51 protein-coding genes and 2 tRNA genes (1 of these 53 running past the window's edge) are annotated in these 56,138 nt (G+C 63.5%); 32 read left to right on the top strand and 21 right to left on the bottom strand.

Annotation, left to right across the window (positions count from 1 at the left end):
• Window positions 1-279, top strand: partial view of an RnfH family protein gene (locus ACFODV_RS14165; RefSeq protein ID WP_379760541.1) — the 3' portion only. 21 nt of this gene lie to the left of the window's left edge; only the last 279 of its 300 coding nucleotides appear in the window; its start codon lies beyond the left edge, outside the window; its stop codon occupies window positions 277-279.
• A gap of 108 nt (window positions 280-387) precedes the next feature.
• Here the strand turns inward: ACFODV_RS14165 and ACFODV_RS14160 are convergent, their stop codons facing one another.
• On the bottom strand, window positions 388-804 hold the full coding sequence (locus ACFODV_RS14160) for an outer membrane protein assembly factor BamE (RefSeq protein WP_379760539.1): 417 nt from the start codon (window positions 802-804) through the stop codon (window positions 388-390).
• Window positions 805-876: 72 nt separating this feature from the next.
• Between ACFODV_RS14160 and fur the strand changes: the two genes are divergently transcribed.
• A complete protein-coding gene (gene fur / locus ACFODV_RS14155) occupies window positions 877-1,323 on the top strand; it encodes a ferric iron uptake transcriptional regulator (protein WP_379760537.1) in 447 nt (148 codons plus the stop codon).
• A 98-nt stretch (window positions 1,324-1,421) separates the two neighbouring features.
• Here the strand turns inward: fur and recN are convergent, their stop codons facing one another.
• The gene (recN, locus tag ACFODV_RS14150; protein ID WP_379760535.1) at window positions 1,422-3,095 is read right to left on the bottom strand and encodes a DNA repair protein RecN; all 1,674 of its coding nucleotides are present in this window, start codon (window positions 3,093-3,095) and stop codon (window positions 1,422-1,424) included.
• 221 nt (window positions 3,096-3,316) lie between these two features.
• On the opposite strand from recN, the gene grpE reads away from it, so the two are divergent.
• From grpE to greA, 10 genes are all read left to right on the top strand, one after another.
• Entirely contained in the window at window positions 3,317-3,940 is a 624-nt protein-coding gene (grpE, locus tag ACFODV_RS14145; RefSeq protein WP_379760533.1) for a nucleotide exchange factor GrpE, read from the top strand.
• Window positions 3,941-4,066: 126 nt separating this feature from the next.
• Window positions 4,067-5,998 (top strand): molecular chaperone DnaK, encoded by a 1,932-nt coding sequence (gene dnaK, locus ACFODV_RS14140; protein WP_379760531.1) that lies wholly within the window; start codon window positions 4,067-4,069, stop codon window positions 5,996-5,998.
• Window positions 5,999-6,089: 91 nt separating this feature from the next.
• A complete protein-coding gene (gene dnaJ / locus ACFODV_RS14135) occupies window positions 6,090-7,238 on the top strand; it encodes a molecular chaperone DnaJ (protein ID WP_379760529.1) in 1,149 nt (382 codons plus the stop codon).
• Window positions 7,239-7,498: 260 nt separating this feature from the next.
• Window positions 7,499-7,774: a DUF2218 domain-containing protein gene (locus tag ACFODV_RS14130; RefSeq protein ID WP_379760527.1), complete on the top strand. Its 276-nt coding sequence runs from the start codon at window positions 7,499-7,501 to the stop codon at window positions 7,772-7,774.
• Complete coding sequence (locus tag ACFODV_RS14125) at window positions 7,771-8,676, top strand: DMT family transporter (protein ID WP_379760525.1); 906 nt, start codon at window positions 7,771-7,773, stop codon at window positions 8,674-8,676. Before ACFODV_RS14130 ends, ACFODV_RS14125 begins: the two co-directional genes overlap by 4 nt.
• Window positions 8,677-8,751: 75 nt before the next feature.
• Window positions 8,752-9,129, top strand: coding sequence for a cupin domain-containing protein (locus ACFODV_RS14120; protein ID WP_379760523.1), 378 nt, complete (start codon window positions 8,752-8,754; stop codon window positions 9,127-9,129).
• A gap of 102 nt (window positions 9,130-9,231) precedes the next feature.
• Window positions 9,232-10,038 carry a 4-hydroxy-tetrahydrodipicolinate reductase gene (dapB, locus tag ACFODV_RS14115; protein ID WP_379760521.1) on the top strand — a complete coding sequence of 269 codons (807 nt, stop codon included), beginning with the start codon at window positions 9,232-9,234 and terminating at the stop codon, window positions 10,036-10,038.
• 368 nt (window positions 10,039-10,406) lie between these two features.
• A complete protein-coding gene (gene carA / locus ACFODV_RS14110; RefSeq protein WP_379760519.1) occupies window positions 10,407-11,567 on the top strand; it encodes a glutamine-hydrolyzing carbamoyl-phosphate synthase small subunit in 1,161 nt (386 codons plus the stop codon).
• Window positions 11,568-11,631: 64 nt separating this feature from the next.
• Window positions 11,632-14,877 carry a carbamoyl-phosphate synthase large subunit gene (gene carB, locus ACFODV_RS14105; protein WP_379760517.1) on the top strand — a complete coding sequence of 1,082 codons (3,246 nt, stop codon included), beginning with the start codon at window positions 11,632-11,634 and terminating at the stop codon, window positions 14,875-14,877.
• Entirely contained in the window at window positions 14,874-15,350 is a 477-nt protein-coding gene (gene greA, locus ACFODV_RS14100) for a transcription elongation factor GreA (RefSeq protein WP_379760515.1), read from the top strand. The genes carB and greA overlap by 4 nt, the downstream gene beginning before the upstream one ends.
• A gap of 78 nt (window positions 15,351-15,428) precedes the next feature.
• On the opposite strand, the gene yhbY is transcribed toward greA, so the two are convergent.
• Complete coding sequence (gene yhbY, locus ACFODV_RS14095) at window positions 15,429-15,755, bottom strand: ribosome assembly RNA-binding protein YhbY (protein ID WP_379760513.1); 327 nt, start codon at window positions 15,753-15,755, stop codon at window positions 15,429-15,431.
• A gap of 206 nt (window positions 15,756-15,961) precedes the next feature.
• Between yhbY and rlmE the strand changes: the two genes are divergently transcribed.
• The 15 genes from rlmE (at window position 15,962) to pnp (ending at window position 31,708) form a co-directional block, all read left to right on the top strand.
• On the top strand, window positions 15,962-16,666 hold the full coding sequence (rlmE, locus tag ACFODV_RS14090; RefSeq protein WP_379760511.1) for a 23S rRNA (uridine(2552)-2'-O)-methyltransferase RlmE: 705 nt from the start codon (window positions 15,962-15,964) through the stop codon (window positions 16,664-16,666).
• A gap of 197 nt (window positions 16,667-16,863) precedes the next feature.
• A complete protein-coding gene (ftsH, locus tag ACFODV_RS14085) occupies window positions 16,864-18,846 on the top strand; it encodes an ATP-dependent zinc metalloprotease FtsH (RefSeq protein ID WP_379760509.1) in 1,983 nt (660 codons plus the stop codon).
• 89 nt (window positions 18,847-18,935) lie between these two features.
• Window positions 18,936-19,787: a dihydropteroate synthase gene (gene folP / locus ACFODV_RS14080; RefSeq protein WP_449271900.1), complete on the top strand. Its 852-nt coding sequence runs from the start codon at window positions 18,936-18,938 to the stop codon at window positions 19,785-19,787.
• Complete coding sequence (gene glmM / locus ACFODV_RS14075) at window positions 19,787-21,142, top strand: phosphoglucosamine mutase (RefSeq protein WP_379760507.1); 1,356 nt, start codon at window positions 19,787-19,789, stop codon at window positions 21,140-21,142. Before folP ends, glmM begins: the two co-directional genes overlap by 1 nt.
• 67 nt (window positions 21,143-21,209) lie before the next feature.
• Window positions 21,210-21,959 carry a triose-phosphate isomerase gene (tpiA, locus tag ACFODV_RS14070; RefSeq protein ID WP_379760505.1) on the top strand — a complete coding sequence of 250 codons (750 nt, stop codon included), beginning with the start codon at window positions 21,210-21,212 and terminating at the stop codon, window positions 21,957-21,959.
• A gap of 4 nt (window positions 21,960-21,963) precedes the next feature.
• Entirely contained in the window at window positions 21,964-22,323 is a 360-nt protein-coding gene (secG, locus tag ACFODV_RS14065) for a preprotein translocase subunit SecG (RefSeq protein ID WP_379760503.1), read from the top strand.
• Window positions 22,324-22,353: 30 nt separating this feature from the next.
• Window positions 22,354-22,440, top strand: a tRNA-Leu gene (locus ACFODV_RS14060).
• Between the two features lie 125 nt (window positions 22,441-22,565).
• A tRNA-Met gene (locus ACFODV_RS14055) sits at window positions 22,566-22,642 on the top strand.
• Window positions 22,643-22,888: 246 nt separating this feature from the next.
• The gene (gene rimP, locus ACFODV_RS14050) at window positions 22,889-23,350 is read left to right on the top strand and encodes a ribosome maturation factor RimP (protein ID WP_379760501.1); all 462 of its coding nucleotides are present in this window, start codon (window positions 22,889-22,891) and stop codon (window positions 23,348-23,350) included.
• Window positions 23,351-23,493: 143 nt separating this feature from the next.
• On the top strand, window positions 23,494-24,984 hold the full coding sequence (gene nusA / locus ACFODV_RS14045; RefSeq protein ID WP_379760499.1) for a transcription termination factor NusA: 1,491 nt from the start codon (window positions 23,494-23,496) through the stop codon (window positions 24,982-24,984).
• A gap of 89 nt (window positions 24,985-25,073) precedes the next feature.
• Window positions 25,074-27,623 (top strand): translation initiation factor IF-2, encoded by a 2,550-nt coding sequence (gene infB / locus ACFODV_RS14040; RefSeq protein WP_379760497.1) that lies wholly within the window; start codon window positions 25,074-25,076, stop codon window positions 27,621-27,623.
• Between the two features lie 18 nt (window positions 27,624-27,641).
• On the top strand, window positions 27,642-28,124 hold the full coding sequence (gene rbfA / locus ACFODV_RS14035) for a 30S ribosome-binding factor RbfA (protein WP_379760495.1): 483 nt from the start codon (window positions 27,642-27,644) through the stop codon (window positions 28,122-28,124).
• Window positions 28,124-29,041, top strand: a complete 918-nt coding sequence (gene truB / locus ACFODV_RS14030) for a tRNA pseudouridine(55) synthase TruB (protein ID WP_379760493.1) — start codon at window positions 28,124-28,126, stop codon at window positions 29,039-29,041. The genes rbfA and truB overlap by 1 nt, the downstream gene beginning before the upstream one ends.
• Before the next feature lie 78 nt (window positions 29,042-29,119).
• On the top strand, window positions 29,120-29,389 hold the full coding sequence (gene rpsO / locus ACFODV_RS14025) for a 30S ribosomal protein S15 (RefSeq protein ID WP_379760491.1): 270 nt from the start codon (window positions 29,120-29,122) through the stop codon (window positions 29,387-29,389).
• Window positions 29,390-29,572: 183 nt separating this feature from the next.
• Window positions 29,573-31,708 carry a polyribonucleotide nucleotidyltransferase gene (gene pnp / locus ACFODV_RS14020; RefSeq protein ID WP_379760489.1) on the top strand — a complete coding sequence of 712 codons (2,136 nt, stop codon included), beginning with the start codon at window positions 29,573-29,575 and terminating at the stop codon, window positions 31,706-31,708.
• A gap of 126 nt (window positions 31,709-31,834) precedes the next feature.
• On the opposite strand, the gene ACFODV_RS14015 is transcribed toward pnp, so the two are convergent.
• The 11 genes from ACFODV_RS14015 to dksA all read right to left on the bottom strand — a co-directional run bounded on the left by ACFODV_RS14015 (window position 31,835) and on the right by dksA (window position 44,156).
• Window positions 31,835-33,010, bottom strand: a complete 1,176-nt coding sequence (locus ACFODV_RS14015; protein WP_379760487.1) for an acetyl-CoA C-acetyltransferase — start codon at window positions 33,008-33,010, stop codon at window positions 31,835-31,837.
• A gap of 185 nt (window positions 33,011-33,195) precedes the next feature.
• Window positions 33,196-33,576 carry an aspartate 1-decarboxylase gene (panD, locus tag ACFODV_RS14010; RefSeq protein WP_379760485.1) on the bottom strand — a complete coding sequence of 127 codons (381 nt, stop codon included), beginning with the start codon at window positions 33,574-33,576 and terminating at the stop codon, window positions 33,196-33,198.
• 34 nt (window positions 33,577-33,610) lie between these two features.
• Window positions 33,611-34,459 (bottom strand): pantoate--beta-alanine ligase, encoded by an 849-nt coding sequence (gene panC, locus ACFODV_RS14005; protein ID WP_379760483.1) that lies wholly within the window; start codon window positions 34,457-34,459, stop codon window positions 33,611-33,613.
• 15 nt (window positions 34,460-34,474) lie between these two features.
• Window positions 34,475-35,266, bottom strand: coding sequence for a 3-methyl-2-oxobutanoate hydroxymethyltransferase (gene panB / locus ACFODV_RS14000; protein ID WP_379760481.1), 792 nt, complete (start codon window positions 35,264-35,266; stop codon window positions 34,475-34,477).
• A 135-nt stretch (window positions 35,267-35,401) separates the two neighbouring features.
• Window positions 35,402-35,896, bottom strand: a complete 495-nt coding sequence (folK, locus tag ACFODV_RS13995) for a 2-amino-4-hydroxy-6-hydroxymethyldihydropteridine diphosphokinase (RefSeq protein ID WP_379760479.1) — start codon at window positions 35,894-35,896, stop codon at window positions 35,402-35,404.
• Window positions 35,893-37,308, bottom strand: coding sequence for a polynucleotide adenylyltransferase PcnB (gene pcnB / locus ACFODV_RS13990; RefSeq protein ID WP_379760477.1), 1,416 nt, complete (start codon window positions 37,306-37,308; stop codon window positions 35,893-35,895). Before pcnB ends, folK begins: the two co-directional genes overlap by 4 nt.
• 901 nt (window positions 37,309-38,209) lie before the next feature.
• Window positions 38,210-39,619, bottom strand: a complete 1,410-nt coding sequence (locus tag ACFODV_RS13985; RefSeq protein WP_379760475.1) for a sigma-54-dependent transcriptional regulator — start codon at window positions 39,617-39,619, stop codon at window positions 38,210-38,212.
• Window positions 39,616-42,555: an ATP-binding protein gene (locus tag ACFODV_RS13980; RefSeq protein ID WP_379760473.1), complete on the bottom strand. Its 2,940-nt coding sequence runs from the start codon at window positions 42,553-42,555 to the stop codon at window positions 39,616-39,618. Before ACFODV_RS13980 ends, ACFODV_RS13985 begins: the two co-directional genes overlap by 4 nt.
• Complete coding sequence (locus ACFODV_RS13975) at window positions 42,545-42,721, bottom strand: hypothetical protein (RefSeq protein WP_290783817.1); 177 nt, start codon at window positions 42,719-42,721, stop codon at window positions 42,545-42,547. Before ACFODV_RS13975 ends, ACFODV_RS13980 begins: the two co-directional genes overlap by 11 nt.
• Window positions 42,722-42,730: 9 nt before the next feature.
• Window positions 42,731-43,633: a tRNA glutamyl-Q(34) synthetase GluQRS gene (gene gluQRS, locus ACFODV_RS13970; protein ID WP_379760471.1), complete on the bottom strand. Its 903-nt coding sequence runs from the start codon at window positions 43,631-43,633 to the stop codon at window positions 42,731-42,733.
• A gap of 85 nt (window positions 43,634-43,718) precedes the next feature.
• Window positions 43,719-44,156 carry an RNA polymerase-binding protein DksA gene (dksA, locus tag ACFODV_RS13965; protein ID WP_379760469.1) on the bottom strand — a complete coding sequence of 146 codons (438 nt, stop codon included), beginning with the start codon at window positions 44,154-44,156 and terminating at the stop codon, window positions 43,719-43,721.
• 236 nt (window positions 44,157-44,392) lie between these two features.
• Between dksA and ACFODV_RS13960 the strand changes: the two genes are divergently transcribed.
• Window positions 44,393-45,553, top strand: coding sequence for an aminotransferase class I/II-fold pyridoxal phosphate-dependent enzyme (locus ACFODV_RS13960; protein ID WP_379760467.1), 1,161 nt, complete (start codon window positions 44,393-44,395; stop codon window positions 45,551-45,553).
• A 12-nt stretch (window positions 45,554-45,565) separates the two neighbouring features.
• Complete coding sequence (gene sfsA, locus ACFODV_RS13955) at window positions 45,566-46,324, top strand: DNA/RNA nuclease SfsA (RefSeq protein ID WP_379760465.1); 759 nt, start codon at window positions 45,566-45,568, stop codon at window positions 46,322-46,324.
• 48 nt (window positions 46,325-46,372) lie between these two features.
• Here the strand turns inward: sfsA and ACFODV_RS13950 are convergent, their stop codons facing one another.
• The 6 genes from ACFODV_RS13950 to ACFODV_RS13925 all read right to left on the bottom strand — a co-directional run bounded on the left by ACFODV_RS13950 (window position 46,373) and on the right by ACFODV_RS13925 (window position 50,937).
• Window positions 46,373-46,828, bottom strand: a complete 456-nt coding sequence (locus tag ACFODV_RS13950) for a DUF4426 domain-containing protein (RefSeq protein ID WP_379760463.1) — start codon at window positions 46,826-46,828, stop codon at window positions 46,373-46,375.
• A 53-nt stretch (window positions 46,829-46,881) separates the two neighbouring features.
• Entirely contained in the window at window positions 46,882-47,478 is a 597-nt protein-coding gene (metW, locus tag ACFODV_RS13945; RefSeq protein WP_379760559.1) for a methionine biosynthesis protein MetW, read from the bottom strand.
• The gene (metX, locus tag ACFODV_RS13940; RefSeq protein WP_379760461.1) at window positions 47,478-48,635 is read right to left on the bottom strand and encodes a homoserine O-succinyltransferase MetX; all 1,158 of its coding nucleotides are present in this window, start codon (window positions 48,633-48,635) and stop codon (window positions 47,478-47,480) included. The genes metW and metX overlap by 1 nt, the downstream gene beginning before the upstream one ends.
• Before the next feature lie 42 nt (window positions 48,636-48,677).
• On the bottom strand, window positions 48,678-49,259 hold the full coding sequence (locus ACFODV_RS13935; RefSeq protein ID WP_379760459.1) for a YggT family protein: 582 nt from the start codon (window positions 49,257-49,259) through the stop codon (window positions 48,678-48,680).
• A gap of 63 nt (window positions 49,260-49,322) precedes the next feature.
• On the bottom strand, window positions 49,323-50,147 hold the full coding sequence (gene proC / locus ACFODV_RS13930) for a pyrroline-5-carboxylate reductase (RefSeq protein WP_379760457.1): 825 nt from the start codon (window positions 50,145-50,147) through the stop codon (window positions 49,323-49,325).
• A gap of 70 nt (window positions 50,148-50,217) precedes the next feature.
• Window positions 50,218-50,937 carry a YggS family pyridoxal phosphate-dependent enzyme gene (locus tag ACFODV_RS13925; RefSeq protein WP_379760455.1) on the bottom strand — a complete coding sequence of 240 codons (720 nt, stop codon included), beginning with the start codon at window positions 50,935-50,937 and terminating at the stop codon, window positions 50,218-50,220.
• 66 nt (window positions 50,938-51,003) lie between these two features.
• On the opposite strand from ACFODV_RS13925, the gene ACFODV_RS13920 reads away from it, so the two are divergent.
• Window positions 51,004-52,038 carry a type IV pilus twitching motility protein PilT gene (locus tag ACFODV_RS13920; RefSeq protein ID WP_379760453.1) on the top strand — a complete coding sequence of 345 codons (1,035 nt, stop codon included), beginning with the start codon at window positions 51,004-51,006 and terminating at the stop codon, window positions 52,036-52,038.
• 51 nt (window positions 52,039-52,089) lie between these two features.
• Entirely contained in the window at window positions 52,090-53,232 is a 1,143-nt protein-coding gene (locus ACFODV_RS13915; RefSeq protein WP_379760451.1) for a PilT/PilU family type 4a pilus ATPase, read from the top strand.
• Between the two features lie 18 nt (window positions 53,233-53,250).
• On the opposite strand, the gene ACFODV_RS13910 is transcribed toward ACFODV_RS13915, so the two are convergent.
• Window positions 53,251-54,390, bottom strand: a complete 1,140-nt coding sequence (locus tag ACFODV_RS13910; protein ID WP_379760449.1) for an anhydro-N-acetylmuramic acid kinase — start codon at window positions 54,388-54,390, stop codon at window positions 53,251-53,253.
• Between the two features lie 114 nt (window positions 54,391-54,504).
• Between ACFODV_RS13910 and tyrS the strand changes: the two genes are divergently transcribed.
• Window positions 54,505-55,704 (top strand): tyrosine--tRNA ligase, encoded by a 1,200-nt coding sequence (gene tyrS / locus ACFODV_RS13905; RefSeq protein WP_379760447.1) that lies wholly within the window; start codon window positions 54,505-54,507, stop codon window positions 55,702-55,704.
• Window positions 55,705-56,138 lie beyond the last annotated feature (434 nt).

Genomic DNA, 56,138 nt, shown 5'->3' with positions numbered 1-56,138 from the left:
GTGGCCTTTGCTCTGCCTGAGTGTCAAAGGGTGGTGGCCCTGAGGGTGCCTCTCGGCACCACGGCCGATGAAGCGGTGGCCCTGGCCGATCTGCCGGGGCGTTTCCCCTATGTGCCTTCCGAGGCCTTTACCGGGAACGACCTCGGCGTCTTCGGCAAGCGCTTGCGTGAGCCATCAAGCCACCGCCTTCGTGCCGGCGATCGCGTGGAGCTATACCGCCCGTTGACCATGGACCCCAAGGCGGCTCGGCTGATCAGGGCGACCGACAATAAACGCTGATGCCCCGCCCGGCATGGCCGAAGCGGGGAAGAGTGGAGCGTGAACACCCACGTCCGGGCTGGCTCAGAAATCTCCGGCCGGCGTGCCGCCCATCGGAAGCATGGCGCCTTACTCGGGCTGCAGCTCCGGGTTGACGCTGAACGGCTCGGTGCCTTCTACCTGGGGGCCGATGCTGTCGCTGGGTCTCATCTCAATGCCTTGCTCCAGGTCGCCCTCGCGCTGGATATCTACCAGGCGATTGCCGGCGAAGGTGAGGGTCACGCGCCGCTGTTCGACATCGCCGTAGGCTTCTTCAAGACGAAACACGTAGTCCCACTGGTTAGCGTCGAAGGGCGCTTCCAGCAGCGGGCGGCCCATCACATAGACGACGTCGTCGCGGGTCATGCCCGGCCGAAGTTGCTCTACCATGCCGGCGGTCACCAGGTTGCCCTGGGGAATGTCTCGCTTGTAGACACCGAAATAGCTGCAACCGCTGGCCATCAGCAGGGCGGCGGAAAGGGTGACGATTCTTGTCAGCTTTTGCATTTGCGCCTGTTCTTCATTATCGTGGTTTTGGTCGATCATACCCGACCCTACCCGATACTGCGAAGAGCAACCATGGCCGACCAGAACCATGAACTACGCAAGGCCGGTCTGAAGGTGACCCTGCCCCGCGTGAAGATCCTGCAGATCCTCGTCAGCGCCCAGGGTGAGCACCACATGAGCGCCGAGGATGTCTACAAGACCCTGCTGGAAGCCGGAGAAGACGTGGGCCTGGCCACCGTCTATCGTGTGCTGACCCAGTTCGAATCGGCGGGCCTGGTGGTGCGTCATAATTTCGATGGCGGCCACGCCGTCTTCGAGATCTCCCAAGAGGAGCACCATGATCATATGGTGTGCCTGGATAGCGGGGAGATCATCGAGTTTTTCGACGAGACCATCGAGCGGCGTCAGCAAGAAATTGCCGAGGAGCACGGCTTCGATCTGGTCGACCACGCGCTGGTTCTCTATGTGCGTCCCAAGGGCGCCAACGCGACGCGACCGGACGGCTCCCAAAAAAGGTAGCGCCAAGCCCTAAGCGCTTGAGACACAACGCGGCCCCGATCATCGATCGGGGCCGCGTGCGTTTCCGAGGTTCGGCAGTTGGGCTTGGCGCAGAAGGCTCAGTGGTGGGGGCGCTGGCTGGCGTCGAGCATCTCTCGGGCGTGGGCCAGGGTGCGCTCTGAAAGGTTGACGCCGCCCAGCATCCGAGCCAATTCGCTGACCCGGCCGGCCTCGTCCAGCAGCGCCATGCGGGTGAGGGTAGTCTCCTGCTCCGCGTGCTTCTCGATATGCAGATGCTGATGGGCCTGGGCCGCCACCTGTGGCAGGTGTGTCACGGTCATCACCTGGCCGTGCTCGCCCAGCCGGCGCAGCAGCTGGCCGACGATCTCGGCGGTGGCCCCGGAAACTCCCACATCCACTTCATCGAACACCAGGCTGGGAATGGTGGAGTGGCGGGCGGCCACCACCTGGATCGCCAGGCTGATCCGCGACAGTTCGCCCCCGGAGGCCACCTTGGCCAGCGGCCGGGCCGGCTGGCCGGGGTTGGCGCTGATCAGGAAGCGCGCGCCTTCCATGCCCTCGGCGGCGGGCGTATCACGCTCGAGGATTTCGACCTCGAAGCGCGCCTTGCCCATGGCCAGGAAGGCGAGCTGCTCCTGAACCGCCTTGCCAAAACGCGTGGCGGCCTGGCGCCTTGCCTCGCCCACTTGCCGCGCCAGGCCCCGCCACCGCTCGCGGAGGGTGTCGACCTCGACTTCCAGCGCCTCGAGGTCTTCATCACCCCCCTCCAGGCGTTCCAGCTCTCCCTGTAGACGCTGGTGCAGTTCGGTAAGCTCCTCGGGCATTACATGGTGCTTGCGTGCCAAGCGGTGCACCTCGCTGAGACGCTGCTCTGCCCAGGCCAGGCGCTCCGGGTCGAGCTCGGTGCCCTCGGCGAAGTGATGGAGCTCCCTGGCCGCCTCCTCTACCTGTATACGCGCATCGCCTAGCATGGAGAGCGCCTCGGAGAGGCGGCCACGGTCGCTGCCGGGCAGCGCCGACAGATGATTGATCGCCTGGGTCAGCAGTGCCATGGCGCCGCCCTCGTCGCTGTCGCAGCACTCGGCGGCGAGCTGCGCCTCTCGCAGGCGCTCCTCGGCGTGGGCCAACTCTTCCTGCTCCTCCTCCAACGCCTTCAGCTCGCCCTCGGCCAGAGCCAACTGGTCGAGCTCCTCCACCTGGTAGCGCACCAGCTGTCGGCGGGCGGCTAGCTCGTCGCCATCCTCGGCGAGACGTTTCAGCCGGCGCCGCGCGGCCTGCCAGGCCCGGAAGGTCTCGGCCATGTCGCCCACCGACACGCGATGGTCGGCGAAGTCGTCGAGCAGGCGCAGATGAGTCTCCTCGCGCAGCAGCGCCTGGTGGGCGTGCTGGCCGTGGATCTCGATCAGCCGCTCGCCCAGCGCCTTGAGGTCGGCCACGGTGGCCGGCTGGCCGTTGATCCACGCCTTGGAGCGCCCGTTGGCGCTGACCACCCGGCGCAGCAGGCAGTCGTCCTCGGGCAGTTCCCGGGCTTCTAGCCAGGCGCGCGCTTCGGGCAGCGCGGCAATATCGAATCGCGCGGAGAGGTCGGTGCGATCACAGCCGTGGCGCACGCTGCCGGCATCGGCGCGTTCGCCCAGGCAGAGCCCCAGGGCCCCGAGCAGAATCGACTTGCCGGCGCCGGTTTCGCCGGTGATGGCGGTCATGCCGCCGGCGAATTCAAGCTCCAGATGGTCGACGATGGCGAAGTCGCGAATGGCGAGCTCTGTCAGCATGATGCCTCCCGGAAAGTCTGCAGGCCCTGGGGTCAGGACTACTGGTCATCTATACAATATGTGTGCGTTTATACAGTAGTCCAGGTTGGCCAACAATGCACGGCGGCTTGCCCGCCTTGAGTTCCTGCGCCCTGACCCCATATACCCCGCAGAATCGTTTTTTCGTCATTCATTATTGAGCCGGCGGCCCATAGCCGCCGCCTCCCTGTCAGGAGAGACCCATGGCCAAAGAGCCCCAGACCCCGCTGGACGAGGAACTTGCCCGTCGTGAGCAGGAGGCCGAGCCGCAGCCCGTGGAAGGCGAACTGGAGGATGCCGTTGAGGCGGCCGAACAAGCAGAATCGGATGAGGCTGAGCTTGAGAGCGACAACCCCGAAGCCGAGATGCTGGCCGCCCGCGTAGAAGAGCTGGAGACGAGCGTCGCCGAGGCCAAGGACCAGGCGCTGCGTGCTGCCGCCGAGGCTCAGAACGTGCGTCGCCGCGCGGAGCAAGAGGCCGAGAAGGCCCGCAAGTTTGCGCTGGAGAAGTTCGTCAAGGAGCTGCTGCCGGTGGTTGATAGCCTGGAGAAGGCGCTGGACGCCATGGCGGACGAGGCCACTGAGGCCCACCGTGAAGGGGTCTCCATGACGCTCAAGATGCAGCATGACGTGCTGGCCAAGTTCGGTGTCGAAGCCATAGAGCCGTCGGGCGAACCCTTTGATCCCCAGTTTCATGAGGCCATGGCCATGGTGCCCAACCCGGAGTTGGAGCCCAATACGGTCATGGAAGTGATGCTGAAGGGCTATCTGCTCAATGGGCGACTGGTGCGCCCCGCCATGGTGATCGTCAGTCAGGCCGCAGGCTGACGCACAACAAATCTCGGCCGCGGGTCTTGAAATACCACCCCCGGCCCCCAGATAGAAGTCAACTCCGCGGCGCATGCCGCAGAACACGACTCCGGATACACAGCAACGACTCTACGAGGATTTCCTATGGGACGCATTATTGGTATTGACCTGGGGACCACCAACTCCTGCGTGGCCGTACTTGACGGCGACAGCGCCAAGGTCATCGAGAACGCCGAGGGCACCCGCACCACGCCCTCCATCATCGCCTACACCGAAGACGGCGAGATTCTGGTGGGCCAATCGGCCAAGCGCCAGGCGGTCACCAACCCGACCAACACCCTTTACGCCATCAAGCGCCTGATCGGTCGTCGCTTCAAGGACGACGTCGTCCAGAAGGACATCAAGATGGTGCCCTACGGCATCACCGAGGCCGACAACGGCGACGCCTGGGTTGAGGTCAATGGCAAGAAGTTGGCACCGCCGCAGGTCAGCGCCGAAGTGCTGAAGAAGATGAAGAAGACCGCGGAAGACTACCTGGGTGAAGAAGTCACCGAGGCGGTCATCACCGTGCCGGCCTACTTCAACGACAGCCAGCGTCAGGCGACCAAGGATGCCGGGCGCATTGCCGGCCTCGAGGTGAAGCGCATTATCAACGAGCCCACCGCGGCGGCGCTGGCCTACGGCATGGACAAGTCTCGCGGTGACAAGACCATCGCGGTCTATGACCTGGGCGGTGGCACCTTCGACATCTCCATCATCGAGGTGGCCGACGTCGACGGTGAGACTCAGTTCGAGGTGCTGGCCACCAACGGCGACACCTTCCTGGGTGGTGAAGACTTCGACATGTACCTGATCAACTACCTGGTCGATCAGTTCAAGTCCGACAGCGGCATCGATCTTTCCGGCGACAACCTGGCCATGCAGCGCCTCAAGGAAGCCGCCGAAAAGGCCAAGATCGAGCTCTCCAGCGCTCAGCAGACCGACGTCAACCTGCCCTACATCACCGCCGACAACACCGGTCCCAAGCACCTTAATGTGAAGGTGACCCGGGCCAAGCTGGAGTCGCTGGTGGAAGAACTGGTGCAGCGTTCCCTGGCGCCCTGCAAGATCGCGCTCAAGGATGCCGGCCTGTCTGCGTCCGAGATCGATGATGTCATCCTGGTCGGCGGTCAGACCCGCATGCCGATGGTCCAGAAGTCCGTCGCTGATTTCTTCGGCAAGGAAGCCCGCAAGGACGTCAACCCTGACGAGGCCGTGGCCGTGGGCGCGGCGATCCAGGGCGGCGTGCTGGGCGGCGACGTCAAGGACGTACTGCTCCTCGACGTCACTCCGCTGACCCTGGGCATCGAGACCTTGGGCGGCGTGATGACCCCGCTGATCGAGAAGAACACCACCATCCCGACCAAGAAGACCCAGAGCTTCTCGACCGCGGATGACAACCAGACGGCCGTGACCATCCACGTGCTGCAGGGCGAGCGCAAGCAGGCCGGTGGCAACAAGTCGCTGGGCCGCTTCGACCTGGCCGACATTCCGCCGGCACCGCGCGGCGTGCCGCAGATCGAGGTCGCCTTCGACCTGGACGCCAACGGTATTCTGAACGTGTCCGCCAAGGACAAGGCTACCGGCAAAGAGCAGTCCATCGTCATCAAGGCGTCCAGCGGCTTGTCGGACGACGAAATCGAGCAGATGGTCCGCGACGCCGAGGCGCATGCCGACGAGGACAAGAAGTTCGAAGAGCTGGTGCAACTGCGTAACCAGGCCGACGGCATGGTCCACGCCGCGCGCAAGACCGTGCAGGAAGCCGGTGAGCACGCCAGCGAAGAAGAGAAAGAGGCCATCGAGAGCGCCGCCAAGGAGCTCGAGGAAGCCATCAAGGGCGATGACAAGGACGACATCCAGACCAAGCTGGACAAGCTGACCGAGGTCTCCGGCAACTTGGCGCAGAAGATGTATGCCGCCCAGGCCGAAGCGGCCCAGCAGGGTGGCGGTGAAGGCCAGGAAGCCGGCGCCAAGCAGGAAGATGACGTGGTCGACGCCGAGTACGAAGAAGTCAACGACGACCAGAAAAAGCAGTAAACCACGCATCTAAACCACGGATGACGCCAGCGCGGGGGCCTGACTCCCGCGTTGGTGTTTCCGCGGTACCGCGACGGAGGCGGACCGATTCATGTCCAAACGTGACTATTATGAGGTGCTGGGCCTAGAGCGCGGTGCCGATACCAAAGAAATCAAGAAGGCCTATCGACGCCTGGCCCAGAAGTTTCACCCCGACCGCAACCCGGACGACGAAACTTCCGCAGGGAAGTTTCGCGAGGTGTCAGAGGCCTACGAGGTGCTCTCCGACAGCGAGAAGCGCGCGGCCTACGACCAGTTTGGCCATGCGGGCGTAGACGGCCAGGCCGGCGGCGGCGGTGGCTTCGGCGGTGCGGGTGCCGGCGGCTTCAGCGATATCTTCGGGGATGTGTTCGGCGATATCTTCGGCGGTGCAGGTGGCGGACGTCGCCATCCCAACGCCCCGGCCCGCGGCAGCGACCTGCGCTACAACCTCGAGCTCGACCTCGAGAATGCAGTGGCCGGCACCAGCGTGGATATCCGCGTGCCGCGACACGTGGCGTGCGAGCGCTGCGACGGTGAGGGCGCCGAGCCGGGTTCCAGCAAGGATACCTGTCCGACCTGTGCCGGCCACGGCCAGGTGCGCATGCAGCAGGGCTTCTTCGCCGTTCAGCAGACCTGCCCGACCTGCCATGGCTCCGGCCAGCATATCAAGGTGCCGTGCCACAAGTGCAACGGAGAGGGACGCGTGCGCGAGACTCGCACCCTCTCGGTGAAGATCCCCGCCGGTGTGGATACCGGCGATCGCATTCGCCTCAACGGCGAGGGCGAAGCCGGCCTCAACGGCGGCCCGCCAGGGGATCTCTACGTCCAGGTGCACATCAAGCCGCACCATATCTTCGAGCGCGAGGGCAAACATCTGCACTGCGAGGTGCCGATCAACTTCGTCGACGCCGCGCTGGGCGGTGAGCTTGAGGTACCGACCCTGGACGGCCGGGTGAAGCTGAAGATTCCCCCCGAGACCCAGACCGGCAAGCTATTCCGTCTGCGCGGCAAGGGCGTCAAGCCGGTGCGCGGCGGCGCCCCTGGCGATCTGCTGTGCAAGGTGGTGGTGGAAACCCCGGTAAAGCTGAACGAGGATCAGAAGGAGCTGCTGCGCACCTTCCAGGACAGCCTCGGCGGCACCAACAGCGCCCACCACTCGCCCAAGAAGAGCGGCTTCTTCGACGGCGTGAAGAAATTCTTCGAGGACATGAAGCCGTAGGCGGCATCACCCTCGCAGGACCAGACAGGGCCTCGGCATCTCACGATGTCGGGGCCCTGTCGCGTTTATGATGGGGTGCTCATATGACGGAGTGCTCACGGTCAGCCAGATGGGCTCAGCGCTGCAGGTGGTCCAGCCGCCAGGCCAAGGCGTCCCTGGCTGGCTCCCAGCGCGGATCGTTCTGTTGAAATCACCACTTTGCGGCGGCGGAGATGGCGGCATAGGCTGATAACTCCATTTTCCTTCAGGAGAAGGCTGCCATGCCGATTTCACGAGCCGAATTGCCCGCCGAGAATGCCGCGGCGCTGATCGATCAGCTGTGCGAGCGCTGGTCCGATCACGAGGTGACGCGAAGTGACGAGCAGGTCGAGGTGCATTTCGATGCCGGTAGCTGCTACTTGTTGGCCGAGCCCGACAAGCTGATGGTGGTTGTAGAGGCGGTCGAGGACAGTGCCCACGATCGCCTGGAGTGGGAGGTTGATGCCGCTCTGGACGCACTGAAGGGTGTCGAGCTGGATATTGTCTGGGAGGCGTGACTGTTCCGATCACTCCAGCAGCGGCCCACCTGGGCATGCTGCTGTGGGCGGTGCTGGTGGGGTTGTCGTTTCCTGCGGTGGGGCTGATGAGCGAGCTGCCGCCGCTGTTGCTCACCGCCCTGCGCTTCGCCATCGCCTGCAGTGCGCTGTGGTGGCTGGCGCGCCGCTCGCCGGAGTTTCTGCCGCCCTTGCGTCTGCTGCCGCTCTACGTCCTGATGGGCCTCTGCCTGGCCGGCTTCTTCGGTGCCATGTTCTGGGCGGCCCACCACGCTACGGCGCTCTCCATGGCGACCCTCTTCGTGACCGTGCCGCTGCTGGCCTTCCTGCTGGGGTTGGCCCTGCGGGTGGAGCGCCCGGGCTGGCGGCTGCCGGCGATCCTGGCGCTGGGGGCGTGCGGCGCCCTGGGGCTGGCCGTTGCCGAGGCGTGGCAACAGGGCGGGCTCCTGCGTGTCGGCATCGGCGAAGGGGTGTTCTTCCTTGGGTGTGTCTCCACGGCGCTGTATCCGGTGCTCAGCAAGTGGGGGCTGGCCACGGGGCGGCTGCCGGGTTCGGCAGCGGTGCGCACCTTCTGGAGCCTGGGGGCGGGCGGGGTGCTGATCGGCCTGGTCGGGCTTCTGATCGAGCCGCTAGGCGAGCTGGCCACCATGTGCGGACGAGACCTGGCGCTGCTGATCTACCTGGGGCTCTTCTCCAGCGCGTTGACTTTTTGGTTGATGCAGCGGGCCACGGCGGTGCTGTCGCCTGGCGTGGTCACCGCCTACGGCTACCTGGTGCCCTTCGTCTCCATGCTGCTGCTCTTTATACAGACGCCGGGCAGCATCGGCCTGGAGTGGCTGCCCGGTAGTCTCGCCGTGCTGGCAGCCATGGCGCTGCTGATGCGGCGTGACGTGGCTGCGACATGAGGTCTCGCCGCCTTGTCAGCTACCCCGAGGGCTGCCTAGCCTATACGTGCGTAGTCCATTTAACAGGAAGTGACCATGACACAGGAAACGCAGCGTACGACCCTGCCCATCGTGGAGATGGCCAAGGAAAACGATGAGTTTCGCCAGGTGATCTGGACCGGCAAGCAGGCCCAACTGGTGATGATGGCGATCCCCGAGGGCGGTGAGATCGGCGGCGAGGTTCACGAGGGGCACGATCAGCTGCTCTACTTTGTCGAGGGCCAGGGCGAGGCGACCATCGGCGAGGTCAAGGCTGATGTGCAGGCCGGCGATGTCAGCATCGTACCCTCCGGTACCTTTCATAATTTCCGCAACACTGGCAGTTCCATGCTCAAGCTCTTTACCACCTACAGCCCGCCCGAGCACGAGCCTGGCACCGAGCATGTCACCAAGAGCGAAGCTGACGCCGAATAAGCGCGCTTCGCACTCATCCAACACTCACGGGTCCGGCCATGCCGGACCCGCTCTGGTATACTGCCTACCAATCGTTTTTATTGAATGTTGCAGGAGTTCCTCATGACCCGTATCGCCATCGTCGGTGTCGCCGGCCGCATGGGCCGCACCCTGGTCAATGCCGTGCTGCAAGATGACGGGGTCACCCTGGCGGGCGGGATTGTCGAGCCGGGCAGTTCATTGATTGGCACCGACATCGGCGAGCTGGCCGGGGTCGGAAAGCTGGGGGTGAGTGCCGTGGATTCGCTGGAGGCGATCGCCAACGATTTCGACGTGCTGATCGACTTCACCGCGCCCCGGGTGACCCTTGCCAACCTGGCCTTCTGCGCCGAGCACGGCAAGCGCATGGTGATCGGTACCACCGGTCTGTCTGACGAGGAGTTGGCCGAGCTCGAGAGTTACGGTGAGAAGCTGGCCTTCGTGTTCGCCCCCAACATGAGCGTGGGCGTCAACCTGACGTTGAAACTGCTGGAGACCGCGGCCAGGGCGCTGGGGGACGAGGGTTACGATATCGAGGTGATCGAGGCGCACCACCGCCACAAGGTGGATGCCCCTTCCGGCACCGCGCTGAAGATGGGGGAGGTGGTGGCCGAGAGCCTGGGCCGCACCCTCAAGGAGCACGGCGTCTTTGAGCGGGTGGGGCAGTGCGAGCCTCGCACCGACAAGGAGATCGGCTTCGCCACGGTGCGCGCCGGAGACATCGTCGGCGAGCACACCGTGATGTTTGCCACCGAGGGCGAGCGTATCGAGATCACCCATAAGGCCTCCAGCCGCATGACCTTCGCCAAGGGCGCGGTGCGTGCGGCCCGCTGGGTGGCCGGCCAGAACCGCGGCCGCTACTCGATGCAGGATGTGCTGGGCCTGGGCTGACCGTCTCTGGTCCGACCGTGCCTGGACGGACCGAGAGCTGGGGGTAGTCGCTGAGCGGCGTTTCCTGTAGAGTTCTGAAAATTTTGGCCGGGCGCCTGGGCGATAGCCCCGAAACAGCGCTTGTTGCTTCGGCCCCCAGCGTCCTGATGTATTGAGCAAATCAGTGCTGGGCGTATCAGTTCCGAGCGAATGACAACAAGCGGGATGAAACCGGTCTTTATCGGGTTTCGTCCCGCTTTTTTGCGGGGCGGCCATCCGCGGGGCGGCCATCCGGTCAGGAAGCAGCATTTCAAGGCAAACTGGCGCTTGCCGCTGTTCGCAAACGCTGTTCGAAAAAGCTGTTCGAAAAAACATGGGAGGACGTTGCATTGAACAAACCCGCGATACTGGCCCTGGAAGACGGCAGTGTGTTTCATGGCATGGCGATCGGTGCCGATGGACAGACCAGCGGTGAGGTGGTGTTCAATACGGCAATGACCGGCTATCAGGAGATCCTCACGGATCCCTCCTATACCCGCCAGATCGTCACCCTGACCTATCCCCATATCGGCAACACCGGCATCAACGCCGAGGACGTCGAGTCCGGCGCCATCGCCGCCGCGGGCCTGGTGATCCGCGATCTGCCGCTGATGGCCAGCAGCTTTCGCAGCGAGCAGACCCTCTCTGACTATCTCAAGAGCGAGAACGTGCTGGGCATCGCCGAGATCGATACCCGCCGGCTGACCCGCATCCTGCGCGACAAGGGCGCCCAGAACGGCGCCATCCTGGCAGGCGCTGAGGCCGAGGGTGACGACGCCGTCGCGCGCGCCCTGGCCGCGGCTCGCGCCTTCCCGGGCCTCAAGGGAATGGACCTGGCCAGGGTGGTCTCCTGCCAGACCCCCTACGAGTGGAGCGAAGGCGAGTGGACCCTGGGCGAGGGCTATGCCGACACCAACGGCCCTGATGGAAAGGCAGAGCGCCCCTTCCATGTGGTCGCCTACGATTTCGGCGTGAAGCGCAATATCCTGCGCATGCTCGCTTCCCGCGGCTGCCGCCTGACCGTTGTGCCGGCCCAGACCCCGGCGGCCGAGGTGCTGGCCATGGCCCCCGACGGCGTCTTCCTGGCCAACGGCCCCGGCGACCCCGAGCCCTGCGACTACGCCATCACCGCCATCCGCGAGATCCTCGAGACCAAGCTACCGATGTTCGGCATCTGCCTGGGCCACCAGCTGCTGGCGCTGGCCAGCGGTGCCAGCACCGTGAAGATGGGGCACGGCCACCATGGCGCCAACCACCCGGTGCAGGACCTCGACACCGGCCGCGTGATGATCACCAGCCAGAACCACGGCTTCGCCGCCGACGAGGCGAGCCTGCCGGACAATGTGCGCGCCACCCATCGCTCGCTGTTCGACGGCACCCTGCAGGGGATCGAGCGCACCGACCGCCCGGCCTTCAGCTTCCAGGGCCACCCGGAAGCGAGCCCCGGCCCGAGGGACGTCGCGCCGCTGTTCGACCGCTTCGTTGAGATGATGAAGGCCCGCCAGGCCTGAGCTAACGCTCGAGACGTCATCCCGAGAACATCGCCCCTCGTCACCTATTTCTGCGGGAAGCACCATGCCCAAGCGTACCGACATCCAGAGCATCCTGATCATTGGCGCCGGCCCCATCGTCATCGGCCAGGCGTGCGAATTCGACTACTCCGGCGCCCAGGCCTGCAAGGCGCTGCGCGAGGAGGGCTACCGGGTCATCCTGGTGAACTCCAACCCGGCCACCATCATGACCGACCCGGCGATGGCCGATGCCACCTACATCGAGCCGATCACCTGGCAGACGGTGGAGAAGATCATCGAGGCCGAGCGCCCCGACGCCATTCTGCCCACCATGGGCGGCCAGACCGCGCTCAACTGCGCCCTGGATCTGGACAAGCACGGCGTGCTGGCGAAGTACGGCGTGGAGATGATCGGCGCCAACGCCGACGCGATCAACATGGCCGAGGACCGCGACCTATTCGACCAGGCCATGAAGCGCATCGGTCTGGCGTGCCCCAAGGCCGAGGTGGCCCACAGCATGGAGGAGGCCTGGCGCATCCAGGCGACGCTGGGCTTCCCGGCGATCATTCGCCCCTCCTACACCATGGGCGGCTCCGGCGGCGGCGTGGCCTACAACAAGGAGGAGTTCGAGGAGATCTGCACCCGTGGCTTCGAGCTCTCCAACAACCACGAGCTGTTGATCGACGAATCGCTGCTGGGCTGGAAGGAGTACGAGATGGAGGTCGTTCGTGACAAGAACGACAACTGCATCATCGTCTGCGCCATCGAGAACTTCGACCCCATGGGCGTGCACACCGGTGACTCCATCACCGTGGCCCCGGCCCAGACGCTGACCGACAAGGAATACCAGATCATGCGCGACGCCTCCCTGGCGGTGCTGCGCGAGATCGGCGTCGAGACCGGTGGCTCCAACGTGCAGTTCGGCATGGATCCCGAGACCGGCCGTATGGTGGTCATCGAGATGAACCCGCGGGTGTCGCGCAGCTCGGCGCTGGCCTCCAAGGCCACCGGCTTCCCCATCGCCAAGATCGCCGCCAAGCTGGCCGTGGGCTACACCCTGGACGAGCTGCAGAACGACATCACCGGCGGGCGTACCCCGGCCTCGTTCGAGCCCGCCATCGACTACGTGGTCACCAAGATTCCCCGCTTCACCTTCGAGAAGTTCCCCCAGGCCAACGACCGTCTGACCACCCAGATGAAGTCGGTGGGCGAGGTGATGGCCATCGGGCGCACCTTCCAGGAGTCGCTGCAGAAGGCGCTGCGCGGTCTGGAGACCGGCAATGACGGCCTCGACCCCAAGTTCCCCGACTGCAAGCCCGGTGCGTTCACCGACGAGGCCATGGCGCGCATCAAGGGCGAGCTGCAGGCCGCCGGCGCCGAGCGCATCTTCTACATCGCCGACGCCATGCGTGCCGGGATGAGCGTCGACGATGTCTTTGCCCTGACCCGTATCGACCCCTGGTACCTGGTACAGCTGGAGGACCTTGTGCTCAACGAGCAGGAGGTGGCCAAGCGCTCCCTCGCCGAGCTCGACGCCCGGGAGCTGTTCCGCCTCAAGCGCAAGGGCTTCAGTGACGCCCGCCTGGCCAGGCTGCTGGGCGTCTCCGAGAAGGAGTTCCGCAAGACCCGCCAACAGGCCGGCATTCGCCCGGTCTACAAGCGCGTCGATACCTGTGCGGCCGAGTTCGCCTCGGATACCGCCTACATGTACTCCACCTACGAGGAGGAGTGCGAGGCGGAGGTCTCCGACCGCCAGAAGATCATGGTGCTGGGTGGCGGGCCCAACCGCATCGGCCAGGGCATCGAGTTCGACTATTGCTGTGTCCACGCCGCCTTCGCCATGCACGACGATGGCTATGAAACCATCATGGTCAACTGCAACCCGGAGACCGTTTCCACCGACTACGACACCTCGGATCGCCTCTACTTCGAGCCGGTGACCCTGGAAGACGTGCTGGAGATCGCCGACAAGGAGAAGCCGGTCGGCGTGATCGTGCAGTTTGGCGGTCAGACCCCGCTGAAGCTGGCCCGCGAGCTGGAGGCCGCCGGCGTGCCGATCATCGGCACCACGCCGGATGCCATTGACCGCGCCGAGGACCGCGAGCGCTTCCAGCAGATGATCGAGAAGCTGGGTCTCAAGCAGCCGCCCAACGCCACCGCGCGCAGCTTCGAGGAAGCCTTCGCCAAGGCCGAGGGCATTGGCTATCCGCTGGTGGTGCGGCCCAGCTACGTGCTGGGCGGCCGCGCCATGGAGATCGTCTATGACGCCTCGGAGCTCGAGAACTACATGACCCATGCGGTCAAGGTCTCCAACGACTCCCCGGTGCTGCTGGACCACTTCCTCAACGCCGCCATCGAGATCGACATCGATGCGGTCAGTGACGGCGAGCAGGTGGTGATCGGTGGCATCATGCAGCATATCGAGCAGGCCGGCGTGCATTCCGGCGATTCCGCCTGTTCGCTGCCGCCCTACTCGCTGCCTGCCGAGGTGCAGGACGAGATGCGCGATCAGGTCAAGCAGATGGCCGTGGAGCTGGGCGTCAAGGGCCTGATGAACGTGCAGCTGGCCTGGCAGGACGGCGAGATCTACATTATCGAGGTCAATCCGCGCGCCTCGCGCACGGTGCCCTTCGTCTCCAAGTGCATCGGCACCTCTCTGGCTCAGATCGCTGCGCGCTGCATGGCCGGCACCAGCCTAGAGGCGCAGGGTTTCACCCGCGAGATCGTGCCGCACTTCTTCAGCGTCAAGGAGGCGGTCTTCCCGTTCAACAAGTTCCCGGGCGTCGATCCCATCCTGTCGCCGGAGATGAAGTCCACCGGCGAGGTGATGGGCAGTGGCGACACCTTCGCCGAGGCCTTCTACAAGGCCCAGCTGGGTGCCGGCGAAGCGATTCCGCCGGTCGATGGCGACCGCAAGGCGTTTCTCTCGGTGCGCGAGCCGGACAAGGCCGGTGTTATCGAGGTGGCGCGTTCTCTGGTAACATTGGGGTTCACACTTTGTGCGACCCGCGGTACCGCTGCTGCCCTTGAGGCCGCTGGTATCGACGTGGCAATCGTGAACAAGGTCTTTGAAGGCCGCCCGCATATCGTCGATCTGCTCAAGAACGACGAGATCGCTTATATCGTCAATACTACCGAGGGTCGCCAGGCGATCAGCGACTCCTCGGTGATCCGTCGCACTGCGCTTGCCCGCAAGGTCCCCTACGCCACCACCCTGGCGGGGGCCAGTGCCGTTTGTATGGCGCTTGAGTACGGCAATGCGATCACGGTGCGTCGGCTTCAGGATTTGCATGCAGGAGCTGCACAATGAACAAGGTCCCGATGACCGTTGCTGGAGAATCACGCCTGCGCAAGGAGCTCGAGCAGCTCAAGGGTGAGGCGCGTCCAAGGGTGATTGCTGCGATCGCCGAGGCCCGTGAACATGGCGATCTCAAGGAGAACGCCGAATATCATGCTGCTCGTGAGCAGCAGGGCTTTATCGAGGGGCGCATCCAGGAGATCGAAGGCAAGCTTGGAAGCGCCCAGGTGATTGATGTCACCAAACTGCCCCAGACCGGCAAGGTGATCTTCGGCGTCACCGTGGAGCTGCTCAACCTCGATACCGATGAGCAGATGCGCTATCGCATCGTTGGCGAGGACGAGGCCAACATCAAGGCCGGCCTGATCTCGGTCACTTCGCCCATCGCTCGCGCCTTGATCGGCAAGGAGGAGGGCGATGTGGTGGTGGTCAAGACGCCGGGTGGCAACGTCGAGTATGAAATCGGCGGCATCGAGCATATTTGAACGTCGGCTCAAGCCACTGCTAAACAGGAAGGCCCGCGAAATCGCGGGCCTTCCTGTTTTCTGGTTCAGGGTCGGCCGTCAGTGTCGCCCGTGGTGCCCCTCGAAGCGCTGAACGTTGGAGAGCTTTGGATTGACCTGCGGGTTACGGCGATAGAGCAGCGCCATCTTGCCGATGGTCTGAACCAGCTCGGCGCCGCTGGCGGCGACCAGCTCCTGCAGCATGGCGGCGCGGTCATCGCGCTCTGGCAGGGCCAATTTCACCTTGATCAGCTCATGGTCGGACAGCGCCCGGTCGAACTCCGCCCGCACTCCTTCGGAGATGCCGTTCTCGGAGACCGTTACCACCGGGTTAAGGTGGTGGCCGATGCTGCGAAATGCCTTCTTTTGTGCCTGTGACAAGCTCATGGTATCTTGCGTCTTCCTGTTTGCGCGCAGCCAGCCATAGTACGCGTAAATTGCTATGCCGAAAATGGCCTTGGTGAAATGTCGCACACTGCGACGCCGGCCCAGCCCTTGTTTCAACGAGTCGGCCGGTGCCAAGCTGCTGCGCCTGACACCTCCCGCATGTCGCTACAGCGCCTGTTTGTTACCCTCCACTCCCTGGTGATGCCGTGGCTCGTCCTCGCACAACATCCCCCGCTGCCGGCAAGGCGCCGGCCAGCAAGAGCTCAGTCAGCAAGAGCTCAGTCAGCAAGAGCCCCGTCAGCAAGACCAGCAAGGTCTGGATGAAGGAGCATTTCGATGATCAGTACGTGCAGCGCTCCTGGCAGGACGGCTACCGCTCCCGGGCCAGCTACAAGCTTCTTGAACTGGACGATAAGGATCGCCTCTTCAAACCGGGCATGACGGTGATCGATCTGGGCGCTGCTCCCGGTGGTTGGAGCCAGGTAGCGGCCGACAAGGTGGGCTCCGACGGGGTAGTGATCGCCTCTGATATCCTCGAGATGGACGCCCTGGCAGGTGTCGACTTCATCCAGGGTGACTTCACCGAGGAGGCTGTCCTCGAGGCACTTCTCGCTGTGCTTGGCGAACGTCCAGTGGACCTGGTGATGTCGGATATGGCGCCCAACATGAGCGGCATGGCCGCCATTGACCAGCCTCAGGCGATGTACCTTGTGGAACTGGCGCTGGACCTTGCAGGTCAGACGTTACGTCCTGGCGGTACTTTCCTGGCCAAGCTGTTTCAGGGGGAAGGGTTCGACGAATACCTTAAGATTCTTCGAGAGCGCTTTACTCGGGTTGTCGCCCGTAAACCGGGGGCTTCCCGAGCGAGATCTCGCGAAGTCTATCTGCTGGCACAGGGCTTTCGAGGCTGACCGTTGCCGAATGGCTCGATAGGCCAGGCCTAACGGGGCGATTGTCGGACAGCGGTGCGCAACTGTGTCAAAGTGGACCAAGTGGTAGCCCGACCGTGCGTAGTCAACGGCGGTGGCTGAACGCGGCCTGCTCATGTAGTGTCAAATGTGCTAGGCGCATATGTGGCCAACAGATTACTGATATTGAGGGTAGTCCCTTGAATGATATGGCAAAAAATTTGATTCTGTGGTTGGTCATCGCGGCAGTCTTACTGACGGTGTTCAACAATTTCAGTGTCGACAGCTCACCTCAGTCGATGAACTACTCCCAGTTCGTTCAGCAGGTGCAAAATCAGCAGGTCCGTAGCGTCACCATCGACGGCTACACGATCAGCGGTGAGCGCACCGACGGCTCATCGTTCCAGACTATCCGTCCTTCGGCGGAAGATCCCAAACTGATGGATGACTTGCTCTCCAACAACGTGACGGTGGTGGGCAAGGAGCCTGAACAGCAGAGCCTGTGGACCCGTCTGCTGATTGCCAGCTTCCCGATTTTGCTGATCCTGGCGATCTTCATGTTTTTCATGCGCCAGATGCAGGGTGGGGGTGCCGGAAAAGGTGGACCGATGAGCTTCGGCAAGTCCAAGGCCAAGCTGCTCTCGCAGGATCAGATCAAGACCACCTTTGCCGATGTGGCAGGTTGCGACGAGGCCAAGGAAGAGGTTGAGGAGCTGGTCGACTTCTTGAGGGATCCCACCAAGTTCCAGCGCCTGGGCGGTACGATTCCTCGCGGTGTGCTGATGGTGGGCCCACCGGGCACCGGCAAGACCCTGCTGGCGAAATCCATCGCCGGTGAGGCCAAGGTGCCGTTCTTCTCGATCTCGGGCTCCGACTTCGTCGAGATGTTCGTCGGCGTAGGCGCCTCCCGCGTTCGCGACATGTTCGAGCAGGCCAAGAAGCAGGCCCCTTGCATCATCTTCATCGACGAGATCGACGCCGTGGGCCGCTCCCGCGGGGTCGGCATGGGCGGCGGGAACGACGAACGCGAGCAGACTCTCAACCAGCTGCTGGTGGAGATGGATGGCTTCGAGGCCAACGAAGGTATCATCGTCATCGCCGCCACCAACCGCCCCGACGTGCTGGATCCGGCCCTGATGCGTCCGGGCCGCTTCGACCGCCAGGTAGTGGTGCCGCTGCCTGACATTCGCGGCCGTGAACACATCTTGAATGTACACCTTCGTAAGGTGCCTCTTGCCGATGACGTCAAGCCGATGCTCATTGCCCGCGGTACCCCGGGCTTCTCCGGCGCCGACCTGGCCAACCTAGTCAACGAGGGTGCGTTGTTTGCCGCGCGCCGCAACAAGCGTCTGGTCGGCATGGATGAGCTTGAGCTGGCCAAGGACAAGATCATGATGGGGGCCGAGCGCCGCTCCATGGTCATGACCGAGAAAGAAAAGCTCAATACCGCTTACCATGAGTCTGGCCACGCGATCATCGGTTTGGTGATGCCGGAGCACGACCCGGTCTACAAGGTGACCATCATCCCTCGCGGCCGCGCCTTGGGTGTGACGATGTTCCTTCCGGAGCAGGATCGCTACAGTCTGTCGCGCCAGCAAATCATCAGCCAGATATGCTCGCTGTTCGGTGGTCGTCTCGCCGAGGAGATGACGCTGGGCCCCAACGGTGTCACGACGGGGGCGTCGAACGACATCAAGCGCGCCACCGAGTTGGCGCATAACATGGTCGCCAAGTGGGGGCTCTCCGAGGAGATGGGCCCGATCATGTACGACGAGGACGAGTCGCACCAGTTCATGGGCGGTCCCGGCCAGGGCGGCAAGCTCAAGTCAGGCGAGACCATTTCCAGGCTCGACAAGGAAGTGCGCAAGGTCATCGACGGCTGCTACGAACAGGCGCGTGAGATTCTCTTGGATAACCGCGACAAGCTTGACGCCATGGCCGAGGCGCTGATGAAGTACGAGACCATTGATGCTACCCAGCTCAGGGACATCATGGAGGGTCGTGATCCGCGTCCCCCCGAGGGCTGGGATGACCCGAGCGGTGGAGCGCCCGTCGGAGATGCTACTCACGCCGGAGCAGAGTCCCCCCGCGACAAGTCGGAGCAGATCGACGGCGATGAGGAGGACGACGACGAGCCGCGTCGCCGGCCCTCCGATCCGCTAGGAGGACCGGCCGGCTCCTGAGCCCGCTCCCTCCCGTCAGGCAGGCGCCCCCAGCGGGGGCGCTTTTGCCATTCTGGTCACCCTCTTTTTGACAAGCCAACCGAGTGATGATGAACCCGACTCCAGCCACTTTGATCTGCGGACGCCACCGGCTCGACCTCTCCTATCCCCGGGTCATGGGGATCCTCAACGTCACCCCCGACTCTTTCTCCGACGGCGGCCGCCACGTGGCTCTGGAGGATGCGCTGCGTCATGCCGAGCGCATGCTGGCCGAGGGCGCGGCGATCATCGACGTGGGCGGTGAGTCGACCCGGCCGGGCGCCGATGAGGTCTCGCCTCAGCAGGAGCTCGATCGGGTGGCGCCGGTGGTGGAGGCGCTGGTGCGCGAGTTGGATGCTCTCGTCTCGGTAGACACCAGTTGCCCCGAGGTAATGCGCGAGAGTGCTGCCCTGGGCGCCGGCATGATCAATGACGTGCGCTCACTGGAGCGCGAGGGGGCCCTGGCTGCGGCCACCGGCACCGGTCTGCCGGTTTGTCTGATGCACCGCCAGGGTGAGCCCCGGGACATGCAGCAGGCGCCCCGCTATGATGTGTTCATTGAGGAGGCGGTGGCCGACTACCTCGCGGAGCGAGTCGCTGCCTGCAAGGCTGCCGGCCTGCGCAGCGAGCGCTTGCTGGTCGACCCCGGCTTCGGCTTTGGCAAGACCGTCGAGCACAACCTCCGACTGCTCAACCGTCTGGAACGGCTGGCGGCACTCGAGTTGCCCCTGTTGGTGGGCATGTCACGCAAGAGCATGATCGGCAAGGTGCTGGAGCGTCCGGTGGAGGAGCGTCTCCCGGGCGGACTGGCACTGACGGCCCTGGCGGTGGAGCGTGGCGCTCGTATCGTGCGCGTCCATGATGTGGCTCCGAGCGTAGATGCGGTGAACATGACATGGGCAGTACTCAAGGAGGGATGCTGATGACACGACGCTATTTTGGTACCGACGGGATCCGCGGCACCGTCGGTGAGCCCCCCATAACGGCCGATTTCATGCTCAAGCTGGGTTGGGCCACCGGTCGCGTGCTGGCCGCGCGCGGCACCAAGCGTCACCCGCGCGTGCTGATCGGGAAGGACACCAGGATTTCCGGTTACATGTTCGAATCGGCTCTGGAGGCAGGTCTCTCCGCCGCCGGCGTGGACGTTGCCCTGTTGGGCCCGATGCCGACGCCAGGCATCGCCTACTTGACCCGTACCTTCCGTGCCGATGCCGGTATCGTCATCTCGGCATCGCATAACCCTTTCGCCGACAACGGCATCAAGTTCTTCTCTCCCGCCGGGGCCAAGTTGGACGATGCTGTCGAGACCCAGATCGAGGCGATGCTCGATGAACCGCTGACTACGGTGGCGGCAGACAAGCTGGGCAAGGCGACGCGCATCGATGATGCCGCGGGTCGCTACATCGAGTTCTGCAAGTCAACGGTGCCTGATAGGGTCAGCCTCACTGGCCTGAAGGTGGTGCTGGACTGTGCCCATGGGGCGACCTACCACATCGCGCCCAGCGTATTCCGAGAGCTGGGTGCCGACGTGAGCCTGATCGGGGCGAGTCCGGATGGCCTCAACATCAACAAGGAGGTCGGTTCCACCCATCCGGCGGCACTGCGTGCCGCGGTGATCCAACAAGGCGCCGATCTCGGCGTGGCCTTCGACGGCGACGGTGACCGGGTATTGCTTGTGGATGCCGACGGTCGCGAAATCGACGGCGACGATATCCTCTACCTGATCGCCCGCGACCGTCACGCCCGCGGTGATCTGGGTGGCGGCGTGGTGGGCACACTGATGTCCAACTTCGGCCTGGCAGCGGCCTTCGAGCAGCTGGGTATTCCCTTTGAGCGTGCCAGGGTGGGCGACCGCTACGTCATGGAGCGACTGGCCAGCAAGGGCTGGCAGCTGGGCGGCGAGTCGTCGGGTCACATCGTCTGTGGCCATGTGCAGACCACAGGCGATGGAATCGTCTCGGCGCTTCAGGTGCTGTCGATCATGGTACGTGAGGAGAAGTCGCTGCAGCGCCTGCTTTCCGGACTGGAGAAGGCCCCCCAGGCGCTGGTTAATGTTCGTCTCACTCCGGGCAGCAAGGCCGCGGTGCTTATGGAACGAGCGGAGCTTCAGGCGTCGGTAGCCGAAGTAGAGGCCGAGTTGGGAAACGAGGGTCGCGTTCTGCTGCGCCCATCCGGGACCGAGCCGCTGATCCGGGTGATGGTGGAAGGGCGCCCCCATCTGGATGTGGACGGCCTGGCGCGACGCATCGCTGCCGAGGTCGAGGCGCTGCTGGCCTGAGTGGAGCCGGTTGTCTTGACAGGGCCGCTCCTATACCATTTCGCACCACCTTGAAAGAGAACAGTCAATGCGTACTCCGCTGCTTGCCGGCAACTGGAAGATGAATGGCTCGGTCGAACTGGTCGAGGCATTCGGCCGCGCCTTTGCCGAGGCTGAGTTACCCGAGGGGGTTGAGGTCGCGGTTTTTCCTCCGTTTCCTTATCTGCATGCGGCGCAGAACGCCTTTGCCGATACTTCTCTGCTGCTTGGTGCTCAATCGCTTAATCCGGTGCATTCCGGGGCGCATACCGGCGAGGTGAGCGGTAACATGTTGTGTGAGTTCGGCGTTCGCTATGTCCTGGTGGGTCATTCCGAGCGGCGCCAGCTCTATCGCGAAGGAGACGAGGAGGTCTTCAGCCGTGTGCTTGCCGCCCTCAGCGTTGGTTTGACGCCGGTGCTCTGCGTGGGCGAGAGCCTCGAAGAGCGCGACGCAGGTCGCACCATGGAAGTGGTGTTGCGTCAGGTAGGTTTCGTCATGTCCCGCCTGGAGCCTGAACAGCGCGCGTGCGTCGTGATTGCTTATGAGCCGGTATGGGCCATTGGCACGGGTCGCACCGCCACGCCGGCACAGGCCCAAGAGGTGATGGCCGGCATTCGTGACTACCAGGCCAGTTACAACCGGGAGTTGGCCGAAGGGCTGAGACTTCTCTACGGGGGGAGTATGAACGCCGGTAACGCCGGTGAACTGCTTGCCCAACCCGATATCGACGGCGGCCTTGTGGGCGGTGCCTCACTCAAGGTCGACGATTTCCTAGCCATCTGTCAGTCAGCAGGTTGATTCCATGCAAGTTGCTATTCTCATGATCCATGTGGCGATCGCCATCGCCCTGGTTGTCCTCGTCCTGCTGCAACAGGGCAAGGGCGCCGAAGCCGGCGCCGCCTTCGGTGGCGGTGCCTCCCAGACCGTATTCGGTTCTCGCGGCAGCGGCGGTTTTCTCTCCAAGAGCACCGCGTTACTAGCGGCGGGATTTTTCGCCACTTCTTTGACCCTGGCCTGGTATGCCTCCCAGGCGCGTCAGGCGCCTGAAGCAGGCATTCCGGATTCACGCTTGATCGAGCAGCAGCGCAGCGTTCCAACCCTTGACGACAGTGCCCGAGGTGTGGATAATGCAGCGCCAGTGCTGGAGGGAAGCGACGAGTAGTCTGCTTGGTAGTTTCCAGCATCCCCTGATGCCGAAGTGGTGGAATTGGTAGACACGCTATCTTGAGGGGGTAGTGGCCTTATGGCCGTGCGGGTTCAAGTCCCGCCTTCGGCACCATCTGAATGATTGCGACGTACCTTGTGTGCCAGTGGTTATTCAGAAAGCAGTAAGTAGTACTGGTATAACGGTGATATGCCTTGACGAAAGTCCTGGTGATGTGTAGTATCACCGACCTAGATTGATGCGGGGTGGAGCAGTCTGGTAGCTCGTCGGGCTCATAACCCGAAGGTCATCGGTTCAAATCCGGTCCCCGCTACCATCTTTCGGTCAGGCGCCTTTCGAATTGCAGCCGTTGAGCTAGGGTTCGAAGAGAAGGGGCAGCTGAATCGCCGAAGTGGTCCAAAGATTTTATGTAAAAGCCCCTTCCTGTGAAGGGGCTTTTTGTTAGCAGCATGCAGGGCGTCAAGCGTCCGCAGCTGTTCCGGGTAACGCCAATCAGCCGCCTGACTTTCCTGCTTACTCCCGGCCAGGTGCCTGATGCAACGGCTGTAGGAGCTATATTTTCGTGGCAATCAAGGATGCTGCACTGCACGCAATGATCGAACCCGTGGTCACCGCCATGGGCTTCGAACTGTGGGGCATCGACTTTCTATCCCACGGCAAGCACTCCCGTCTGGTGATCTATATCGATCATGAGAATGGCATCAGCGTCGACGATTGCGCCGGCATCAGCCGCCAGGTGAGTGCCATATTCGACGTCGAGGATCCGGTCCGTGGCGAATATCGTCTCGAGGTTTCCTCTCCGGGGATTGATCGTCCGCTCTACACCCTCGATCATTTCGATCGCTATCGCGGCCACGATGTGGTGCTGAAGTTGCGGGCGCCCTTCGACGGGCGGCGCAAGTTCCAGGGCCTGCTGGCCGGTGTCGAGGGCGATGAAGTGCTGCTCCAGGTCGAGGGTGAGGAGTATTGCTTTCCGATCGACAGCATCGACCAGGCACAGGTGGTGCCACGGTTCGATGACTAGGATGGATGACTGGGTTTTATTTTCAGGTCTGATGGTCAGTATTGATGGTCAAGTTTCATGATCACGGTTGATGACCAGGCCACCGGTCGGAACGGCTGGATGAGCATGAGGCTCGAGGACAGGTTTTCTGGCGAGGCAATGGCATGAGCAAAGAGATTCTGGCGGTCGTTGAAACGATCTCCAACGAAAAGGGAGTTCCCCGCGAGGTGATCTTCGAGGCCGTTGAAGCGGCCCTGGCCAGTGCGTCCCGCAAGCGATTCGAGGACGAGGAAGCCAGCGTGCGGGTGCATATCGATCGCCGCACCGGAGAGTACGAGACCTTCCGACGCTGGACGGTTGTAGAAGACGACGACTTCGACGGCCCCGACCACGAGATCAAGCTCACCTATGCCGAGCGTCGTGACCCGCCTCTGGCGCTGGGCGATGTGGTCGAGGAGAAGATCGATAACGCCGATTTTGGCCGTATTGCTGCCCAGACCGCCAAGCAGGTCATCGTGCAGAAGGTTCGCGAAGCCGAGCGGGCGGAAGTAGTGCGCCTCTATACTGATCGCGAGGGCGAGCTGGTTGCTGGCATTGTCAAGAAGACGACGCGCGACGGGTTGATCATCGATCTGGGTGAAAATGCAGAGGCATTCCTGCCCCGCGGTGAGATGATCCCCGGCGAGCGCTACCGCATGAACGAGCGGGTTCGTGCACTGCTGGTCAAGGTGGACCCCGAGGCGCGTGGCGCTCAGCTGATTCTCTCGCGTACTTGTCCGGAGCTGATCATCGAATTGTTCAGCATCGAGGTTCCTGAGATCGCCGAGCAGCTCATCGAAATAAAGGGCGCTGCCCGTGATCCCGGTTCCCGAGCCAAGATCGCCGTCAAGACCAACGATCGCCGCATCGATCCGGTAGGAGCCTGTGTGGGCATGCGCGGTTCGCGTGTGCAGGCGGTCTCCTCCGAACTGCAGAACGAGCGCGTGGACATCGTGCTGTGGGACGACAACCCCGCCCAGCTGGTGATCAACGCCATGGCGCCGGCGGATGTCGCTTCCATCCTTGTCGATGAGGACGCTCACGCCATGGATGTGGCGGTTGCCGAAGATAACCTGGCCCAGGCCATCGGCCGCAGCGGTCAGAACGTACGCTTGGCTTCCGAGCTCACCGGCTGGCGGATCAACGTCATGACCGAGGGCGACGCCGAGGCCAAGCGCGACCAGGAGATCGACAGCCTGGTCGAGCACTTCATCCAGCATCTGGACATCGATGACGATGTCGCACGCCTGCTGGTGGAGGAGGGCTTTACCTCTCTGGAGGAGATCGCCTACGTGCCCGTGGAAGAGATGCTCGAGATCGAAGAGTTCGACGAAGAGGCCATAGAAGAGCTGCGGACCCGCGCCAAGGACGAACTGCTTAACCTGGCCATCGCCTCCGAGGAGGCGCTCGACGGGGCACAGCCGGCCGACGACCTGCTGGAAATGGACGGTATGGAGCGCCATCTGGCCTTTATCCTGGCCAGCAGGGCAATCGTCACCATGGAGGATCTAGCCGAACAGTCCGTCGATGACCTGCTGGACATCGAAGGGATGGACGAGGAGCGCGCCGCGGCACTGATCATGACTGCCCGTGCGCCCTGGTTCGAAGGAGAATAGCGCGCAATGCGCCAAGCCCGGCACCGACTGGCCGGGCAACAGTATTCGAAAGCGAACAGAATTGGGGTCACGGGCTCAGGAGGGTCGTAATGTCAGAGATGACCGTTAAAGATTTTGCAGCGAAGGTGGGTCGCGACGTGCCCCGTCTGCTGGAACAGATGAAAGAGGCCGGTCTCGGCCACAAGTCTGAAGGCGATGCGGTGTCCGAAGAGGATAAGCGTCAATTGCTGGATCACCTCACCAAGAGTCACGGTGGGGATACCAGCGCTGCGGCGCCGAAAAACCGTATCACCCTGACGCGCAAGACGCGTAGCCGCATCAATACCGGCGAGCGGGGCAAGACTATCGAGGTGCAGGTACGCAAGAAGCGCACCTACGTCAAGCGCGCCGAGGACGACGTTCCGCCGGAGCCGGTAGAAGATGCCGGGCCGCGCCAGCTGGTCGGTGATATGGCCGACTCCCAGCAGGCTCAGGCTGAGCAGGAAGCGCGCGATGCGGAGGTCTCCAAGACCCGCGCCGCCGAGGAACAGACGCGTGCCGCCGAGGAACAGACGCGCGCCGCGGAGGAAACCGTTCGCGAGGCGGCGGCCAAGCTCGAAGCCGAGAAGGTCGTCACCCAGCCGCGGGTTCCGGTGCCGGAACTGGTGGAGCAGCCGACCGGCAACGATCAGCCTGCGCCACCCAAGGAGGGTCGTTCCGATCGTCGTACCGCACCGCCCAAGAAGACTGCCGCCAAGAAGGGGCGTCACGAGCGCGACGATGACGATCGCGATGAGCGTCGTCGTGGTGGTGGCAAGAAGGTCAAGCGTGCCGAGCGTCGCGGCGGTCGTCGCGGTGGCTCCCCGGGTGGCGGCAAGCACGGCTTCCAGAAGCCGACTCAGCCGATCGTTCGCGAGGTCTCCATCCCCGAGTCGATCAGCGTCGCCGACCTGGCCGACAAGATGTCGATCAAGGCGAACGAAGTCATCAAGGCCATGTTCAACATGGGCGCGGCGGTAACCATCAACCAGACCATCGATCAGGACACCGCGTCCATCGTGGTCGAGGAGATGGGTCACAAGGCCAAGCTGATCAAGGATGATGCCCTCGAGACCGCGATGCTCGAAGGTATCTCCTATGAGGGCGATGAGATCACTCGTTCACCGGTGGTCACCGTCATGGGTCACGTCGACCACGGCAAGACCTCGCTGCTTGACTACATCCGCAAGGCCAAGGTCGCTACCGGCGAGGCTGGCGGTATCACCCAGCACATCGGTGCCTACCATGTTGAGGATAACCACGGTGGCGTGACCTTCCTCGACACCCCGGGCCACGCGGCGTTTACCGCCATGCGTGCTCGCGGTGCCAAGGCCACCGACGTGGTCATCCTGGTGGTGGCCGCAGACGATGGCGTGATGCCCCAGACCATCGAGGCGATCGAGCACTCTCGGGCGGCCGAAGTGCCCATGGTGGTGGCGATCAACAAGATCGATAAGCCGGGCATTGATCTGGACCGGATCAAGAACGAGCTCTCCCAGCACGGCGTGATTTCCGAGGAGTGGGGCGGCGACACTCAGTTCGTGCAAGTCTCCGCACATACCGGCGACGGCATCGATGATCTTCTCGAAGCCATCCAACTGGTCTCCGAAGTGCTCGAGCTGAAGGCGGTGCCTGCAGCGCCTGGCAAGGGCGTGGTGGTGGAGTCGCGCCTGGACAAGGGCCGCGGCCCTGTTGCCACGGTGTTGGTCCAGAACGGCACTCTGAAGAAAGGCGACATCGTGCTCGCCGGCCTGCACTACGGCCGCGTGCGTGCTTTGACCAACGAGCTCGGCAAGCAGGTTGACGAGGTTGGGCCGGCCATGCCGGTGGAGATCCAGGGCCTCGACGGTACCCCGGACGCCGGTGATGACTTCATGGTTGTGGCCGATGAGAAAAAGGCCCGCGAGGTCGCCAATTTCCGTCAGGGCAAGTATCGCGAGGTACGCCTGGCGCGTCAGCAGAAGGCCAAGCTGGAGAACATGTTCAGCCAGATGGGTCAGGACGAGGTGGCCAAGGTCAACGTCGTTCTCAAGGCCGACGTCCAGGGCTCGCTGGAAGCGATCAAGGGCGCACTGGAAGAGCTCTCCACCGACGAAGTGGAGGTGGCCGTCGTCTCCTCCGGGGTGGGCGGCATCACCGGTACCGATGCCAATCTGGCGCTGGCTTCCGAAGCCATCGTGGTCGGTTTCAACGTGCGTGCTGATGTCGCCGCCCGCGAGATCATCGAGCGTGAAGGCCTGGATCTGCGCTACTACAGCGTCATTTACCAGCTGATCGACGAGGTCAAGCAGGCGATGACGGGCATGCTGGCGCCGGAGTGGAAGGAAGAGATCATCGGCATTGCCGAGGTTCGTGATGTCTTCCGTGCGCCCAAGATCGGCGCCGTGGCTGGCTGCATGGTGGTTGAGGGCAGCGTCTTCCGTAACAAGAAGATCCGTGTGCTGCGCGATAACGTGGTGATCTACGAAGGCGAGCTCGAGTCGCTGCGCCGCTTCAAGGACGATGTCCAGGAAGTGCGCAACGGTATGGAGTGTGGCATCGGCGTGAAGAACTACAACGATGTCCAGGTCGGCGACAAGATCGAGGTCTTCGACCAGATCAAGGTCGAGCGTACCCTCTAAAGGCTCGAGGAGTCGTTCATGCGCGAGTTCAAGCGAACAGACCGGGTAGCCGAGCAGCTCCAGAAGGAGCTGGCGGTACTCATCCAGCGCGAGATCAAGGATCCGCGGTTGGGGATGGTGACTGTCAGCGGTGTCGAGGTCAGCCGTGACCTCGGCTATGCTGATGTCCACGTGACCCTGCTGGGCGAGGACACTCCGGAACAAATCAAGGAGAACCTCAAGGTTCTCAAGCAGGCCGCGGGTTTTCTTCGCAGCCAGATTGCCAAGCGCATCAAGTTGCGCCATGTGCCCGAGCTGCGCTTTCACTACGATGAAAGCGTGGTGCGGGGACAGCGCCTCTCCTCGCTGATTCAGGATGCGGTCGCCAGCGACCGCTCCCGGCTAGGCGATGAGAGTGGTGGTAGTGAAGGCCTGGATGAGCGCGCCGACCAAGGTACTGAACAGACTGGCAACGATGAAACCGCCAGTGATGAGCCCGGCAGCGACAGCAGGTACGACTGATGGCGCGTCGGCGTCGCGGCTTACCGGTGAACGGTGTGCTGTTGCTGGACAAGCCCAAGGGTCTGTCCAGCAACCACGCGCTGCAGCGTGCCCGGCGGCTGTTTCAGGCCCAGAAGGCCGGTCACACCGGCACCCTCGACCCCATGGCCACCGGGTTGCTGCCGGTCTGCTTCGGTGAGGCGACCAAGTTTTCAGCCCATCTGCTTGCCGCGGACAAGGTCTACCGCACCCGAGTCGAACTGGGCGCTGTGACCGACACCGGCGACGCCGAGGGTGAGGTGGTCGAGCGGCCTGCAGTACCGAACCTTGCCGCTGCCGATGTGGAAGGTGTGCTGGAGAGCTTCCTTGGCGAGATCGATCAGGTGCCGCCCATGTATTCGGCGCTCAAGCATGAGGGTCGCAAGCTCTATGAGCTGGCGCGTGAAGGCAAGTCGATCGAGCGTGCAGCTCGGCGTGTGACGGTGTATGATGCGCGGCTTCTTGACTTCGAGGGCGAGGCCTTCGAGCTCCACGTGAAGGTCAGCAAGGGCACTTATGTGCGCACCCTGGCCGAGGACATCGGCCGGGCACTGGGCACCGGGGCGCACATCAGTGCGCTGCGCCGCCTAGAGACAGGCCCCTTCACGGGGCAGGGCTTGCTGACGCTTGAGGCTCTGGAGGCGCTGCCCGATCAGGCCGCTCGTGAGGCGATGTTGATGCCCGTCGACGTGCTGGTTGCGCATCTGCCGAGACTCGATGTGGACGCAGAGACCGCCGTCAGCCTGGCTTATGGCCAGGTGGGCCAAGTCGATGCATCGGCTTTTGACACTGGCGAGACGGCAAGACTCTACTGTGGCGGGGCCTTCCTGGGCCTCGGCGCGGTTATGGGGCCACAGGAGGTGGCGCCGAAACGGCTGCTGAGCACCGCAGCCGATTAAGGGAGAAACGCCCGAGACTGCAAATATGCGTGGTCTCACACATACATCATTCAGGCATATTGCTTACTGGAGAGAAAGATGGCACTTACCGCCGAACAGAAGGCTACTATCGTCAACGATTTCGGTCGTGTCGAAAACGATACCGGTTCTCCCGAAGTGCAGGTTGCCCTGCTGAGCGCCAACATCGATGGCCTGCAGGATCACTTCAAGACCAACAAGCAGGATCACCACTCCCGTCGTGGCCTGATCCGCATGGTCAACCAGCGCCGCAAGCTGCTGGACTACCTGAAGCGCAAGGATTTCGAGCGCTATCAGGCGCTGATTCAGCGTCTGGGTCTGCGCCGCTAAGCGACGCACCCCACGCGGTAGAGAAACGGGCAGCCTTCGGGCTGCCCGTTTTGTTTTTGGCTCAACAAGCGAATGCAGTAGGGAAATATCGCTACCCGGTGGCCCCGGCGCGCGTCAACCCCTAAAATGGTCGCCGAGTCGAAACGAACCAAACACAGAAAAGTAACGTTGAAGGAAGTCGCCGTGAATCCGGTCAAGAAGACATTTCAGTACGGTCGCAGCACCGTCACCATGGAAACCGGGCGCATCGCCCGCCAGGCCACCGGTGCCGTGATGGTCACCATGGACGATACCGTGGTGCTGTGCACCGTGGTGGCCAAGAAAGAAGCCAACCCGGCTCAGCCCTTTTTCCCGCTGGGGGTGTTCTATCAGGAGAAGACCTACGCGGTCGGCAAGATCCCCGGCGGCTTCTTCAAGCGCGAGGGTCGTCCCACCGAGAAGGAGACTCTCACCTCGCGACTGATCGACCGCCCGATCCGTCCGCTCTTCCCCAAGGGCTTCATGAACGAAGTGCAGGTCGTCTGTACGGTGCTATCTACCGACCGCAATCATGACCCGGATATCGCGGCGCTGCTCGGCACCTCCGCTGCCCTGGCCATCTCCGGCGTGCCGTTCAAGGGTCCGATCGGTGCGGCCCGGGTCGGTTTCGACGAGGAGAATGGCTACTTCCTCAACCCCACCGTCGAAGAGCTGGCCAAATCCGAGCTGGACATGGTGGTGGCCGGCACCGACAAGGCGGTGCTGATGGTAGAATCCGAGGCCAAGGAGCTTCTCGAGGACGAGATGCTCGGCGCCGTGCTCTATGGCCACATGGAGATGCAGGTGGCCATCAAGGCCATCAACGAGTTGGTCGCCGAAGCCGGCAAGCCGAAGTGGGACTGGCAGCCGAAGGCCGAAAACACCGAACTCAAGTCCGCCGTGGCCGGCGCCTTCGAGGCCAAGATCGGCGAGGCCTACCGCATCACCGACAAGATGATTCGTCAGGATGCCCTCTCCGCCCTCAAGGCCCATGCCGTCGAGCAGCTGGCCGGCGAGGAGGACGGTAAGTTCGGTGTCGATGAGGTGAAGGCGGCCTTCTCCGGCCTCGAGAAGCGCGTGGTGCGAGCTCGGGTCATCCAGGGCGAGCCGCGCATCGACGGCCGCGACCACAAGACCGTGCGTCCGCTGGCCATCGAGGTGGGTAGCCTGCCCAAGACCCACGGCTCTGCCATCTTCACCCGCGGTGAGACCCAGGCCATCGTGGTCGCCACCCTGGGTACCCTGCGCGACTCCCAGCTGATCGAGTCGCTGGAGGGCGACCGCAAGGACCGCTTCCTGCTGCACTACAACTTCCCCCCCTACTGCGTGGGCGAGGCCGGCTTCATGGGCGGTCCCAAGCGTCGCGAGATCGGCCACGGGCGCCTGGCGCGCCGCGGCGTTCAGGCCATGCTGCCCGACGAGGCGGAGTTTCCCTATACCATCCGTGTGGTCTCGGAGATCACCGAGTCCAACGGCTCCAGCTCCATGGCCTCGGTGTGCGGCACGTCGCTGGCACTGATGGACGCCGGCGTGCCGATGAAGGCGCCGGTGGCGGGCATCGCCATGGGCCTGGTCAAGGACGACAACGGTTTCGCCGTGCTGACCGATATCCTGGGCGATGAGGATCACCTCGGCGATATGGACTTCAAGGTGGCCGGCTCCTCCGAGGGCGTCACCGCCCTGCAGATGGACATCAAGATCGAGGGTATCAACGAGGAGATCATGGAGCAGGCGCTGCAGCAGGCCCTGGAGGCGCGCCTCGGTATCCTGGCGCAGATGAACGCGGTGATCGGCAAGAGCCGCACCGATGTCTCCGAGAACGCCCCCTCCATGGCGACCATCAAGATCGCGTCGGACAAGATTCGCGACGTCATCGGCAAGGGCGGCGCCACCATCCGCAAGATCTGCGAGGATACCGGCGCCTCCATCGACCTGGACGACGATGGCACCGTGCGCATCTATGCCGAGGACAAGGCGGCGGCCAAGCGGGCGATCGATACCGTGCTGGCGATCACCGCCGAGGCGGAGATCGGTAAGCTCTACCTGGGCAAAGTGGCCCGCATCGCGGACTTCGGCGCCTTCGTCAACATCATGCCTGGCACCGACGGCCTGGTGCACATCTCCCAGATCGTGCCGGAGCGGGTCAACGACGTGCGTGACTTCCTCAACGAAGGTGACGATGTTGTGGTGAAGGTGCTCGACATCGATAACCGCAACCGGGTGAAGCTCACCATCAAGGAGATCACCCCGGAAGAGAAAGCAGCGTTTGAGGCGGAGCAGGTCGCCGAACCCGAGCTCTAAGTCTCGGGCCTTCAGCCGCACTAAAAACCGCCGCCAGGGACAACCCTGGCGGCGGTTTTCTTTTGGTCGACAGAAAAATGCCCCGAGTGTAGTTCCCGGGGCATGCGGTTTACCGCTAGCGTGGTGTTACCGCTCGATGGCGAGGGCGACGCCCTGACCGCCGCCGATGCACAGCGTTGCCAGGCCCTTCTTGGCGTCGCGGGCGATCATCTCGTGCAGCAGCGAGACCAGGATGCGGCAGCCGGAGGCCCCGATGGGGTGGCCCAGCGCGATGGCGCCGCCGTTGACGTTGACCTTGCTGACGTCCCAGCCGAGCTCCTTGTTGACGGAGAGCGCCTGGGCGGCGAAGGCTTCGTTGGCCTCGACCAGGTCGAGGTCATCCAGGCTCCAGCCGGCCTTTTTCAGGCATAGCCGGGTGGCAGGAGCCGGGCCGATGCCCATGATGGCCGGATCGACGCCGGCGTTGCTGTAGGCGGCAATGCGCGCCAGGGGCTCGAGACCCAGGGCCTTGGCCTTCTCGGCGGAGCAGAGCATGACCGCTGCGGCGCCATCGTTCAGAGACGAGGCGTTTCCGGCGGTGACGGTGCCGTCTTTCTTGAAAGCAGGGCGCATGCCGCCGAGCTTCTCCGCGCTCACTTCGCGAGGATTCTCATCGGTGTCGAAGACGATCGGGTCACCCTTGCGCTGGGGAATCTCCACCGGCACGATCTGGCCCTTGAACTTGCCTTCGCGGATGGCACTGGCGGCCTTCTGTTGGGAGGCGGCGGCAAACTCGTCCATTTCCTCGCGAGTGATGGCGTACTTCTCGGCCAGATTCTCGGCGGTGATGCCCATGTGATAGTTGTTGAAGGCGTCCCACAGGCCGTCGTGAACCATGGTGTCCACGGCCTTCCAGTCGCCCATGCGCTGGCCGTTACGGGAGTTGGGCAGCACATGGGGAGAGGCAGACATGTTCTCCTGGCCGCCGGCGATGATCAGCTCGGCGTCGCCGCAGCGGATTGCCTGGGTGGCCAGGTGAAGGGCCTTCAGGCCGGAGCCGCAGACCTTGTTGATGGTCATGGCGGGGACGCCGGCGGGGAGGCCCGCCTTGATGGCGGCCTGGCGGGCCGGGTTCTGGCCGACCCCTGCGGTCAGTACTTGACCCAGCAGTACTTCGTCAACCTGGTCACCAGCTACACCGGTAGAGGCCAGCAGGTCCTTGATCACCAGAGCGCCTAGGTCGCTGGCGGGGATGCCGGCCAGGGAACCACCGAAGGCGCCGACGGCAGTGCGGCGTGCGGCAACGATCACCACTTCTTGCATGGGGGATTTCTCCTGAATGAGATGATGAGGATGCGGCCTTGTCGCGGCAGCCGGACACGACCGAGGAGTCTCAGCATAGGGGACCCTCATGCGTCGCGGCAATGCTTCCAAGGCCGCATGAGTGAAGTTGTCTGCAGCGGGCAGGTGCTGCTGGCATCACAAGAGCGTGGGTGCTGCGGCAACCGTCAGGCCATCTGCACGGGAATCGCGTGGCTGGTGTGGCTGACCGTGTTGCCTTCCTGTAGATAAACCAGCGCCGGCTGGTGGTTCTCCAGCTCCGCGTCGCTGTAGTGGGCGTAGCTACAGATGATCACGCGATCTCCGGGACCGGCCAGATGGGCGGCGGCGCCGTTGATGGAGATCATCTGCGATCCCTCTTCGGCGCGGATGGCGTAGGTGGTAAAGCGCTGGCCGTTCTCGACGTTGTAGATCTGGATCTGCTCGTTCTCGCGAATGCCGGACATGTCGAGCAGTTCACCGTCGATAGCACAGGAGCCCTCGTAGTTGAGCACAGCGTGAGTGACGCGAGCCATGTGCAGCTTGGCCTTGAGCATGATGGTGAACATGGAAGGGTGTCCTCCGAAGCGGATGGGCGGCGCGTCAGCGCGGCAGGGTCAGGGTCAGGTTGTCGATCAGTCGGGTCTTGCCCAGACGGGCGGCGGCCAGCAAGACGGCCTCGCGGGTCGTCGGTGTGACGGGCTCTAGATTGGCCGCGCGCAGTTCCAGGTAGTCCGGCGCAAAACCGGCCTCCTGCAGGCGTGCGTACCCGCTGGCAAGTGTCGGTCCGGTCGCCTCGCCGGCTTCCAGGGCCTGACCCAATTCGCGCAGGGTCTGGTAGAGCCGCGGTGCCGTGGCGCGTTGTTGGGCGCTCAAGTAGCCGTTGCGTGAGGAGAGCGCCAGGCCGTCCTCGGCGCGCACAATGGGCACGCCGACGACCTCGACGGGAAAGTGAAGGTCGGCCACCATGCGGCGGATCACCGCCAGCTGCTGGTAATCCTTTTCTCCGAAGCAGGCGATGTCGGGCTGTACCAGGTTGAAAAGCATGCCGACGACGGTAGAGACGCCGTCGAAGTGGCCGGGTCGCGAAGCGCCGCATAGTCCGTCGGTAACGTCGGGCACAACGATACGAGTCTGGGCCTCGAGCCCACGCGGATAGACGGTGGTGGTTTCGGGGGCAAACAGCAGGTCGCACCCGGCCGCTTCAAGCCCGGCCTGATCCTCATCGAGGGTACGCGGGTAGGCATCCAGGTCTTCACCTGCCCCGAACTGCATGGGATTGACAAAAATCGTGGCGATCACCACTTCGGCGAGTTCGCGGGCCGCGGCGACCAGCGCCAGGTGGCCATCGTGCAGGTTACCCATGGTGGGGACCAGGGCGATACGCTCGCCACGACGACGAATGTCCGCCAACGTCTCACGCAGGGCAGGGATTTCTCTGAGGGTTCGCATGGCGGGGCTCCAGTGCTAGAAGCAGTGTTCCTCGGCGGGGAATCGTCGGGCCTTGACGTCCTCGTGGTAGCGTCGAAAAGCGCCCTGGATGTCGCTGGTTTCGGCCATGAAGTTCTTGACGAAGCGCGGCTTTTGGCCAGCGGTGACATTCAGCATGTCGTGCATCACGAGTATCTGCCCATCGGTATCGGGGCCGGCGCCGATACCGATCACCGGCACGTCCAGGGCTTCGGTGATGGCTCGACCCAGGCTCGCCGGCACGCACTCCAGCAGGATGACGGAGGCACCGGCGGCGACCAGGGTGCGAGCATCCTCGAGAATCTGGGTGGCGCGTTCGGCCTCTCGGCCCTGTACCTTGTAGCCGCCGAGCTGATAGACCGTCTGCGGTGTGAGGCCCAGATGGGCACAGACCGGCACGCCGCGGCGAGTCAGCTCGCGGACGCCCTCAGCCATCCATGCCTCACCCTCCACCTTGACAAGCTCAGCGCCAGCGCGCATGAGCTCGCCGGCATTCTCCAGGAGACGCTCGGTGCTAGCGTTACCCATGAAAGGCAGGTCGACCATCAACAGGCTGGCGCCCTTTCCCCGGGCCACGCAGCGTGTGTGGTAACAGATCTCGTCCAGGGTGACAGGCAGGGTGCTGGCATGCCCTTGCAGGACCATGCCCAGGGAATCGCCGACCAGCAGCACCTCTATGCCTGCATCGCTGGCGGATCGGGCAAAGGATGCGTCGTAGGCGGTCAGGCAGCTGAAGGACTCACCGGCGCGCTTGAAGGTTCGCAGCGTGCTCAGGGTGACGTTTTTCATGGCGTGCTCTCATCGTTGTGGCAGCAGGCAAGGCGCGTGGAGAATACCTGTCCCGCCTGAAACTTTGCTGCAATAAACTCGTGATTGTTACCCGAATTGCCGGGGCGTGTCGATAGGTAACACTTCCCGATGGCATCAGGTCGCCGGTAACAGCGCTACCAGGCCGGCAGTGTCCAGAGTGTCGGTCAGCCCCACCAGGTGGCGACCGTCCGGCAGCGTCAGCTCCGGCGACAGCTCCAGCAGCGGCACTACCACGAAGGCGCGCCGGGTGAGCTCGGGGTGGGGCACGCACAGGCGCGGTAGAGCAAGCACGCTGTTATCGAACAGTAGCAGATCCAGGTCCAGGGTGCGGGGGCCCCAGTGTCGGGCACGCACTCGGCGGTGGCGCTGCTCCAGGGCCTGCAGCTGGTCGAGTAGCGCCAGCGGCGAGAGGCGGGTCTCCAGTAGCGCCACGGCATTGATGAAGTCGGGCTGATCCTGGGGGCCAAGCGGTCGGCTGGCATAGCAGCGTGAGGCGCCCAGGCGACGAGTGAGTGGCAGGCGGGCCAGCTCCTCGAGGGCCTGCTCGATGTGCCGCTGCGGATCGTCCAGGTTGCTGCCCAGGCCGATCCATGCGCGATGTGAACTCATCCGTTGCCGTTGTCGCCGCCGGTATTATCACCACGCGGTTTGCGTCGCCGCCGCCGACGTTTACCCGGTGCGCCGCTGCCGGCGGGGTTGGCGCCAACCTTGTCCAAAAGACGGCGCTGCTCATGCTCGTCGGCGTTCTGGAAGGCGGTCCACCAGTCGCCCAGGCCAGGTTCGAGCTCGCCGGCGGCCTCGCGCAGCAGCAGCAGATCATAGGCGGCGCGAAAGCGGGGGTGCTCGCGGGTCTGGAAGACGCGGCGACCGCGACGCATCGGCAGGCGCTGTTGTAGGTCCCAGATGTCCCGCATCGGCAGGCTGAAACGCTTGGGAATCGAGATATGCTGCAGCTGGCGGGAGACCACCTGCTGGGAGGCCGCCTGTAGCGCCGGAATCGGCGGCATGCCGTCGCGCTCATGAGCGACCTGCCGAAGCTGCACAGGACCCCAAAGCAAGGCGGCGAACAGGAAAGCCGGTGTGACCGGCCGCTCCTCGGCGATGCGCCGATCCGTGCTGGCGAGTGCCGCTTCTACCAGGGGCTCAGCCCAGGGCAGTTCGTCCATGGCCTCAGCGGCTTCCGGAAAGAGCATCTCAAACAACCCGTATTGGCGGAGAAGACGGAATGTCTCGAGCCCGTGCCCTCCCATAAACAGCTTGAGGATCTCATCAAAAAGCCGCGCCGGCGGGATCTGCAACAGCAGCGGGGCGAGATCACTGATCGGCGCCTCGGTGGCGGGGGCCAGATGGAAGTCCAGCTTGCCCGCGAAGCGCACTGCTCGCAGCATGCGTACCGGATCCTCGCGGTAGCGAGTCGCCGGGTCGCCGATCAGACGGAGGGTGCGATCCTCGATGTCACGTACGCCGTTAGCGAAGTCGTGGATCGAGAAGTCGGCGATACTGTAGTAAAGGGCATTGATGGTGAAGTCGCGGCGTATGGCGTCTTCCTGGATATTGCCCCACACGTTATCGCGCAGCAGCAGTCCCTCATCAGACTGCTGGGCGATGTGGTCACTATGATCGTCGCCGGGCTTGCCGCGAAAGGTGGTGACCTCGATCACCTCTCGGCCGAAGCGCACGTGAACAATACGAAATCGTCTACCGATGATCCGCGAGTTTCGAAACAGCGTCTTGACCTCTTCCGGCGTGGCGTCGGTAGCCACGTCGAAATCCTTGGGCATGCGTCCGATCAGGGAATCGCGGATACAACCACCCACCAGGAAGGCCTGATACCCGGCGTTGTGCAGCCGATAGAGCACCTTGAGGGCGGCGTCACTGAAGTGCTGACGCGACACCGGATGCTCCTGGCGTGGAATGATGCGCGGCTCGGAGAGGCCAGCAGCGGCGCTGCTTTCGGGGCCGAAGAAAGACTTCAGGCGTTCGCCCGGACTCTGCAGAAAGCGGGTAAATCCTTTGAACATGCGGCGATTTCGACTCGCAGTGCGAAAAAATGGTGTGGGAAAGGAAGTACTAAAGGGTCCGAGTGTAGCCGACCCCCCGGACCTTGCATAGCATGGCGGCGTTAGCGGCTGGTGTCAGATACCCCGCAGGGTAGGGTCCAATAGAAAGGGGAGGCCAGCTGGCCTCCCCTTAAAGCATTCTTGCAGCGTCCATGCTGCTGATTCTTCTTCGTGATGGCACATCGCCTTGAATACGCACCGCAGTCACTAAGGAGAAAAAACAGGCTAGCTGTGTTGTTGTCCTTATTGGCGCTCCTGGTGGTGACCGCCTCGTATTCAAAACAATAATCCAACCACGACGGCAGTGGATCTGCCTCCCCCCGACTTCTTGGTCTTGTTTCCGGGGGTGCACCTTCGACGGCATTATTCTTGTTGTTGGCCGTGCTGATGCGTCGGGTCCTGGGTCTCCGGTTCCTCGCGAAATTTGTTGTTGTTGGCAAGCGAGAGGCCGAGCACGTTTTCTGTTGTTGTTGTTAGCTAATCGCGCCTGGATGGCACTGGCCCGCAGATGTTGTTATTGGCGGTGCGGGCGTTGTCACACGGGTCCGGCATTTTTTTGTTGTTGACGAAGGCGGACGGTGACACCGGAATTTGTTTTTCTTACCCGTATATACAGCAGGCTGCATGCCAGGCTAATTTTATCCATTTAATATCAGTGATTTGCGGGAATGTTTTGCCGGCGCCTGACGCGACGTGGGGCAGAGTGTTACCTCTGTGGCGCTAATTTGGGGCGCGCGCTGTGTGGGACGGTAACAAATGACGCAAAACGGGAAGCGTGACCGCACAACCTAGGGCCGACGGTGGTCGCCCCAGGTGCTGGCGTGTTGGTCGTATGAACAATGGTCACATGGGTACTGCTTGTTCATTCATTCTTGCGTCTTGGGCTCTTCTTGCGGGGAATGCCCAGGCGCTGGCGCCGTTCCCACAGCGACTTGCGGCTGATACCGAGTTTCTGGGCCAGTTCGGTCTCGCTCATTTGATCCTGATGCTCCAGCACAAAGTGCTGAAAATAATCTTCGAGCGAGAGATCGTCCTCGGCATCGCCCTGGCTGGCGTCGGTTTTTGCCTTGACGGTCTCAGGTTCGGGCTCAGGGTGTGTGATCTTGCGTGATGTGGGAAGCGTGCCGCTGATCGGGGAGAGTCCCAGGTCGTCGGGATGGATCAGGTGACCCTCGGCGAGGATCACTCCGCGTTCGAGAGCGTTTTCCAACTCGCGTACGTTGCCGGGCCAGGGGTAGTCGTGAATCTCGCGGCGGGCGGCGCGGGAGAGCCGAAGTCCTTCGCGATCGTGGCGCTTACACGCCTGGTCCAGCAGGATGTCGGCGATCAGCAGTACGTCATCCTCGCGGTCGCGTAGTGGAGGCAGGTCGATCTGCATGACGTTGAGGCGATAGTAGAGGTCCAGACGGAATTCGCCGGTCTTCGACAAAGCGCGCAAGTCGCGGTGGGTGGCGGCGATCAGGCGCACGTCTACGTGGCGAGTCTCCACCGAGCCGATCTTGCGGATTTCGCCCTCTTGCAGCACTCGTAGTAGCCGTGCCTGAGCGTCCAGAGGCAGTTCGCCGATCTCGTCGAGGAACAGGGTGCCGCCGTCAGCGGCCTCCACAAGACCGGTGCGGGCGGCGCTGGCGCCGGTGAATGCGCCCTTTTCGTGTCCGAACAGCTCAGACTCGATCAGCGTCTCGGGAATTGCCGCACAGTTGACACTGATCAGGGCTGCCCGGGCGCGCTTGCTCTGCTGGTGCAGGGCGCGCGCCACCAACTCCTTGCCGGTACCGGATTCGCCCTGGATCAGCACGGTGACGTCGGCCGGTGCGGTCTTGCGAATGCGCGAGTAGACCAGTTGCATGGCCGAGCAGCTGCCTATCATCGGCTGGGCCTGGCCGCTGGGCTCGGTGATATCCGGCGGCTCAGCGCGCCGCGAGGCTTGCAGGTGCAGCACCCGAGCCACGGTCTCCAGCAACTCGTCGTGATCGAAGGGCTTGGCGACATAGTCCACGGCACCCTGCTTGAGAGCGTCCACTGCCGATCGCATGCTGGCGTAGCTGGTCATGATCAACACCGGCACCGGTGCGGCGCGGGCGATCAGCTCGGTGCCGGGTTCTCCGGGCAGGCGCAAATCGCTGATCACCAGGTCGAAGCGCTGGGGATCCAGTGCCGTGGCCTCGTCAACGGAGCCGGCCTCGTCGACACGGTAGTCGTGGCGTTCCAGCAGGCGCCGCAACGCGCTGCGGATAATGGCTTCGTCTTCTACGATCAGGATCCGGCTCATCGCGGTGTCTCACCCTCCTGTGGGTTCAGCGGCAGCCAGAGGCTGATGCGGGTGCCGCGCTCGCGTTCTGGCGGCGGCGATTCGATATCGATTTGGCCGTGGTGTTCGGCGACGATGCTGTAGACAAGCGGCAAGCCCAGCCCCGTGCCCTTGCCGGGGGGCTTAGTGGTGGTGAAGGGCTCGAAGAGGTGGTCGCGTACCCGCTCGTCGATGCCATGGCCCTCGTCGGTAACGGTGACTCTCAGTCCGGAAGCCTCGGCGCTCGCCTCGATGACCACGCGGCCTCCAGGGAGGCTCGCATCGCGCGCGTTGCCCAGCAGGTTGACCATGACCTGCAACAGGCGCTGGGCATCTCCCTGGAGGTGGGGTATCTGGGGGCAGCGGTTCTCGAAGATGACATCGTCGCCCGAGCGGGCGAGATGTATCAAGTGAATCGCTTCGTCGGTGACCTCGGCCAGGGAGACCGGGGCAAACGACTGCCCGCTGAGGTGGCGTCCACCGTGGGCAAAGCCCACCAGGGACGAGACGATTCGCGAGACTCGGTCGGTGAGCTGCTGAATCTGCTCGGCGGTCTCGAGGATCTCGGGGTTTTCGGTGTCATAGCGCAGGTTCTGGGCCAGCGAGGAGATCCCGGTGATGGGGTTGCCGATCTCGTGGGCGACCCCGGCGGCTAGCTGGCCGATGGAGGCCAGCCGTGCAGCGTGGACCAGCTCATCCTCCAGCCACTTCATCTCGCTGTGGTCTTCCACCAGGATCACCATGCCACCGGGCTCGCTGTTATCCCCCGCGAGCTCGGCCTTGTGCAGGCTCAGATAGCGGACTCCGCCTTCCAGGGTAACCGGCTGTTTGTAGAGGTGGCTGTGTGACGCGGTAAAAATGCGACCCAGCAGCTCTCCCCAGGGGGCCGGCAGGCTGTCGCGGCGGGCGCCGATGACGCTGGCGCCGTCGATGCCGCTGAGCGCGGCCAGCGTGTCGTTCCACATCAGCAGCTCGCCGTCCTCGCCGAAGGCGCATAGCCCTACCGGCAGGCGGGTCAGGGTGCGGCGGTGGTAGCGGCGCAGGCCGTCGAGCTCCCGGGCCATGCCGGTGAGGCGTGAGCGGTAGGCCTCCAGACGGCTCTCCACGTAGTGGATGTCCTCGGTGGCGCCGGCGCTGCCCTCGCGGTAAGGCAGGTAGCGGTCGACAATGTCCTGAGCCACCGAAGGGCCCATCAGACCAGAGAGGTTGGCCTGCAGGCGGTCGCGCAACCGTCGCAGGGCGTACGGGCGGCCGTCCAGGGCGGCCAGTCCCAGGTCGTTCAGGGCTCGTTCTACCTCGCGCTTCGCCGCCTCGTCGCCCAGGGCGCGAGCCAGATGCGTCTTGAATTCCTCGCCGTTGGCGGCTTCGAGTGGCAGGCGCTTGGGGCGGATCACCGCATCCACCGAGCAGGCCTCGGCGGCGGCACGCTCTCCTTCGGAGGTGTGGGTGGCCAGGGAGACGACGATGAATACCAGGGCGTTACCGGCCAGGGATACCAGGGTGACCACGTACCATTCTGGTTCGCCGGCCACTGCCTCGAGCCCAGGGGGAATCACCACCAGCGGTGGCAGTCCGGTGAGCAGCGGCCCCCACAGGCCGAGCAGCCATACCACCAGGCCCACCACAAGCCCCGAGATCATCCCCTTGCGATTGGCGCCGGGCCAGTACAGCAGGGCCAGCAGCCCAGGCAGGCATTGGGCCATGCCGACGAAAGCAGCCAGTGCCAGAGTGGTGAGGTCGTGGTGGACCCCCACGATGCGATAGAAGAGCCATCCACCCAGCACCACAGCGCCCACCAAGGCACGGCGCAACCATAGCAGCCAGCGGTAGAGGTCGAGTTGGGCTTCGGGGGGGTGAGCGACCAGTAACACGTGGTTGAGAATCATGCCTGACAGCGCCAGGGCGATCAGCACCATGGTGGCGCTGGTGGCGGCTAGCCCAGCAATGAAGGCCAGCGACTGCACCCACAGCGACTCCGACAGCCCGAAGGCCAGGTAGGCGGAAGGCAGCACGTCGTCGGCGCCAAGCCGCTGGCCCGCCCACAGGATAAGCGGTACCGGCAGCGCCATCAGCAGCAGGAACAGTGGCAGTGCCCAACTGGCCTGAAGCAGAGTGAGGCGGGAGTGGGTTTCGGTAAAGGTGATATGAAAAATGTGGGGCATCAACAGGGCCGCCGCGAAAAATAGCAGCAGCAGAGTCCGCCAGTGGGCTGGATCGGGCTGCACCACGCCGGTCTGAAAGGCTTGGCCGGGGCCATCGAGCCAGGTCTGCAGGTCAGCGGGACCGTTGAAGACCACGAACAGCGCAAAGGCGCCAAGGCCGAGCATGGCGACCAGCTTGACCAGGGAAGAGAGGGCAATCACCGCCAGCAGACTGTCGTGGTGTCCATCCACGCGGCCCTGGCGGGCCCCGAACAGCATGGCGAACAGGGCGATCATGGCGCAGAAGGCTAGCGCCAGCAGAGACGGCGAGGCGGCACCGGTCATCAGGAAGATGGCATCGCCCATGGTCTGCACCTGTAGGGCCAGCAGCGGCAGAACTGCCAGCAGGCTGATCAGGGTGATCAGGGTGCCTACCCACCGCGAACGAAACCGGAAGGCGAACAGATCGGAAAGCGAGGCCAGCTGGTAGGTGCGGGTCATGCGTTGTATCGGTACCAGCAGCACCGGAGCGAGCAGGAAAGCCCCGGCGACGCCCAGGTAGTAGGCCAGATAGCTGTAGCCCGAGGTCGAGGCGAGTTCCAGGCTGCCGTAGACGGCCCAGGCGCTGGCGTAGACCCCCAGCGCCAGGGTATAGACCAGCGGGTGGCGAGTGATGCGCGTGCCGATGACCCCGCGCTCTACTGCCAACGCGCACAGGAAGAGCACCAGCAAAAAGCCTGTGCCCAGGGCAAACATCCCGGCCAGACTAGCGTTCATCGAGTTTCCTCTTCTGCTCCAGCCACAGGGTCAGGGCGATCAGCACGCCCCAGATGACGAAGGGGCGATACCAGGCCACGCCGGGACTGGCCCAGCCGCTCATCATCAACGGCGAGAGCAGGTAGCCGCCGAGCACCAGGAACAGCAGGATGCGATAGACGTACATGGGCGCCTCTCAGTCTGACGGGGGCGCGCCGCCGGTGATTGTGCGGTGCGGCTCTGGGCGTATACGAGAGGCCTCCCAGTGCAAGACCCCCCAGGCGAGCTGCTCGGCCACCGGCGCCCCGGCAAGGTCGGCGGGCGGTGCCTGGTCCAGGGCCGTCAGGGCAGCGTGGAGCAGCGGGCGCACGGCGTCGTCGGTGGTGGGCAGCGCCGGGGCCAAATTCTGCTTGGAGAGCTTCTGACCGTCCTTGCCGAGGATCAGCGGCAGGTGGAGATAGCGTGGCTCGGGGAAGTCCAGAGCCTGCTGCAGCTGGCGCTGCCAGGGCGTGTTATCCAGCAGGTCGAAGCCACGCACCACGTCGCCGACCTCCTGCTCGGCGTCATCCACCACCACGGCGAGTTGGTAGGCCCACAGATCATCTTTGCGCCTGAGCACTACGTCGCCAAGCGAGGCGGGGTCGAAGCGCTGCTCGCCGAACAGTCGGTCTTTCCATACTACCGGACGCAGCCCCAGGTCGCTGCGGAGTCGCCATGCCACCGGCTTGCCGGGTTCGCGCACGCCTTCCCGACACCAGCCAGGGTAGATCGGATAGTCTCGCCACTGCTTGCGTGAGCAGCTACAGGGGTAGGCGAGGCCAAGTCGAACCAGCCGCTCGAGGGCGGCCTGATAGGTGCCGTCACGGCCATTCTGATATAGCGTTGGGCCGTCCCAGTGAAGGCCGAAGGCTTCCAACTGGTGGCGGATCTGGTCAGCAGCATCAGCCGGGCAGCGTGGCGGGTCGATATCCTCGATGCGCAACAGCCATTCGCCGCCGGCGTGGCGAGCATCCAGGAAGCTGGCCAGCGCCGCCACGAGGGAGCCGAAGTGCAGGGGGCCGGAGGGGGTCGGGGCGAAACGGCCGCGGTAGTGGCTCATGGACGAGCGTCTCCTGCAGAGGCGCCAACGGGCACCCAGGGGTGCCCGCTACGCATGCTTCATGCAGATCATCGACATGCTCAGATCAGCCGCCCAGCTGCTTTTCCTTGAGCTCGGCCAGCGTCTTGCAGTCGACGCATAGGGTAGCAGTAGGTCGTGCCTCAAGTCGGCGGATGCCGATCTCGACGCCACATGCCTCGCAGAAGCCATAGTCATCTTCGTCGATGTTATCGAGGGTCTCGTTGATCTTCTTGAGTAGTTTGCGCTCGCGATCCCGGGTGCGCAGCTCCAGGCTAAACCCCTCTTCCTGAGTGGCACGGTCGGCCGGGTCGGCGTAGTTGTTGGCCTCTTCCTGCAGATGACGCACGGTGCGGTCCACCTCTTCCATGAGCTCCTGCTTCCAGCCCAGCAGGATCTGACGAAAGTGCTCCAGCTGCTTCTCGTTCATGTACTCTTCACCCGCCGCCGGTTCATAGGGGGTGAATTTCCTGGGCGCTTCCACTTTCTTGTCGGCTACTGGCATGGGACTGCCTCATTACTTGAGTGACTGCTGATCAATACCCGCTCTAAGCAGGGTATCTCACGCCAAAGGCATGCTGTTTAGCGGAAAAGTCGGAAGTTTGCAACTTTGCGGGCCTCGCAAGCTGCGGCCCTGCTACTAAAGTCGCTGCACTATTGCGCTTTGGAGTCATGACACGTTGACTGCGCCACGGGAGCCTGGCTCCCTATTGTTCAACTCTCGTTCACAGGAGCCTTGCCATGGCGTGGAGTCCGCGCATCGACCGGGTTGCTCCCTTTCGGGTCATGAGCCTGTTGGAAACCGCCCAGGCTCGTGAGGCCGCCGGGCACGATGTCATTCATCTGGAGGTGGGAGAACCCGATTTCCCCACCCCCGAGCCGGTGGTGGCCGCCGGCCATGCTGCGCTGGCTGCGGGTTATACTCGCTATACGCCGGCGGCGGGACTTCCTGCACTGCGCGAGGCGATTGCCGGCCACTATGCGGAGCAGTTCGGTGCCGATGTCGATCCCGGGCGCATCCTGGTCACCCCCGGGGCTTCCGGGGCACTGCTGTTGGCCAGTCAGCTGCTGTCAGGCCCCGGGGACCGAGTGCTGATGGCCGACCCCAACTATCCCTGTAACCGCCATTTCATGGCCTTGGCCGGCGCCGAGGTGGATGCCGTGCCAGTGGGGTCGGCGAGCGGCTGGCAGCTCAACGCTGATCTTATCGAGGCCCACTGGCGTGACGCTACCCAGCTGGCGATGCTGGCCACGCCCTCGAATCCCACTGGCCACATGCTGGATGCCCAGCAGCTGACGGCGGTGGCCTCGACGGTGGCGGCAAGGGGCGGTCACCTGCTGGTGGATGAGATCTACCAGGGGCTCTGCTTTGATCTCAAACCACTCTCGGTGGCGGCCATCACCCCGGATGCCTTTGTGGTCAACAGCTTCTCCAAGTACTTCGGCATGACCGGCTGGCGTCTGGGCTGGCTGCTGGCCCCGGAGGCCGCGGTGGAGCCGCTCACCCGACTGGCCCAGAACGTCTTTCTGGCCGCCTCCACGCCGGCCCAGCATGCGGCCCTGGCCGCCTTCACGCCAGAGTGTCGCTCACTTCTCGAGGCCAGGCGTATCGAGCTGGGGCGCCGTCGTGATGCTCTGCTGTCGGGCCTGGCGCGGTTGGGGTTGGCGCCCTCGCTGCCACCCCAGGGAGCCTTCTATCTGTGGCTCGACATCTCCCGCTACAGCGACGACAGCCAGGACTTCTGCCGGCGTCTGCTGGAAGAGGAAAACGTCGCGATCACACCGGGCATCGACTTTGCCCTGGAGGGCGGCGAGTACCACGTGCGCATTGCCTTCACCACCGGGGTCGAGCGTTTGGGAGAGGCGGTTGATCGCCTGGAACGCTTCCTGGCGCGCCGATAGAGGGGGGTGGGCATGGATTACCCCGAACTGATACCCGGCACCCTGCTGCGTCGCCACAAGCGCTTCCTGGCCGACGTGCGCCTCGACGACGGCCGGGAGGTGGTGGCCCATTGCCCCAACACCGGATCCATGCGGGCCGTGAACGTGCCGGGCTGCCGGGTGTGGCTCGCGCCCAGCGACAATCCGGCGCGCAAGCTAGCCTGGACCTGGGAGCTGATCGAGCTGCCCCAGCACGACGGTCGCCTGGCGATTGCCTCGGTGAACACAGGGCGGGCCAACCGTATCGTCGAGGAGGCGCTCAGGGAGGGGCAGGTTCCGGGCCTTGAGGGCTATGCCGAGCTCAAGCGCGAGGCAAACGTGGCGATCGACGGGGAGAGGGCCTCCCGGCTGGACTTCCGCCTTGAAGACCCTGAACGCGGCACTGCCTTCGTGGAAGTGAAGCAGGTGACCCTCAAGGAGGTTGACGGGCACGGTTATTTTCCCGACGCGGTGAGCGAGCGGGGCCGCCGGCATCTGGAGGTGCTGGCGGCTCTGGCCGAGCAGGGTCAGCGCGCTGTGTTGCTGTTCTGCGTGGCCCACGAGGGCATCGGTGATGTCGCCCCGGCCTGGCATCAGGACCCGGCCTATGCGGCCGCGCTCGAGGGAGCGGCCGCCAGTGGTGTGGAGGTGCTGGCCCATCGCTGTGTGGTGGAGCGCCACGGCGATGTGCCGGTGGCGATCCGCTTGGGGCAGGCGCTGCCCGTGGACTTGAAGCGACGCCTTGCGCCATAAAGGATAGCCCCGTTAAGAACAGCGCCGTGAAGGGCAGCGCCGGGTCGCTTAGCGGTCGATATAGAAACGCTGGATGAAGCTGACCCTGGCTGGCTCTGCGTTGCGATCGTGGAGGACCTCCAGATCAAAGCGCATCGCCTCGTCGTCGTGGATGCGGAACACCGCCACCTGTGAAGGGACATCGCCGCTGCGCAGGGTGCGGAAACTCAGCGATGTGCGCTTGTCGCTGCTGCTGAGCCCCCCGACCGAGCCATTCACGGAGACAGGGAGAGCCCGAGTGGTACCATCATCGCGCTCCTCGAGCACACTGACGTTGAGCAACGCCATCGCGTTGTTGCGTGGAATGTCGTGTTCGCGGGCCACTGTCTCGGGCAGGAAGCTGGTATTCACCGCGCTATAGTGGATTTGGTGGTTGCCGATCTGCTCGAATTGCTGGGCGACGGCAGGACCGCTCAGCAGGGCCAGGGCGCTTACCGCCAGGAAGGCCAGGATGCCAGGTTTCATCGTCACCCCTCTCATCTACCCTGTTGGGTTCAGGCTGTAGTGCCGTTGTCGGGTCAGCCGCGGGTGACCCGGAAGATCGCGATTTCGCCGAACAAGTTGGGCCATAGCCGCGAGGTCCAATGTCCTTCATGGTCGCCAATGCCCACTGCTCGGTCGACAATGATCAGACCCTTGTCTCGGCACAGTTGTTCAAAGTCGTTGAAGGTCGACAGGTGAATATTAGGGGTGTCGTACCAGGCGTGGGGCAGCGACTTGGACACGGGCATGTAGCCACGGATGCCCAGATACACGCGGTGGCGCCAATAGGCGAAGTTGGGGAAGGTAATGATCGCTTCGCTGGCGACCCGCAACATCTCGTCGAGCATCAGGTCGGGGCGGCGCAGCGCCTGTAGAGCCTGGGTCATGATCACCAGATCGCAGGCGTCGTCGTCGAAGTTGGCCAGTCCCTGGTCGAGGTTCTGTTCGATGACATTGACGCCTCGTGCGATACAGGCGGTGATGCCGTCCGGGTCGATCTCCAGGCCATAGCCGGTGACATTCTTGTCACGGGCCAGGGCCGCCAGAAGGCTACCATCGCCACAGGCCAGGTCGAGGATGTGGGCGTTCTCGGGGATCCATTCATGGATCAGCTTGAAGTCGGGACGGTTCATCATGCGTGCGTCTCCAGCCCGAGGTCTGCCGCCACGCGGTCCATGAAGGCGGCGAAGACCGCCTGGTAGCGAGGCTCCGGCATCAGGAAGGCGTCGTGGCCGTGGGTCGAGTCGATGTTGGCATAGCTGACCGACTTGCCGGCACGCACCAGGGCGTTGACCAGTTCCCTCGAGCGCGGCGGTGGGAAGCGCCAGTCGGTAGTGAAGCTGACCACCAGGAAGGGGCAGGTGGCCGGGGTCAGCGCCTGAGCAAGGTCGCTATCGTGACCCGCTGCCGGATCGAAATAGTCCAGCGCCTTGGTCATTAACAAATAGGTGTTGGCGTCGAAGGAAGTGGAGAAGGCATCGCCCTGATAGCGCAGGTATGACTCCACTTGGAACTCTACGTCGAAGCCGAAGTTGAGGTCGTCGGCGCGCAGGTCGCGACCGAACCTGTGCCCCATGGCGTCCTCGGAGAGATAGGTGATATGCCCCACCATCCGCGCAAGCTTGAGGCCGCGACGCGGCATGGTGTCGTGCTCGGTATACCAGCCATCGTGAAAGTCAGGGTCGGAACGAATCGCTTGGCGAGCAACCTCGTTGAAGGCGATGTTCTGGGCCGAGAGTTTGGAGGTGGCGGCGATCACCGCGGCGCTGGCCACTCGCTCCGGGTAGGCTAGCGTCCACTGCAGCGCCTGCATGCCGCCCAGGCTGCCGCCGATTACCGCGGCGAAGCGTTGGATACCCAGCCGATCGGCCAGTCGGGCCTGGCTGTTCACCCAGTCGCTCACCGTCACCATCGGGAACTCTGGGCCCCACAGGCGCCCGGTCTCGGGGTTTTCCCGGTTGGGCCCGGTACTGCCGTGGCAGCCGCCGAGGTTGTTGAGCGAGACCACGAAGAAACGCTCGGTATCGATGGATTTGCCGGGGCCGATATGGGCGTCCCACCAGCCCGGCTTGCGCTCGTCCGCGCTACGATAGCCGGCAGCATGGTGGTGGCCAGATAGCGCGTGGCAGATCAGTACCGCATTGGAGCGTTCGGCGTTGAGGGTGCCATAGGTCTCGTAGACGAGGTCATAGGCCGGCAGCGTCCTGCCGCAGGCCAGGGCCAGTGGGTCGTCGAAGTGCGCCGTCTGGGGCGTCACCAGGCCGACCGAGTCAACAGGGAGCTCGGGCATCAGTCGTTCCGTGTCCAGTCGTTGCGGTGGGCGGGGTGGGTTTCAGAGTCCCACCAGAGCGCCGACCACGCCGGCGGCGCGGGTCAGCGAGCCAACCACGATACCATCGATCAGGCTGATGGCGATGAATGCCACGATGGGCGAGAGGTCGATCATGCCCAGCGGCGGTATGACCCTTCTCAGTGGCGACATGATCGGCTCCACCAGTTGCATCACCAGCATGGCCCCCGGGTGGCTGGCGTTGGGGGCTACCCAGCTGAGGATAATCATCCCGATCAATGCGAAAAAGTAGATCTTGAGGATGGCGTTGGCCAGCGCCGCCACGGTACCGATGGCCACGCTGACGATGGGGGGCATGCCAAAGCCGGCCACCTGCAGGATGATGACGATGCTGACTGCCTTGATCACAAAGCCGGTGGCCAGGGTAGCCAGGTCGAATCGCCCCATTACCGGACCCAGGAAGCTCTGGAAGGGTCGCACCGCTGGCTGGGTGATTTTTACCACTGTCTGGCTAATGGGGTTGTAGTAGTCGGCCTGGGACGCTTGCAGCAGGAAGCGCAGCATCAGCAAGAAGATGTACAGGTTGACCAGGGTGTTGACCAGCAGCAGGCCGGCATTTCCCATGAGGGTTCCTCCATGTCGTGGGCAGACCGCCGTCCGGCGACCTTTTGAAACGATTGCCTGGGATCAGCGATTGCTGAGCTCTGTGGCCATTTCCCGAGCGCGCGCGGCACAGGCGTCCATTGCCTCGGCGAGTATTCGGCGCAGGTCGGCTGACTCGAGATGCTCGACGGCGCGTTCGGTGGTGCCGCCGGGGGACATGACGTTTTGCTTGAGCTCGGCGGGGGTCTTGTCGCTGGCCATTGCCATCTTCGCCGCGCCGAAAGCGGTCTGCATGGCCAGCCGCCGGGCCGTCTCGGCGGGGAGGCCAAGCTTCACGCCTGCCTCTTCCATAGCCTCGAACATCAGGAAGAAGTATGCCGGGCCGCTGCCGGAGACGGCAGTGACCGCATCCAGCAGTGCTTCCTCCTCGACCCACTCTACCAGGCCCACGGCCTCCATCAGCTCGGTGGCGAGCTGGCGTTGCTCGTCGCTGACGCTGGCATTGGCAAACAGGCCGGAGGCGCCGGCGCCGACCAGAGCCGGGGTGTTGGGCATACAACGCACCATGGCCAGTTCCCCGCCCAACCAGCCTTCCAGGGTGGCGGCGTCGAGGCCGGCGGCCACCGAGATGATCAGCGGGCGGCGGCGCTGGATCACGCTGGCCAGTCCCTCGCAGACCTCCTTCATCATCTGGGGCTTCACTGCCAGCACGACGACGTCGGCCTGGGTTACCGCGGCGACATTGTCGGTGTTGGTGTGTATGCCATAACGCTCGTTTACCGGGGCAAGGAAGGCGTCGCTGGGGGAAGTGGCGGTAATCGCAGAGGGCGAGTAGCCGCTGTCGATCATGCCGCCAATGATAGCGCTAGCCATGTTGCCGGCGCCGATGAAGGTGACTCTGGTAGACATGGAGAAGTGTCCTGTGTTGCTTAACGAGTGGGTCGGTGGAGGCATCCGGCAGATGCGGTAAGTCGGTTGATTAGCGTGGGCTTTCACGCTCCCCAAAGATGGCGGTGCCTACCCGCACCAGGGTTGCTTCCTCCAGTATGGCGGCCTCGAGATCATTGGTCATGCCCATGGATAGGGTGTCCAGTGGCGCCTCGGGGAAGCGGTCTTGTAGCGCTCTCAGCGCTTCTTTCAATCGGGCAAAGGGCTCGCGCTGGGCATCCATGTTCTCCCCCGGGGCTGGAATTGCCATCAGTCCGCGCAGACGCAGTTGCGGCATTTCCAGCACCGCTCCGGCGAGTTCCGGCAGTTCGGCAAGGCTGGCGCCTGACTTGCTGGGCTCCGCGCTGATATTGACCTGCAGGCAGACGTTGAGAGGTGGCAATCCCTCCGGGCGTTGATCATTGAGGCGTCTGGCGATCTTCTCTCGGTCTACGCTGTGTACCCAGGCGAAGTGTTCGGCCACGTCGCGGGTCTTGTTGGATTGCAGCGGGCCGATGAAATGCCAGACGATGTCGTCGAGGTCGGCCAACTCAACCTGCTTGGCCAAGCCTTCCTGGACATAGTTCTCGCCAAATTCGCGCTGGCCGAGGTGCCAGGCCTCCCGTATCAGCGCCGCCGGCTTGGTCTTGCTGACCGCCAACAGACGAGCGTCAGTGGTTGGCCGGCCGGCGGCAGACAAGGCATCGTTTAACCGCTGTCGCACCTTCGCCAACGATTCGGCGAGGGGGGTGGAGGCAGAAGGGGCTGTCATGTGGCAAGCTCTGTCATACTGAACATTACAAGATGTCACCAGGTCTGCGGGAGTAAGGGAAAACGCATGGATATTACCGAACTGCTGGCGTTCTCGGCAAAACAGAAGGCCTCTGACCTGCATCTTTCGGCAGGCCTGCCGCCGATGATCCGGGTCGACGGCGACATTCGTCGTCTGAACGTACCGGCCATGGAGGACCGCGAGGTCCGAAAGTTAATCTATGACATCATGGCTGACCGCCAGCGCCGTGACTACGAGGAGTTTTTCGAGACTGACTTCTCCTTCGAGGTGCCTGGGGTGTCGCGTTTCCGTGTCAATGTTTTCAACCATGCCCGTGGCTCCGGGGCGGTATTCCGGACCATCCCCACCGATGTGCTGACCATGGAGGACCTCGGTCTTGGTACCGTCTTCCGCCAGCTCTCCATGTTGCCCCGTGGTCTGGTGCTGGTGACCGGCCCCACCGGTTCAGGCAAGAGCACTACTTTGGCGGCGATGATCGATTACATCAACGAAAACCGCTACGAGCATATCCTCACCATCGAGGATCCAGTGGAATTCGTCCACCGCAGCAAGCGCTGTCTGATCAACCAGCGCGAGGTGCACCGAGATACCCACGGCTTCGCTCCGGCACTGCGCAGCGCCCTGCGCGAGGATCCGGACGTGATCCTGGTAGGCGAGCTTCGCGATCTGGAAACCATTCGGCTGGCGCTCACCGCAGCCGAAACAGGGCACCTGGTGTTCGGTACCCTGCACACCACCTCGGCGGCCAAGACCATTGACCGGATCATCGACGTCTTCCCCGGGGATGAAAAGTCGATGGTGCGCTCGATGCTTTCGGAGTCGCTCCAGGCGGTGATCTCCCAGGCGCTGCTCAAACGCATGGGCGGCGGCCGTGTGGCGGCCCACGAGATCCTTATCGCCACCGCGGCGGTGCGTAACCTGGTCCGCGAAGACAAGGTGGCGCAGATCTACTCAGCCATTCAGACCGGCGGCAACCTGGGCATGCAGACCTTGGATGCCTCTCTGGCCAAGCTGGTGGCAGATAATGTGGTCGCGCGCGACGAGGCGCAGGCCAAGGCCAAGGGCGTGCTGGCGAACTGAGGGGGTCTCGGCCGCTAGGCAGGGGACAACGGGTAAGATAGGAGCAGGGATATGACGGCGAAAGAGTGGCTCTATCAGCTGCTGGATATCATGGTGCAGAAGGAAGCATCGGATTTGCTGATTTCAGTGAATGCACCGCCAACGCTGAAAATGGCCGGTAAGCTCACCCCCCTCGGAGATCATAATCTCAGCGTGGAGCAGGTCACCGAACTGGTCGGCACATCGATTCCCGACGTCTTGCGGGAACGCTTCCGGGTCGAACGCGAAGCCAATTTTGCGCTGAGCCTCAAGGGCAAGGGTCGCTTTCGCGTCAGCGCCTTCCAACAGCGCAACCAGATGGCGATGGTGATACGGCGTATCGGCTTCGAGATTCCGCATCTGGAGGAGCTGTCGCTGCCTTCCACACTTGGCGAGCTGGTCAATAACAAGCGCGGGCTCGTGTTCGTGGTCGGGGGCACCGGCACCGGCAAGTCGACCACCCTGGCGTCGATGATCCAGTATCGCAACGAGACGATAGGTGGCCATATTATCAGTGTCGAGGACCCCATCGAGTACGTGCATCCGCACAAGAAAGCGATCATCAATCAGCGCGAAGTCGGGATCGACACTGAATCCTTCGAGGTGGCGCTCAAAAACACCCTGCGCCAGGCGCCGGACGTGATCCTGATCGGGGAAGTGCGTACCCAGGAGACTATGGAGCACGCTCTGACCTTTGCCGAGACAGGCCACCTCTGCCTGGCCACGCTTCACGCCAACAATGCCAACCAGGCGCTGGACCGCATCATCAACTTCTTTCCCATCGAGCGTCACGCACAGGTCTGGCTCGACCTCTCGCTCAACCTGCGGGCCATTGTCGCTCAGCAACTGCTGCCCACGGTGGACGGTGGACGCTGCCCGGCCATCGAGATCATGCTCAAGTCGCCCCTGATCGGTGACCTGATACGCAAGGGCGACGTCAGCGAGATCAAGAATGTCATGACCCGTTCGCGCGACCTGGGCATGCAGACCTTCGATCAGGCGCTTTTCGATCTCTTCAAGGAGGGTAAGATCACCGAGGAGGTGGCATTGGTGCATGCCGACTCGGCCAACGATCTGCGCATGATGATCAAGTACGGCGACGCGGGCAGCGACGGGATGACCCAGGCTGTTGAGGCCGCCAGCCACCTCTCGCTGAAGCGCGATGATGACTTCTAGACCGCTTTCGGTGCGGAATCAGGGGGCGTAGACGCCCCCCAATACGCGTAATCCCTCGGCGCCGGTTACCGAGGGCAGGTTGCCCGGCAGGCCCTGAAGCCTTCGACAGGCCAGCCAAGCGAAAGCCCCGGCCTCTAGCCAGTCGGCCGGCCAGCCCGATGCCGCACCGTCGGTCAGGGCCGAATCGGGCATCCGGTTGGCGAGGCGAGAAAGCAGGTCGTGATTATGGGCGCCTCCGCCGCAGGGAATCAGTCGCATTGCCGCAGGCGCTTCGAGCCGCTCTCGCGCCATGCTCACCGCCAGGGCCACACTCTCGGCGGTGAGCTGTGCCAGAGTGGCCTGCACGTCTTCGGGCTTCTCCTCACCTGTCAGGTGAGCATCCAGCCAGTCGAGGTGGAACAGTTCTCGGCCGGTACTACGCGGAGGCGGCAGGTGGAAGAAGGGTTCGGCCAGCAGTTGATTCAAAAGCATCTCGTCGACCTGCCCCGAGGCTGCCCAGGCACCGTCCGCATCGAAGTCTCCGCCGCGGTGGCGAGCGTGCCAGGCGTCCAGCAGTGCATTGGCTGGTCCTGAGTCAAAGCCTTGTGGTGCTCGAGGATCTTCCGCCGGAGGTAGCAGGGTCAGGTTGGCGAACCCTCCCAGGTTGAGCACCAGACACCACGCCCCCCTGGCGCGGAACAGTGCTTCGTGGAAGGCGGGTGCCAAGGGCGCTGCCTGACCGCCAGCAGCCAGGTCACGGCGGCGGAAGTCGGCCACCACGGTGAGGCCGGTGAGTTCAGCCAGCAGGCTTGGGTTATCGAGTTGAAGCGTATAGGCAGGGCCGCCGGCATACCCTCTCGGGGCGTGCTCGATGGTCTGACCGTGGCTGCCGATGGCGACCACTACCTCGGGGGGCGTGCCGGAACACGATAACAGCGCCCTGACGGCCTTCGCCTGCAGCCGGCAGAAAGCATCTTCGGCCTCGGCTAGCTCGGCAAAGGTCGTTTTCCTGGCGTGGCATAGCTTCCAGAGTTGCTTGCGCAGGAGCAACGGCATCGGCTCGGCATGGGTGCCCATAAGGCGCGGCCGGTTGCCGGATGGGGTATCGTCGATCTCCACCAGGGCGGCATCGATGCCGTCAAGACTGGTGCCAGACATCAAGCCAATATATAAGGGCATGTCACTCTCTCGGGTCGTTGGGCGTCACCGCAAGACGCCGTCTCATGCTAACATCCTGCCCCATTCGATGGTCCCTGCAGGGGCCCGGCAACCGGACACATGGAGTAGGGGACGATGAGCGACGTAGCGAGCGCGCTTGCGCTGCTGAAGCGAGGCACTCAGGAAATCCTGCTGGAAGATGAACTGATCAAAAAGCTGGAGTCCGGGCGCAAGCTCCGGATCAAAGCAGGCTTTGATCCCACCGCCCCTGATTTGCACCTGGGTCACAGCGTGCTGCTGACCAAGATGCGTCAGTTTCAGGACCTTGGCCACCAGATCATCTTCTTGATCGGCGACTTCACCGGTCGCATCGGCGATCCTACCGGCAAGAACGTCACCCGCAAGCCGCTTACCGAAGAAGAGGTTCGCGTCAACGCCGAGACCTATAAGGAGCAGGTGTTCAAGATCCTCGACCCCGAGAAGACCGAGGTGCGCTTCAACTCCGAGTGGTTCGCCGAGCTGTCCGCGGCCAAGATGATCGAGCTGGCGGCGCAAAGTACCGTGGCGCGCATGCTCGAGCGCGACGACTTCGACAAGCGCTACAAGGCCGGCCAGCCGATCTCTATCCACGAGTTTCTCTACCCGCTAGTGCAGGGCTATGACTCCGTGGCATTGGAAGCCGACGTCGAGATGGGCGGTACCGATCAGAAGTTCAACCTGCTGATGGGTCGTGAGGTACAGAAGCACTTCGGCATGCCACCTCAGGTGGTGATCACCATGCCGCTACTCGAGGGGTTGGACGGCGTGCAGAAGATGTCCAAGTCGCTGGGCAACTATGTGGGCGTGGACGAAGCGCCGGGTGCGATGTTCAACAAGCTGGTCTCCATGCCGGATAGCCTCATATGGCGTTATTTCGAGCTGCTATCGCTCAAGACCAATGAAGAGATCGAGGCGCTCAAGGCCGAGGTCGAGGCCGGTGCCAACCCTCGCGATGTCAAGATGCTCCTGGCCCGTGAGTTGATCGGCCGCTACCACGGCGAGGAAGCAGCTACCAATGCACATCGTTCTGCTGGCAACCGACTAGCCGAGGGAGAGCTGCCCGAAGACCTACCCGAGGTGGAACTGGACTTAGAGGGCAGTGAGCAGGCGCCAATTGCGGCGGTGCTCAACCGCTCCGGCCTCGCCAACAACAGCGCACAGGCAAAGGACATGCTCGGTAACGGCAGGGTCAGGGTGGATGGTGCGGTGGTTGAGCGCGATCACATGTTGGCTACCGGTAAGTGCTACGTCATCCAGGCCGGCAAGAAGCGCTATGCTCGGGTAACCCTCAAGTAGTGGAGTGATGGCCTGCCCTGTGGATGCTCCTGTCATCTGCGCGACGCCCTTCTGTCATGCTCCTGACACTTTTTTATCAGGAGGCCCTTGCGGGGTGGCGGGGAACGTCGTAAAGTACGCATCCGCTGCGGGCAACGAGCAACGTTGCCGGCGGTGGCAAGTTGAGGAAGTGATTGTTCTACTTGAGGTTTTTCGGCAGTGCCGACAGGCTTCTCGCTTGACACTCACGGCGGATTCGGTAGAATGCGCCCTCACACGATTCGCGGTCATCGCTGCCCTGGCAGGATGCGGCGGCAAGTAGGACAGACGGCAGGTCATCGCCCACTCCCCGCTTGACACGCTGACGCAAATCGGTAGAATACGCCTTCCTCGCAGGGCGCTGACGAGACGGAGCCGCTACCTCTGGTAAGCCCCGCCCCGGCAGCACAGCGAGA

The sequence above is a fragment of the Halomonas tibetensis genome (genome assembly GCF_042643535.1).
Taxonomy (GTDB): domain Bacteria; phylum Pseudomonadota; class Gammaproteobacteria; order Pseudomonadales; family Halomonadaceae; genus Halomonas; species Halomonas tibetensis.
Note: the sequence above shows the minus strand (reverse complement) of the source record. Positions and strands in the feature narration are given on the sequence as shown.

What these genes read in the sequence shown, in the direction of transcription:
- ACFODV_RS14160 (WP_379760539.1), bottom strand. Translation starts at nt 804, where the DNA reads ATGCAAAAGCTGACAAGAATCGTCACCCTTTCCGCCGCCCTGCTGATG.
- fur (WP_379760537.1), top strand. Translation starts at nt 877, where the DNA reads ATGGCCGACCAGAACCATGAACTACGCAAGGCCGGTCTGAAGGTGACC.
- recN (WP_379760535.1), bottom strand. Translation starts at nt 3,095, where the DNA reads ATGCTGACAGAGCTCGCCATTCGCGACTTCGCCATCGTCGACCATCTG.
- grpE (WP_379760533.1), top strand. Translation starts at nt 3,317, where the DNA reads ATGGCCAAAGAGCCCCAGACCCCGCTGGACGAGGAACTTGCCCGTCGT.
- dnaK (WP_379760531.1), top strand. Translation starts at nt 4,067, where the DNA reads ATGGGACGCATTATTGGTATTGACCTGGGGACCACCAACTCCTGCGTG.
- dnaJ (WP_379760529.1), top strand. Translation starts at nt 6,090, where the DNA reads ATGTCCAAACGTGACTATTATGAGGTGCTGGGCCTAGAGCGCGGTGCC.
- ACFODV_RS14130 (WP_379760527.1), top strand. Translation starts at nt 7,499, where the DNA reads ATGCCGATTTCACGAGCCGAATTGCCCGCCGAGAATGCCGCGGCGCTG.
- ACFODV_RS14120 (WP_379760523.1), top strand. Translation starts at nt 8,752, where the DNA reads ATGACACAGGAAACGCAGCGTACGACCCTGCCCATCGTGGAGATGGCC.
- dapB (WP_379760521.1), top strand. Translation starts at nt 9,232, where the DNA reads ATGACCCGTATCGCCATCGTCGGTGTCGCCGGCCGCATGGGCCGCACC.
- carB (WP_379760517.1), top strand. Translation starts at nt 11,632, where the DNA reads ATGCCCAAGCGTACCGACATCCAGAGCATCCTGATCATTGGCGCCGGC.
- greA (WP_379760515.1), top strand. Translation starts at nt 14,874, where the DNA reads ATGAACAAGGTCCCGATGACCGTTGCTGGAGAATCACGCCTGCGCAAG.
- yhbY (WP_379760513.1), bottom strand. Translation starts at nt 15,755, where the DNA reads ATGAGCTTGTCACAGGCACAAAAGAAGGCATTTCGCAGCATCGGCCAC.
- folP (WP_449271900.1), top strand. Translation starts at nt 18,936, where the DNA reads ATGAACCCGACTCCAGCCACTTTGATCTGCGGACGCCACCGGCTCGAC.
- glmM (WP_379760507.1), top strand. Translation starts at nt 19,787, where the DNA reads ATGACACGACGCTATTTTGGTACCGACGGGATCCGCGGCACCGTCGGT.
- tpiA (WP_379760505.1), top strand. Translation starts at nt 21,210, where the DNA reads ATGCGTACTCCGCTGCTTGCCGGCAACTGGAAGATGAATGGCTCGGTC.
- secG (WP_379760503.1), top strand. Translation starts at nt 21,964, where the DNA reads ATGCAAGTTGCTATTCTCATGATCCATGTGGCGATCGCCATCGCCCTG.
- nusA (WP_379760499.1), top strand. Translation starts at nt 23,494, where the DNA reads ATGAGCAAAGAGATTCTGGCGGTCGTTGAAACGATCTCCAACGAAAAG.
- infB (WP_379760497.1), top strand. Translation starts at nt 25,074, where the DNA reads ATGTCAGAGATGACCGTTAAAGATTTTGCAGCGAAGGTGGGTCGCGAC.
- rbfA (WP_379760495.1), top strand. Translation starts at nt 27,642, where the DNA reads ATGCGCGAGTTCAAGCGAACAGACCGGGTAGCCGAGCAGCTCCAGAAG.
- truB (WP_379760493.1), top strand. Translation starts at nt 28,124, where the DNA reads ATGGCGCGTCGGCGTCGCGGCTTACCGGTGAACGGTGTGCTGTTGCTG.
- rpsO (WP_379760491.1), top strand. Translation starts at nt 29,120, where the DNA reads ATGGCACTTACCGCCGAACAGAAGGCTACTATCGTCAACGATTTCGGT.
- ACFODV_RS14015 (WP_379760487.1), bottom strand. Translation starts at nt 33,010, where the DNA reads ATGCAAGAAGTGGTGATCGTTGCCGCACGCCGCACTGCCGTCGGCGCC.
- panD (WP_379760485.1), bottom strand. Translation starts at nt 33,576, where the DNA reads ATGTTCACCATCATGCTCAAGGCCAAGCTGCACATGGCTCGCGTCACT.
- panC (WP_379760483.1), bottom strand. Translation starts at nt 34,459, where the DNA reads ATGCGAACCCTCAGAGAAATCCCTGCCCTGCGTGAGACGTTGGCGGAC.
- panB (WP_379760481.1), bottom strand. Translation starts at nt 35,266, where the DNA reads ATGAAAAACGTCACCCTGAGCACGCTGCGAACCTTCAAGCGCGCCGGT.
- folK (WP_379760479.1), bottom strand. Translation starts at nt 35,896, where the DNA reads ATGAGTTCACATCGCGCATGGATCGGCCTGGGCAGCAACCTGGACGAT.
- pcnB (WP_379760477.1), bottom strand. Translation starts at nt 37,308, where the DNA reads ATGTTCAAAGGATTTACCCGCTTTCTGCAGAGTCCGGGCGAACGCCTG.
- ACFODV_RS13985 (WP_379760475.1), bottom strand. Translation starts at nt 39,619, where the DNA reads ATGAGCCGGATCCTGATCGTAGAAGACGAAGCCATTATCCGCAGCGCG.
- ACFODV_RS13980 (WP_379760473.1), bottom strand. Translation starts at nt 42,555, where the DNA reads ATGAACGCTAGTCTGGCCGGGATGTTTGCCCTGGGCACAGGCTTTTTG.
- ACFODV_RS13975 (WP_290783817.1), bottom strand. Translation starts at nt 42,721, where the DNA reads ATGTACGTCTATCGCATCCTGCTGTTCCTGGTGCTCGGCGGCTACCTG.
- gluQRS (WP_379760471.1), bottom strand. Translation starts at nt 43,633, where the DNA reads ATGAGCCACTACCGCGGCCGTTTCGCCCCGACCCCCTCCGGCCCCCTG.
- dksA (WP_379760469.1), bottom strand. Translation starts at nt 44,156, where the DNA reads ATGCCAGTAGCCGACAAGAAAGTGGAAGCGCCCAGGAAATTCACCCCC.
- ACFODV_RS13960 (WP_379760467.1), top strand. Translation starts at nt 44,393, where the DNA reads ATGGCGTGGAGTCCGCGCATCGACCGGGTTGCTCCCTTTCGGGTCATG.
- sfsA (WP_379760465.1), top strand. Translation starts at nt 45,566, where the DNA reads ATGGATTACCCCGAACTGATACCCGGCACCCTGCTGCGTCGCCACAAG.
- ACFODV_RS13950 (WP_379760463.1), bottom strand. Translation starts at nt 46,828, where the DNA reads ATGAAACCTGGCATCCTGGCCTTCCTGGCGGTAAGCGCCCTGGCCCTG.
- metW (WP_379760559.1), bottom strand. Translation starts at nt 47,478, where the DNA reads ATGAACCGTCCCGACTTCAAGCTGATCCATGAATGGATCCCCGAGAAC.
- metX (WP_379760461.1), bottom strand. Translation starts at nt 48,635, where the DNA reads ATGCCCGAGCTCCCTGTTGACTCGGTCGGCCTGGTGACGCCCCAGACG.
- ACFODV_RS13935 (WP_379760459.1), bottom strand. Translation starts at nt 49,259, where the DNA reads ATGGGAAATGCCGGCCTGCTGCTGGTCAACACCCTGGTCAACCTGTAC.
- proC (WP_379760457.1), bottom strand. Translation starts at nt 50,147, where the DNA reads ATGTCTACCAGAGTCACCTTCATCGGCGCCGGCAACATGGCTAGCGCT.
- ACFODV_RS13925 (WP_379760455.1), bottom strand. Translation starts at nt 50,937, where the DNA reads ATGACAGCCCCTTCTGCCTCCACCCCCCTCGCCGAATCGTTGGCGAAG.
- ACFODV_RS13920 (WP_379760453.1), top strand. Translation starts at nt 51,004, where the DNA reads ATGGATATTACCGAACTGCTGGCGTTCTCGGCAAAACAGAAGGCCTCT.
- ACFODV_RS13915 (WP_379760451.1), top strand. Translation starts at nt 52,090, where the DNA reads ATGACGGCGAAAGAGTGGCTCTATCAGCTGCTGGATATCATGGTGCAG.
- ACFODV_RS13910 (WP_379760449.1), bottom strand. Translation starts at nt 54,390, where the DNA reads ATGCCCTTATATATTGGCTTGATGTCTGGCACCAGTCTTGACGGCATC.
- tyrS (WP_379760447.1), top strand. Translation starts at nt 54,505, where the DNA reads ATGAGCGACGTAGCGAGCGCGCTTGCGCTGCTGAAGCGAGGCACTCAG.